This is a genomic window from Pseudomonas sp. M2, assembly GCF_015751845.1.
Taxonomy (GTDB): Bacteria; Pseudomonadota; Gammaproteobacteria; order Pseudomonadales; family Pseudomonadaceae; genus Aquipseudomonas; species Aquipseudomonas putida_E.
In genome coordinates, this window is the sequence record NZ_JADOUD010000001.1 from 2590001 (window position 1) to 2647671 (window position 57671).

Genomic DNA, 57671 nt, shown 5'->3' on the forward strand with positions numbered 1-57671 from the left:
CAAGGGTATGGCTGTTCGCCATTTAAAGTGGTACGCGAGCTGGGTTTAGAACGTCGTGAGACAGTTCGGTCCCTATCTGCCGTGGACGTTTGAGATTTGAGAGGGGCTGCTCCTAGTACGAGAGGACCGGAGTGGACGAACCTCTGGTGTTCCGGTTGTCACGCCAGTGGCATTGCCGGGTAGCTATGTTCGGAAGAGATAACCGCTGAAAGCATCTAAGCGGGAAACTTGCCTCAAGATGAGATCTCACTGGGATCTTGAATCCCCTAAAGGGCCGTCGAAGACTACGACGTTGATAGGTTGGGTGTGTAAGCGCTGTGAGGCGTTGAGCTAACCAATACTAATTGCCCGTGAGGCTTGACCATATAACACCCAAGCAATTTGCTTCTGCAAATTGTGGTGGTGAAGACGAAAGAACCGAAAGTTCGCAACATCACAACTATCGCATATCCGAATTCGCTGGGCTGTCCATCTGGACATTCTGGCTACAGAATTTCTTGACGACCATAGAGCATTGGAACCACCTGATCCCATCCCGAACTCAGTAGTGAAACGATGCATCGCCGATGGTAGTGTGGGGTTTCCCCATGTGAGAGTAGGTCATCGTCAAGATTCATTTCGCAAAACCCCTATCTGCGCAAGCAGGTAGGGGTTTTGTCTTTAAGTAGAAGCTATCGCTTCTCCTGGTGGGCTGAAAGCCAACCGGTGGTGGTAAAAAGGTGGTTGACAGCGTTTTTGAATGCTGTATTATTCACCTCCCGCGACGAGAGATCGAAGCGAGTTAAGTGTCTGAAGTTAAACGAGTTTCTCGCAAAAAACTTCAAAATAAACGCTTGACAGGCTCTGAGGAAAGCGTAGAATGCGCGCCTCGGTTGAGACGAAAAGCTCTTAACCAAACGCTCTTTAACAAATCGAATCAAGCAATTCGTGTGGGTGCTTGTGAGTACGGACTGATAGTCAGAAAGATTATCAGCATCACAAGTGGCCATGCGAGAAATCACATAGTCATTTGAGATTGCTGAGCCAAGTTTAGGGTTTCTTAAAAACCCAAGCAGTATTGAACTGAAGAGTTTGATCATGGCTCAGATTGAACGCTGGCGGCAGGCCTAACACATGCAAGTCGAGCGGATGACGGGAGCTTGCTCCTTGATTCAGCGGCGGACGGGTGAGTAATGCCTAGGAATCTGCCTGGTAGTGGGGGACAACGTTTCGAAAGGAACGCTAATACCGCATACGTCCTACGGGAGAAAGCAGGGGACCTTCGGGCCTTGCGCTATCAGATGAGCCTAGGTCGGATTAGCTAGTTGGTGGGGTAATGGCTCACCAAGGCGACGATCCGTAACTGGTCTGAGAGGATGATCAGTCACACTGGAACTGAGACACGGTCCAGACTCCTACGGGAGGCAGCAGTGGGGAATATTGGACAATGGGCGAAAGCCTGATCCAGCCATGCCGCGTGTGTGAAGAAGGTCTTCGGATTGTAAAGCACTTTAAGTTGGGAGGAAGGGCATTAACCTAATACGTTAGTGTTTTGACGTTACCGACAGAATAAGCACCGGCTAACTCTGTGCCAGCAGCCGCGGTAATACAGAGGGTGCAAGCGTTAATCGGAATTACTGGGCGTAAAGCGCGCGTAGGTGGTTTGTTAAGTTGGATGTGAAAGCCCCGGGCTCAACCTGGGAACTGCATCCAAAACTGGCAAGCTAGAGTACGGTAGAGGGTGGTGGAATTTCCTGTGTAGCGGTGAAATGCGTAGATATAGGAAGGAACACCAGTGGCGAAGGCGACCACCTGGACTGATACTGACACTGAGGTGCGAAAGCGTGGGGAGCAAACAGGATTAGATACCCTGGTAGTCCACGCCGTAAACGATGTCAACTAGCCGTTGGAATCCTTGAGATTTTAGTGGCGCAGCTAACGCATTAAGTTGACCGCCTGGGGAGTACGGCCGCAAGGTTAAAACTCAAATGAATTGACGGGGGCCCGCACAAGCGGTGGAGCATGTGGTTTAATTCGAAGCAACGCGAAGAACCTTACCAGGCCTTGACATGCAGAGAACTTTCCAGAGATGGATTGGTGCCTTCGGGAACTCTGACACAGGTGCTGCATGGCTGTCGTCAGCTCGTGTCGTGAGATGTTGGGTTAAGTCCCGTAACGAGCGCAACCCTTGTCCTTAGTTACCAGCACGTTATGGTGGGCACTCTAAGGAGACTGCCGGTGACAAACCGGAGGAAGGTGGGGATGACGTCAAGTCATCATGGCCCTTACGGCCTGGGCTACACACGTGCTACAATGGTCGGTACAGAGGGTTGCCAAGCCGCGAGGTGGAGCTAATCTCACAAAACCGATCGTAGTCCGGATCGCAGTCTGCAACTCGACTGCGTGAAGTCGGAATCGCTAGTAATCGCGAATCAGAATGTCGCGGTGAATACGTTCCCGGGCCTTGTACACACCGCCCGTCACACCATGGGAGTGGGTTGCACCAGAAGTAGCTAGTCTAACCTTCGGGAGGACGGTTACCACGGTGTGATTCATGACTGGGGTGAAGTCGTAACAAGGTAGCCGTAGGGGAACCTGCGGCTGGATCACCTCCTTAATCGACGACATCAGCCTGCTGATGAGCTCCCACACGAATTGCTTGATTCTTTGTATAAAGACGATGCTGTAACGCGACCCTGTTATAGGTCTGTAGCTCAGTTGGTTAGAGCGCACCCCTGATAAGGGTGAGGTCGGCAGTTCAAATCTGCCCAGACCTACCATTACATGGTTCAGCCGTAGAATACGGGGCCATAGCTCAGCTGGGAGAGCGCCTGCCTTGCACGCAGGAGGTCAGCGGTTCGATCCCGCTTGGCTCCACCACTTTTGCAGTAACTTGTCAGAACTTAGAAATGAACATTCGGCTTGAATGTTGATTTCTGGCTTTTGTCAGATCGTTCTTTAAAAATTCGGATATGTGATAGAAATAGACTGAACACCAGTTTCACTGCTGGTGGATCAGGCTAAGGTAAAATTTGTGAGTTCTGCTCGAAAGAGCAACATGCGAATTTTCGGCGAATGTCGTCTTCACAGTATAACCAGATTGCTTGGGGTTATATGGTCAAGTGAAGAAGCGCATACGGTGGATGCCTTGGCAGTCAGAGGCGATGAAAGACGTGGTAGCCTGCGATAAGCTTTGGGGAGTCGGCAAACAGACTGTGATCCAGAGATCTCTGAATGGGGGAACCCACTCAGCATAAGCTGAGTATCTTGTACTGAATACATAGGTGCAAGAGGCGAACCAGGGGAACTGAAACATCTAAGTACCCTGAGGAAAAGAAATCAACCGAGATTCCCTTAGTAGTGGCGAGCGAACGGGGACCAGCCCTTAAGTTGATTTGAGATTAGTGGAACGCTCTGGAAAGTGCGGCCATAGTGGGTGATAGCCCCGTACACGAAAATCTCTTATCAATGAAATCGAGTAGGACGGAGCACGAGAAACTTTGTCTGAACATGGGGGGACCATCCTCCAAGGCTAAATACTACTGACTGACCGATAGTGAACCAGTACCGTGAGGGAAAGGCGAAAAGAACCCCGGAGAGGGGAGTGAAATAGATCCTGAAACCGTATGCGTACAAGCAGTGGGAGCCTACTTTGTTAGGTGACTGCGTACCTTTTGTATAATGGGTCAGCGACTTATATTCAGTGGCGAGCTTAACCGAATAGGGGAGGCGTAGCGAAAGCGAGTCTTAATAGGGCGTTTAGTCGCTGGGTATAGACCCGAAACCGGGCGATCTATCCATGGGCAGGTTGAAGGTTAGGTAACACTGACTGGAGGACCGAACCGACTACCGTTGAAAAGTTAGCGGATGACCTGTGGATCGGAGTGAAAGGCTAATCAAGCTCGGAGATAGCTGGTTCTCCTCGAAAGCTATTTAGGTAGCGCCTCATGTATCACTGTAGGGGGTAGAGCACTGTTTCGGCTAGGGGGTCATCCCGACTTACCAAACCGATGCAAACTCCGAATACCTACAAGTGCCGAGCATGGGAGACACACGGCGGGTGCTAACGTCCGTCGTGAAAAGGGAAACAACCCAGACCGTCAGCTAAGGTCCCAAAGTCATGGTTAAGTGGGAAACGATGTGGGAAGGCTTAGACAGCTAGGAGGTTGGCTTAGAAGCAGCCACCCTTTAAAGAAAGCGTAATAGCTCACTAGTCGAGTCGGCCTGCGCGGAAGATGTAACGGGGCTCAAACCATGCACCGAAGCTACGGGTATCACCTTTGGTGATGCGGTAGAGGAGCGTTCTGTAAGCCTGTGAAGGTGAGTTGAGAAGCTTGCTGGAGGTATCAGAAGTGCGAATGCTGACATGAGTAACGACAATGCGAGTGAAAAACTCGCACGCCGAAAGACCAAGGTTTCCTGCGCAACGTTAATCGACGCAGGGTTAGTCGGTCCCTAAGGCGAGGCTGAAAAGCGTAGTCGATGGAAAACAGGTTAATATTCCTGTACTTCCAGTTATTGCGATGGAGGGACGGAGAAGGCTAGGCCAGCTTGGCGTTGGTTGTCCAAGTTTAAGGTGGTAGGCTGAGATCTTAGGCAAATCCGGGATCTTAAGGCCGAGAGCTGATGACGAGTTGCCTTTAGGCGACGAAGTGGTTGATGCCATGCTTCCAAGAAAAGCTCCTAAGCTTCAGATAACTGGGAACCGTACCCCAAACCGACACAGGTGGTTAGGTAGAGAATACCAAGGCGCTTGAGAGAACTCGGGTGAAGGAACTAGGCAAAATGGCACCGTAACTTCGGGAGAAGGTGCGCCGGTGAGGGTGAAGGACTTGCTCCGTAAGCTCATGCCGGTCGAAGATACCAGGCCGCTGCGACTGTTTATTAAAAACACAGCACTCTGCAAACACGAAAGTGGACGTATAGGGTGTGACGCCTGCCCGGTGCCGGAAGGTTAATTGATGGGGTTAGCGCAAGCGAAGCTCTTGATCGAAGCCCCGGTAAACGGCGGCCGTAACTATAACGGTCCTAAGGTAGCGAAATTCCTTGTCGGGTAAGTTCCGACCTGCACGAATGGCGTAACGATGGCGGCGCTGTCTCCACCCGAGACTCAGTGAAATTGAAATCGCTGTGAAGATGCAGTGTATCCGCGGCTAGACGGAAAGACCCCGTGAACCTTTACTATAGCTTTGCACTGGACTTTGAATTTGCTTGTGTAGGATAGGTGGGAGGCTTTGAAGTGGGGACGCCAGTTCTCATGGAGCCATCCTTGAAATACCACCCTGGCAACTTTGAGGTTCTAACTCAGGTCCGTTATCCGGATCGAGGACAGTGTATGGTGGGTAGTTTGACTGGGGCGGTCTCCTCCCAAAGAGTAACGGAGGAGTACGAAGGTGCGCTCAGACCGGTCGGAAATCGGTCGTAGAGTATAAAGGCAAAAGCGCGCTTGACTGCGAGACAAACACGTCGAGCAGGTACGAAAGTAGGTCTTAGTGATCCGGTGGTTCTGTATGGAAGGGCCATCGCTCAACGGATAAAAGGTACTCCGGGGATAACAGGCTGATACCGCCCAAGAGTTCATATCGACGGCGGTGTTTGGCACCTCGATGTCGGCTCATCACATCCTGGGGCTGAAGCCGGTCCCAAGGGTATGGCTGTTCGCCATTTAAAGTGGTACGCGAGCTGGGTTTAGAACGTCGTGAGACAGTTCGGTCCCTATCTGCCGTGGACGTTTGAGATTTGAGAGGGGCTGCTCCTAGTACGAGAGGACCGGAGTGGACGAACCTCTGGTGTTCCGGTTGTCACGCCAGTGGCATTGCCGGGTAGCTATGTTCGGAAGAGATAACCGCTGAAAGCATCTAAGCGGGAAACTTGCCTCAAGATGAGATCTCACTGGGATCTTGAATCCCCTAAAGGGCCGTCGAAGACTACGACGTTGATAGGTTGGGTGTGTAAGCGCTGTGAGGCGTTGAGCTAACCAATACTAATTGCCCGTGAGGCTTGACCATATAACACCCAAGCAATTTGCTTCTGCAGATTGTGGTGGTGAAGACGAAAGAACCGAAAGTTCGCAACATCACAAATATCGCATATCCGAATTCGCTGGGCTGTCCATCTGGACATTCTGGCTACAGAATTTCTTGACGACCAAAGAGCATTGGAACCACCTGATCCCATCCCGAACTCAGTAGTGAAACGATGCATCGCCGATGGTAGTGTGGGGTTTCCCCATGTGAGAGTAGGTCATCGTCAAGATTCATTTCGCAAAACCCCTATCTGCGTAAGCAGGTAGGGGTTTTGTCTTTAAGTAGGAACTACAGAGATTCGCGGGTACGTCCATAGGACGGGCCGGCACACAGAATTTCTTGACGACCATAGAGCATTGGAACCACCTGATCCCATCCCGAACTCAGCAGTGAAACGATGCATCGCCGATGGTAGTGTGGGGTTTCCCCATGTGAGAGTAGGTCATCGTCAAGATTCAAATCCAAAGCCCCTGTCTGCACTGCAGACAGGGGCTTTGTCTTTTCCGGGTTATGGCATTGGCTGGGCTGCTTGCTTGTCCAGGTAATTCCTGATAACCCGCGCACCATTGTTCAGATGCTGCTCCAGCACCCTCACTGCCTCGTCGACCAGCTTGTCACTGGCTGCATCCGCCAGTGCGTTGTGATCGTCCTGGGTCAGCTTGCCCAAGCCCATCGACGATAGATGAAAGCGCAGGAAGCGCTCTTCCTCGTTGAGCTCGTCCTCGATCAAGCGCAGTAGCTTCTGGTTCTGAGCCTTGCCGTACAGGGCCATGTGGAACAGCCGATTGAGGCGGCCGATTTCGGCGTGGCGCGTCTCGTTTTCCAATTGCCGGATGTAACCACGTGCCCGGGCGATATCTTCGGCATCGAGCAGGGGAATGGATTGGCGCAGGGCCTCGGATTCGAGCAAAACCCGCAACGCATAAGTGTCGACCGCATCTTCACCAATCAAGGGCGCCACAACTGCGCCCTTGTGCATCTCTACCTTGAGCAGCGATTGCGCTTCCAGCTGGCGCAGCGCCTCACGCACAGGCATGCGGCTGACGCCATACAAGGTCGCCAGCTCTTGTTGGCGCACGGCGGTACCGGGCGGCAGGCGGCCATCGAGTATGGCGCTGCGCAAGCGTTCTTCGATCACGCCACGGGCCAGGTTCGCCGGTAGCTGTTCGCTCGCCAGCACATTGCTCAGTTTGATTTTCTCGGCCACGCGGAGTCTGCCTCGACGACTAAAGTTGGATCCAATGACACTAGTAACAGGCAAGGGGGCTTGTCAAACCAGCTCCCCGCAATGGGGGCGGGCGAAACACGGCCTAGAGATATGGTGGATGAAGACGACTGGCAAAGGAAGCGGCACATACAAAGCATTAACTGGAAAGTCTTGGCTCCCCGACCACCGGCGGCATGATTGCAGGATGCCATTGTTTTTTATGCTGACAGACCTCACCATCGCTGCTTTCGACTGGTCTAAACAGGTCTTCGCAGTGGCGATACCTTGGGTAATCAAAACCGCCGCGCGATGTGTCGGCCTTGCCATTTTGCTGGGCAGCTTGCTGCTGGGCGGTTTGCATGCGGATTGGGATTTTTCCCAGATCAGTCGCAAGTCACAGACCCTGTATGGCCCACTGGGTGCCGGCAAGGGCCGCATCGATGCCTGGCAAGCCATGATGGCCACGCAAAACCAAGGCTCCGAGCTACAACGCTTGCAGGCAGCCAATCTGTTTTTCAACCAGCAATTGCGCTATGTCGAAGACATCGACTTGTGGCGTGAAGTCGACTATTGGGCCACGCCCATCCAGGCCTTGATCAAGGGCGCCGGCGATTGCGAGGACTACGCCATCGCCAAGTATTTCAGCCTGCGCCGCATGGGTATCCCAAGTGAAAAGCTGCGCATCACCTACGTCAAGGCCTTGCGCCAGAATCGCGCGCACATGGTGCTGACCTATTATTCAAGCCCACAAGCCCAGCCGCTGGTACTCGATAGCCTGATGGACGCGATCAAGCCGGCCAGCCAGCGTACTGACCTCTTGCCGGTCTACGCCTTCAATGGTGAAGGCCTCTGGTTGACCGGTGCTGCGGGTAACAAGAAAGTCGGTGACACCAAGCGTTTGTCACGCTGGCAGGACTTGTTAAAGAAAATGCAGGCCGAAGGGTTCCCGGCCGAACCGGTTTACTGAAGGAGCACAGATGTCACTGTTCAAACAATTGCTGTTGGCCATTTGCCTGTTCCTGGTGGTCGCGTTCAGCGGCAGCTTCATGGTCAGCCTGGAGAGTTCACGCAGCCAGTACGTCAACCAGCTGCGCTCACATGCCCAGGACGCTGCCACGGCGCTGGCGCTCTCGTTGACGCCGAACATCGATGACCCGGCCATGGTAGAGCTCATGGTCAGTTCGATCTTTGACAGTGGCTATTATTCGAGCATCAAGGTCGTCGACCTGGCCTCGAATGCGGTGCTGGTGGAGCGTCACGCGCAGCCAGATCCTGGTGGTGTTCCTGCCTGGTTCATCCACCTGATAGGCCTCGAAGCTGCCGGCGGTGATGCCCTCGTCAGCCGAGGTTGGCAACAAGCCGCGCGGGTCGAAGTCATTAGCCACCCGATGTTCGCCATCTCCAAACTCTGGCAGAGCGCCTTGGGCAGCCTGGGCTGGCTGCTGCTCTGCGGTGCAGCGAGCGCGGTACTCGGAGCCTTGCTGTTACGTCGTCAATTGCGGCCGCTGGACTACATGGTCGAGCAGTCCCACGCCATCGCCCGCCGCGAGTTCCTCAGCCTGCCTGAGCTGCCGCGCACGCCCGAGTTGCGTCGTGTGGTGCAAGCCATGAACCAGATGGTGGAGAAGCTCAAGGCCCTGTTCTACGAGCAGGCCGAGCGCAGCGAGCGGCTACGTACCGAATCGTATCAGGACAGCCTGACCGGGTTGTCCAACCGCCGTTACTTTGAAATGCAGCTCAATACCCGAGTCAGCAACCTTGAAGAAGCGAGGGCGGGTTACCTACTGTTGCTGCGTGTTCAGGACCTCACAGGGCTTAACGCCCGCTTGGGCGGCCAACGCACCGACCAGCTGTTGCAGGCGGTCGGTGTACAGCTGCAGCGTACCTGTGCCAAGTTCCCGGAGACCAAAGACCTGATTTCCCGCAGCCGTGGCGGTGAGTTCGCCGTGCTCGCCCCAGGTATGGTGCACGAAGAGGCGGTGCAGCTCGCCCAGGCCTTGGAGGCTACGCTGCAGAGCCTGCACGAGACCGGCGCCACCGATGTCGACCCGGTAGCCTGTATCGGCCTTGCACCGTTCAGCCCCGGCGACGCGCCGCAAGCGCTATTGAAACTTGCCGATGAGGCCCTGGCCCGCGCTGAAAATCAGCCGACACCCGGCTGGGTTTGCCTTGAGCAGGGTGCCGCGGCTGTTGCCGGCGATAGCCATCACGCCTGGCACACGCGGCTTGAGCAAGCCTTCATCAAAGGTCAGTTCGAACTGTTCTTCCAACCGGTTGTGGATTGCAAGGACAAGCAGCGCTTGCTGCACTACAAAGTCATTTCACGGCTGCACGATGATGAAGGCGAGGCAGTGCCGGCCGGCCGCTTTCTGCCGTGGCTCGAGCGCTTTGGCTGGATGCCGCGGCTGGATGTGCTGGTGCTCGAAAAAGTGCTGGCGCACTTGCGTAGCCATGATCAGGTGCTTGCGCTCAACCTGTCGGCTGCGACCCTGGCCGACCCCAACGCTCTGCAGCGGGTATACGATTTGCTTGGGCAATACACCGCACTGGGGCCACGCTTGGTCTTGGAAATCGGCGAAGAGCAATTGCCTGCGCAAGCCGCGCTCGAGCAGTTGACTCGACGCTTGCACGGGCTTGGTTTCGGGCTGGCGCTGCAGCGTTTTGGTGGCCGCTTCAGCATGATCGGTAACCTGGCGCATTTGGGCCTGGCGTACCTGAAGATCGACGGGAGCTACATCCGCAATATTGACCAAGAGCAACACAAGCGTTTGTTCATCGAAGCAATTCAGCGGGCAGCGCACAGTATTGATCTGCCGTTGATTGCCGAGCGGGTCGAGACCGAAGGAGAGCGACAGGTGCTACTGGAAATGGAGGTTCAAGGTATTCAGGGGCAGTTGGTGGGCGAGCCTGCCCCTTGGCGCTGACTTCGGCCTGACAGAGCAGGTGCAGCGCCCTTCCTCAGGGTGGTTGCACCTGTGACAGTCAGCGTTCGCGCAGGGCTTCAGCACGGGCCTTCATGATGGGTTTTAGCAGGTAGCTCATGATGGTCTTCTTGCCCGTCATGATATCCACCGTTGCTACCATTCCTGGGATGATCAGCAACGGTTTCTCGTCAGTGCCCAAGTGGCTTTTTTCCGTGCGCAGCTTGATCAGGTAGTACGTGGTCTTCTTGTCTTCATCGGTGATGGTGTCGGCACCGATCTGCTCCAGCGTGGCCTTCAAACCGCCGTATATGGTGTAGTCGTAGGCCGTGAACTTGACCGTCGCTTCCTGGCCCGGGTGCAGGAATGCGATGTCCTTGGGCAGGATCTTCGCCTCGACTACAAGGCTATCATCCAGCGGCACGATCTCTACGATATCACTGCCCGGCTGGATCACGCCGCCGACAGTGTTGACCAGCAACTGCTTGACGATGCCACGTACCGGCGAGCTGACCATTGTGCGGTTGACCCGGTCATCCAGCGCCCTGCCCGTGGCGGTGGCCTTGTTCAACTCGGTACGTGCCTCGTTGAGCTGAGTCAGCGCCTCGCTGCGGAACTTGCCGCGGGTTTCTTCAATCTTGCTCTGCACTTCCTTGATAGCCGCTTCGGCGCGGGGGATGGCCAGTGCGGTGGAGTCCATCTGCCCTCGGTTCTCTACTTCTGCGCGGCGCAAGCGTAGCACTTCCACCTGGGAAATAGCGCCTTGGGCCACCAGTGGCTCGGACATGGCGATTTCCTGACGCAGCAACTGCAGGCTGTTGGCGTACTGTGACCGCTTGGAGGTGAACTCGCGCAGTTCCTGCTGTTTTTGCACAAGTTGCTGTTCCAAGCCGCTGATCTCATCATGCAGTTGCTGGCGCCGGCTCTGATAGAGCGACTGCTCGCTGGCGGCCTGGCTCGGTGCGGCCTTGCGCAACTCTTCGTCGATCTGCAGCGGCTTGTCGTCCACTTCGGCGCTCAGGCGCTGCACTCGCAGCGCCATCGCCAGACGATCGGCTTCGGTTTCGCCAACGTTGGATGCGAAGCGTGTTTCGTCCAGCCGCAGCAATGGCTCACCGACTTCGACGATCTGCCCTTCCTTGGCATAGATCTGCGCGACGATGCCACCTTCCAGGTTCTGAATTTTCTGCACTTTGGAGGATGGAATGGCCTTGCCTTCACCGCGGGTAACTTCATCGATGGGGGCCACGCTGGCCCAGATGATCATGACCAGGAAGAACGCGATGATGCCCCAGATAGTCAGGCGCACGATGCGTGGCGCGTCTTCGATCAGCGCTTTGTTGACCTCCGGCAGCGGTTGCCCGGCAAGGGACTCCGAGCCCTTGAAGTAACGGCGCAGGCTGTCCTTGAAACGCCCCATATCCAGCTTATGCAACACTGATCTGCCCCTTTTTAAGCGCATCCATGACGGCGGCTTTCGGGCCATCCGCAACAATCTGTCCTCGATCGATGACGATCAATCGGTCCACCAGCGACAGCAAGGACGCCCGGTGGGTCACCAGCAAAACGGTCTTGCCCTCGATGACCGCAGCCAGGCGCTGTTTGAGGCGTTCTTCCCCCGTGTTGTCCATGGCACTGGTGGGTTCGTCCAACAGCAGGATCTGCGGGTTGAGCAGCAGCGCCCGAGCCAGGGCGACGTTCTGCCGCTGCCCTCCGGAAAGGTTCTGGCCGCGTTCGCCGACCTGCAGTTCGTAACCGTCGGGATGCAGGCGAGCGAATTCATGCACGCCGGCCAGCTCGGCGGCTTGCAGGATCAATTCGTCTTCAATGTAGCGGGCACCGCTGACAAGATTGTCGCGCAAAGTGCCTGCCAGCAACTGAATGTCTTGCGGGACATAGCCGATGTTATGGCGCAACTCACTGACGTCGATCTGGCGGATATCCACGCCATCGACCAGCAAGGAGCCATTGTCAGCCTCGTACAGGCCGACGATGAGCTTGGCCAGCGAGCTTTTGCCCGAGCCGCTGCGGCCGATGATGCCGACCTTCTCGCCCGGGCGGATATTCAGGTTGATGCCTTTGAGCGCCAGGTTCTGCTGATTGGGATAGGTGAAATCTACACCCCGGAATTCGACCGCGCCCTGCAGCACCTGACGGCTCAGAGGACGTTCTTCGAAATTGCGCTCCTGCGGTAGCTCCATCATCTGGTCGGTGGCCACCATGGTCACCTTGGCCTGCTGGTAGCGGGCCAGCAAACCGTTGAGCGAGCTCAACGGGCCTAGCGCTCGACCGCTGAGCATGTAGCAGGCGACCAGGCCGCCCATGCTCAGGTTGCCGTCGATGATCAGGTAAACGCCAACGCAGATCATCGCCACCCCCGCCAACTGCTGGATGAGCAAGGTGATGTTCATGGCCAGGCTCGACAGCACTTTGACGCGCAGCTCGAGGCGGCTGAGGGTGCCAAGGGTCTGCTCCCACATGTACTGGCGTTCGCTCTCGGCGTTGTTGACCTTGACTGCGTCCAGACCGGCCAGCGTTTCGATCAGGCTGGACTGGCGCTCCGATGCCAGCGCCATGGTGCGCTCCATGGTCGCCATCAACGGCTTCTGCAGCGCATAGCCGATGCCCAAAGCCAGCGGGAACGCAAGGACCGGGATCCATACCAGATGCCCGCCGATGATGGCGATGACAAGCAGGATCAGCAGGGTGAACGGCAGATCGATCAGGGTGGTCAGCGTTAGCGAAGCGAGGAAGTCGCGCAGGCCCTGGAATTCGTGAATGTTCTGGGCAAAGCTGCCGACCCGGGCAGGGCGATACTTCATCGACATGCCGACGATCCGCTCGAACAGCGTGGCTGAAATGATCAGGTCGGTCTTCTTGCCCGCAAGGTCCAGGCAGAGGCCGCGCAGGCCTTTGAGAATGAGGTCGAATATGTAGGCGAAGCCGATGCCTGCCGCCAGCACCCATAACGTCGACGTGGCCTGGTTGGGAACCACGCGGTCGTACACATTCATCACGAACAAAGGCGCAGCCAGTGCAATCAGGTTGATCACCAAGCTGGCAGCAATGGCGTCGATGTACAGCCATTTGCTGCGCATCAACGTGTCGCGGAACCAGGAGCGGGCGCGCGGGATGAGGTTGCCGTGGTTCACATCGAACTTGTGCTGCGGCTGGGCGAAGAACACTTTGCCGCTGTAGTCGCCCTGCAGCGCCTCGCGGCTCACCAGCACCTCACCGCCGTCGCTTTCACTGAGCAGCAGGCGGGCGGTGTCTTCGTTTTCCCAGCCCACCAGCACTGCACTGCGGCCCTCATTGAGCAGCAGCATGGCCGGCATGGCGATGCTCGGGATCTGCTCCAGCTTGCGCTGAAGTACGCGCCCTTGCAGCCCGGCACGGGCAGCCGCACGAGGCAGCAGATCAGGGGTCAGGCGCTGGGCCGGCAAGGGCAGGCCGGTAGTCAGCATGGCCCTGCTTGCGGGCTTCTGGTGCAGAACACACAGGGTCAGCAGACTATCCAGCAACGGGTCATCGTGCTGGCTGCGTGGATCGTGGCTGAGTTGCACTCGACTGACTTCGGATTCCACGCGGCGCTCTCTTCATCCTTGCGGGTAGATGGTGCGGGTGCGCCTCAGTTCATGCCTGGCAGGTTCACTCGCGGTTTCACATCATTCTGCACAACGGTGGCCATCGGTGCTACGACACCCTGGCTCTTGAGCAGTTGGCCAATGGTCGCCTTGATTCGGTATTGAGTAAACAATTGTATGTTCTTCACCTCAACCAGACGACGCTGAGCAGTGAAGGTTTCATTTTCACTGTCGAGCAAGTCGAGCAGTGTGCGTTCGCCTAGGCTGAACTGCTGCTGGTAAGCGCTGCGTACCCGGTTGCTGTGATCGACGTATTGCTGGGCGATAGGCAACTGGGCGTTGGCGTTCTCTTGCGCATTCCATGCCAGGCCCAGTTCTTCGTTGAGCTGGCGCAGGGCGTTATTGCGAATATCCAGCGCCTGGTTGGCCAAGTATGACTTGGACTCCAGGTCAGCCTTGTTGCTGCCGCCGGCGTACAGGTTGAAGTTCATGCGCAGCATGGCCTGCCACTCATTGTTGTGGCCGACAGTGCCGTCGATGTTGTTATCGGCCGTTCTTCCGAGTTCTGCATCGAACCGCGGATAGAAGCTCGACTTCGCTGCGTCGTACTGTTTCTCAGCCGCGGCGATGTCCGACTCTGCCGAGCGCAGTACTGGGCTGCTCTCTACCATCTGCGCGCGCGCCTCATCCAGAGTTGCCGGCAGCAGGTCGATGAAAGGCGCCGGGGCGCTCAGTTCATCCGGCATCTGGCCTACCACGCTTAGGAAGTTGGTGTTGGCATCGGCGAGGTTGGTCTGCTCGGTTATCAAATTATTGCGCGCTTGAGCCAGACGGGCTTCGGCCTGATCAAGGTCAGCCAGGCGGCCAACACCACGGCTGGTACGCAGTTTGATCTGGTCGAGGATACGTTCGTGGTTGCGCAGGTTTTCCTCGGCAAGGCGAACCATTTCGCGGCGCGACAGCACGTCCAGGTAAACCTGGGCCACGTCAAGCGCGGTGCGCTCCGAGGTGTCCATCAGCGAGTAGGCGCGGGCATTAACGGTGGCTTGTTGACGGCCTACTTCGTTAGAAGTGGCAAAACCGTCAAAAACCATTTGGCGAAGACGGATTGCTGACTCACCGCGATTGAGGGTTTCCCAGCGGTTGCCGGTGCTCGGGCTGTCAGTCCCCTCTCGTCCATAACCAGCGGTCACATCTACCCGCGGCAAATAGCCGCCCTTGGCCGCACGCAGCTGGTAATCGGCCGCCACTCGGGCGTTGACACCCGCCTGGATCTCCGGGTGCACCTCAAGGGCTTTCTGCATGACTTCGGGCAAGGTTTGTGCTTGCAGGAAAGTGGCGGCAAAGGCGAATGGAAGAGCGGTAAACAGTGACGCACGCATTTTTACTGATCCCCGAGGGCGCTGTTGTCCTGAATCACGGCCGAAGCGGTTCAGGTCTGGAAAATGACAACCTGATTTGACCGATGAGCAGCTTCCGACGGGGCACTGGTATTAGTACTAAAGGAAGGGATAGCAACCGTTCAAATATCAATGTGACATTACATTGCCGATTGTTTAGGATGGCGACCATAAGGTCAATAGTTTGGCATAAAGTTAATAGCTGGCAGTTATAGACGATAATTTGACGTCAAGCATGCCGGAAACAGTATCGACACACTTCCGTCTGCAGTGGCTCGTGAACGCTGCTCGGAGCATGGAAGTAGATCACATCGGGTAACCCGGAGAGTCCAATGAGCAGCGTTGTAGCCATCGTCAAAAGTATTGTTGGCCAAGTCATCGCAGTATCCCCAGAAGGCATCCGGCGTGTACTCATTGAAGGTGATCGCCTGTTGGCCGGTGAAGAAGTTCTCACCGGCCCGGGCGGCGCCGTCACCCTCGAACTGGCCGATGGTCGCTTGCTCGATTTGGGCCGTGATACCCAATGGAGCGCTGATGCACCCGACAGCAGTACCGACTTGGGTCAGGCTACCGCGCAGGCCGCGCCGTCGGTGGAAGAGCTGCAGCAAGCGATCGCCGCGGGCGTGGACCCTACCACCGAACTGGAAGCGCCGGCAGCAGGGCCTGCAGCGGCAGGTGGTGGCACGGTTGGCGGTGGCCACAGTTTTGTCCTGTTGGAAGAAACAGCAGGCTCGGTGGACCCGACCATCGGCTTCCCGACTGACCCTCTGAGCTTCGCCGCCGGACTCAATGGCGAGGAGGTCGGCGGGCTTGATACCGATGCCAACAACACTACAGCCGATACTCCGACACCGGTCGCCACCGGGCTGACCCTCAGCGCCACCCCTTCCATCTCCGAAGCGGGTGGCGTTATCGTCTATACCGCGACGGTCGGCCAGGCACCTACGTCCAACCTGACCGTAACACTGTCGAATGGGGCAGTAATCGTCATTCAGGCTGGCCAGACCAGCGGCACCGTCAATGTCACGATTCCGCCTAACGATACCCCATACGTCGATGGCAGCCAGATCTCCACCACCGTGACGGGGGCCAGTGGCGGTACTGGTATCACCGTGGCCTTGCCGCAGACGCCTGCGGTGACTCTGGTTACCGATACAGTAGACAACACCACTGCGACCCTTACCGCTTCGCCAAGCGTGACCGAAGGTGGCGTCATCACTTACACCGTAACCCTGAGCAACCCCGCCCAGAGCCCGGTGACCGTGACACTGTCGAACGGCCAGACTATTACCGTTGGCGCGGGCAATACCACGGGCAGTGTGGCCTTCCAGACGCCGGCCAATGATGTTTACAACAATGGCTCGACAGTCACCGCCACCATCACCGGCGCCACCGGGGGCAATTTTGAGCAGCTGTCGATCAACCCCCAGAGCGCTGTAACTACTATCAGCGACAGCATTGACACGTCGACGGTCACCTTGACTGCCACCCCAAGCGTGGTCGAGGGCGGTACTGTGGTGTACACCGCCTCGGTGTCGGCGCCTGTTACTGGTTCGCCGCTGGTCGTGACCCTGGCCAATGGTCAGAGCATCACCATCGGTGTCGGCGAGTCGTCCGGCTCGGTCAACTTTGTTGCGCCGAACAACGTCTACAACACCAATGCACCGCTGACCAACAGCATTACCAAGGTCGAGGGCGGTAACTACGAACAGCTCGACACCGCCGGCACTCCGACCACCACGGTCACCGACAGTCCCGCTACTCAGGCCACCACCAACCTGGTGCTGAGCGCAACTAGCGATGTGGCTGAAGGCGGTCAGATCGTTTACACCGCAACGCTTAGCAACCCAGCTGGCACGGCGATGACCGTGACCCTGAGCAACGGCGCGACCATCAACATCGCGGCCGGTCAGACCTCCGGCACGGTCTCTGTTGCAGCCCCGGCCGATGACGTCTACAAAGACGCCGGCCAGGTCAAAGCCACCATCACCGGTACCACCGGTGGTGACTTCGAGCAGTTGGCTGTTAATCCGGCTGAAGCCGTGACCAACGTCAGCGATACCCTCGACACGTCGACCGTGACCCTGACTGCGAATGCCTCGGTCGTTGAAGGTGGGGTGGTTACCTACACGGCCTCCGTCAGCGCTCCGGTCACCGGCAGCCCATTGGTGGTCACCTTGGCCAACGGCCAGAGCATCACAATCGGCGTCGGCGAGTCGTCCGGCTCGGTCGACTTCGTTGCGCCGAACAACGTCTACAACACCAATACCGCGCTGACCAACAGCATCACAAAGGTCGACGGCGGCAATTACGAACAGCTCGACACCGCGGGGGCTTCGACCACGACGGTTACCGACAGCCCGGACACTCAAGCGACCACCAACCTGGTACTTAGCGCGACTGGGGACGTGGCCGAAGGCGGCCAGATCGTCTACACCGCGACCTTGAGCAACCCAGCCGGCACGGCGATGACCGTGACCCTGAGCAACGGCGCGACCATCAATATCGCGGCAGGTCAGACCTCCGGCACGGTCTCTGTACCAGCCCCAGCGGATGACGTTTACAAAGACGCAGGCCAGGTCAAAGTCACCGTCACCGGCACCACCGGCGGTGACTTCGAGAGCCTCGCAGTGAATCCGGCTGAAGCCGTGACTAATGTCAGCGACACCCTCGACACGTCGACTGTCACGTTGACCGCTACCCCAAGCGCGGTCGAGGGCGGTACCGTGGTGTACACCGCGTCCGTGTCGGCGCCGGTTACCGGTAGCCCATTGATCGTCACCCTGGCCAACGGCCAGAGCATCACCATCGGCGTCGGCGAGTCCTCCGGTTCGGTCAACTTCGTTGCGCCCAATAACGTCTACAACACCAATACCCCGCTGACCAACAGCATCACCAAGGTTGAAGGCGGTAACTACGAACAGCTCGACACCGCCGGGACTCCGACCACTACGGTTACCGACAGCCCGGCTACCCAGGCGACCACCAATCTGGTGCTGAGCGCCACTGGCGATGTCGCCGAAGGCGGTCAGATCGTCTATACCGCCACGCTGAGCAATCCCGCCGGCACGGCGATGACCGTGACGCTGAGCAATGGCGCGACCATCAATATCGCTGCCGGCCAGACCACTGGCAAAGTGACCGTCGCTGCACCGGCGGATGACGTTTACAAAGACGCCAGCCAGGTCAAAGTCTCAGTCACTGGTACCACCGGTGGTGACTTCGAAAACCTCGCAGTCAATCCGGCGGAGGCCGTGACTAACGTCAGCGACACGCTCGATACCAGCACGGTGACCCTGACCGCCACTCCAAGCGTGGTCGAGGGCGGTACCGTGGTGTACACCGCTTCCGTGTCGGCCCCAGTCACCGGCAGCCCACTGGTGGTCACCCTGGCCAACGGTCAAAGCATCACCATCGGTGTTGGCGAGTCGTCCGGCTCGGTCGGCTTCGTTGCGCCAAACAACGTCTACAACACCAACACCCCGCTGACCAACAGCATTACCAAGGTCGACGGCGGTAATTACGAGAAGCTGGATACCGCCGGCACTCCAACCACCACGGTCACCGATAGCCCAGCTACTCAGGCCACGACCAACCTGGTGCTGAGCGCCACTGGCGATGTCGCCGAAGGCGGTCAGATCGTCTATACCGCCACGCTGAGCAATCCCGCCGGCACGGCGATGACCGTGACCCTGAGCAACGGCGCAACTATCAACATTGCGGCCGGCCAGACCACTGGCCAAGTGACCGTCGCCGCCCCGGCTGATGACGTTTACAAAGACGCCGGCCAGGTCAAAGCGACCGTCACCGGCACCACCGGTGGTGACTTCGAGAACCTCGCGATCAATCCGGCTGAGGCCGTGACCAATGTCAGCGACACCCTTGATACCAGCACGGTGACCCTGACCGCTAATGCTTCGGTAATTGAAGGTGGCGTGGTGACCTACACCGCCTCGGTTAGCGCACCTGTTACTGGTTCGCCGCTGGTCGTGACCCTAGCTAACGGCCAAACCATCACCATCGGCGTCGGCGAGTCGTCCGGCTCGGTCGACTTCACCGCGCCAAACAACGTCTACAACACCAACACCCCGCTGACCAACAGCATCACCAAGGTCGACGGCGGTAATTACGAGAAGCTGGATACCGCGGGTACTCCAACTACGACGGTTACCGACAGTCCCGCTACCCAGGCGACTACCAACCTGGTGCTGAGCGCCACGGGTGATGTCGCTGAGGGCGGTCAGATTGTCTACACCGCGACCTTGAGCAACCCAGCGGGTACGGCGATGACCGTGACGCTGAGCAATGGCGCGACCATCAATATCGCTGCCGGCCAGACCACTGGCCAAGTGACCGTCGCTGCACCGGCCGATGACGTCTACAAAGACGCCGGTCAGGTCAAAGCCACCATCACTGGTACCACCGGTGGTGACTTCGAAAATCTTGCGGTCAATCCGGCGGAGGCCGTGACTAACGTCAGCGACACGCTCGATACCAGCACGGTGACCCTGACCGCCACACCAAGCGTGGTCGAAGGCGGGGTGGTCACCTACACGGCGTCGGTTAGCGCTCCGGTCACCGGCAGCCCACTGGTGGTCACCCTGGCCAACGGTCAAAGCATCACCATCGGCGTCGGCGAATCGTCCGGCTCGGTCAACTTCACCGCGCCGAACAACGTCTACAGCACCAACGCCGCGCTGACCAACAGCATCACCAAGGTCGACGGCGGCAATTACGAACAGCTCGACACCGCCGGCACTCCGACCACGACTGTCACCGACAGCCCGGCTACCCAGGCGACCACCAACCTGGTGCTGAGCGCGACCGGCGATGTCGCTGAAGGCGGCCAGATCGTTTACACCGCGACCTTGAGCAATCCAGCCGGCACGGCGATGACCGTGACCCTGAGCAATGGCGCGGTCATCAATATCGCAGCAGGTCAGACCTCCGGTACGGTCGCTGTTGCAGCCCCGGCCGATGACGTCTACAAGGACGCTGGCCAGGTCAAAGCCACCATCACCGGCACAACCGGTGGTGACTTCGAGAACCTCGCAGTCAACCCGGCTGAGGCCGTGACCAACGTCAGCGATACCGTCGATATCTCGACTGTCACCCTGACTGCGAATGCTTCGGTAATCGAAGGTGGCGTGGTCACCTACACCGCTTCGCTGTCGGCTCCGGTCACCGGTTCGCCGCTGGTCGTGACCCTGGCCAACGGCCAGAGCATCACCATCGGCGTTGGCGAGTCGTCCGGTTCGGTCAACTTCACCGCGCCGAACAACGTCTACAACACCAACACCCCGCTGACCAACAGCATCACTAAGGTCGAGGGCGGTAACTACGAACAGCTCGATACTGCCGGTACTCCGGCCACCACGGTCACCGACAGCCCGGCTACCCAGGCGACCACCAACCTGGTGTTGAGCGCGACCGGCGATGTCGCTGAGGGCGGCCAGATCGTTTACACCGCGACGCTGAGCAACCCTGCGGGAACGGCGATGAACGTCACCCTGAGCAACGGCGCGACCATCAACATCGCGGCAGGCCAGACCACCGGCCAAGTGAACGTCGCTGCGCCGGCCGATGACGTCTACAAAGATGCGGGTCAGGTCAAAGCCACCATCACCGGTACCACCGGTGGTGACTTCGAGCAGTTGGCTGTTACTCCGACCGAAGCCGTGACCAACGTCAGCGATACCCTCGATACGTCGACCGTGACCCTGACTGCGAATGCTTCGGTGATCGAAGGTGGCGTGGTTACCTATACCGCCTCGGTCTCGGCTCCTGTTACTGGTTCGCCACTGGTCGTAACCCTGGCCAACGGCCAAAGCATCACCATCGGCGTCGGCGAGTCGTCCGGCTCGGTCGACTTCGTTGCGCCGAACAACGTGTACAACACCAATACCGCACTCACCAACAGCATCACTAAGGTCGAGGGCGGTAATTACGAACAGCTCGACACCGCTGGTACTCCGACCACCACGGTTACCGACAATCCCGCTACCCAGGCCACTACCAACCTGGTGCTGAGCGCAACTGACGATGTGGCTGAAGGCGGTCAGATCGTTTATACCGCGACCCTGAGCAATCCAGCCGGCACGGCGATGACCGTCACGCTGAGCAATGGCGCGGTCATCAATATCGCAGCAGGTCAGACGTCCGGTACGGTCTCTGTTCCAGCTCCGGCTGATGATGTCTACAAAGACGCCGACCAGGTCAAAGCCACTATCACCGGTACCACCGGTGGTGATTTCGAGCAGCTCGCGGTTAGTCTGGCTGAAGCCGTGACTAACGTCAGCGACACCCTCGACACGTCGACCGTGACTTTGACCGCCACTCCAAGCGTGGTCGAGGGCGGCACCATGGTGTACACCGCCTCGGTCAGTGCTCCGGTCACCGGCAGCCCGCTGGTCGTCACTCTGGCCAATGGCCAAAGCATCACCATCGGTGTCGGTGAGTCTTCCGGTTCGGTCAACTTCACCGCGCCGAACAACGTCTACAACACCAATACCGCGCTGACCAACAGCATCACTAAGGTTGAGGGCGGTAACTACGAACAGCTCGATACGGCGGGCACTCCGACTACTACAGTCACCGACAGCCCGGCTACCCAGGCGACCACCAACCTGGTGCTGAGCGCGACCGGCGATGTCGCTGAAGGCGGCCAGATCGTTTACACCGCGACCTTGAGCAACCCCGCCGGCACGGCGATGACCGTCACCCTGAGCAATGGCGCGGTCATCAATATCGCAGCGGGCCAGAGCTCCGGCACTGTCCCTGTTCCAGCTCCGGCCGATGATGTCTACAAAGACGCCGGTCAGGTCAAAGCCACTATCACTGGTACCATTGGTGGTGACTTCGAGCAGTTGGCGGTCAATCCGGCTGAAGCCGTGACCAACGTCAGCGATACCCTCGACGCGTCGACCGTGACCCTGACTGCAAATGCCTCAGTCGTGGAGGGCGGTGTGGTCACCTACACTGCTTCCGTTAGCGCCCCTGTCACCGGCAGCCCACTGGTCGTAACCCTGGCCAACGGTCAAAGCATCACCATCGGCGTCGGTGAGTCGTCCGGCTCGGTCGACTTCGTTGCGCCGAACAACGTCTACAACACCAATACCGCACTGACCAACAGCATCACTAAGGTCGACGGCGGCAATTACGAACAGCTCGACACCGCCGGCACTCCGACCACGACTGTCACAGACAGCCCGGCTACCCAGACGACCACCAACCTGGTGCTGAGCGCAACTGGCGATGTGGCTGAAGGCGGTCAGATCGTCTACACCGCGATCCTGAGCAACCCAGCTGGCACGGCGATGACCGTGACCCTGAGCAATGGCGCGGTCATCAATATCGCAGCAGGTCAGACCTCCGGTACGGTCGCTGTTGCAGCCCCGGCCGATGACGTCTACACGGACGCTGGCCAGGTCAAAGCCACCATCACCGGCACAACCGGTGGTGATTTCGAGAACCTTGCGGTGAATCCGGCTGAAGCCGTGACCAATGTCAGCGATACCCTCGATACCAGCACGGTGACCCTGACCGCCAATGCTTCAGTAATCGAAGGTGGCGTAGTCACCTACACCGCCTCGGTATCGGCCCCTGTCACCGGCAGCCCACTGGTCGTAACCCTGGCCAACGGCCAGAGCATCACCATCGGCGTCGGCGAATCGTCCGGCTCAGTCGACTTCGTTGCGCCGAATAACGTCTACAACACCAATACCGCACTGACCAACAGCATCACCAAGGTCGAAGGCGGTAATTACGAACAGCTCGACACCGCCGGCACTCCGACCACGACTGTCACAGACAGCCCGGCTACCCAGGCGACCACCAACCTGGTGCTGAGCGCGACCGGCGATGTCGCTGAAGGCGGCCAGATCGTTTACACCGCGACCTTGAGCAATCCAGCCGGCACGGCGATGACCGTGACCCTGAGCAATGGCGCGGTCATCAATATCGCAGCAGGTCAGACCTCCGGTACGGTCGCTGTTGCAGCCCCGGCCGATGACGTCTACAAGGACGCTGGCCAGGTCAAAGCCACCATCACCGACACCACCGGTGGTGACTTCGAGAACCTCGCAGTCAACCCGGCTGAAGTCGTGACCAACGTCAGCGACACCCTCGACACGTCGACCGTCACGTTGACCGCCACCCCAAGCGTGGTCGAGGGCGGTACCGTGGTGTACACCGCGTCGGTCAGTGCCCCAGTCACCGGCAGCCCGTTGGTCGTCACCCTGGCCAACGGTCAGAGCATCATCATCGGCGTCGGCGAATCGTCCGGCTCAGTCGACTTCGTTGCGCCGAATAACGTCTACAACACCAATACCGCACTGACCAACAGCATCACCAAGGTCGAAGGCGGTAATTACGAACAGCTCGACACCGCCGGCGCTCCGACCACCACGGTTACCGACAGCCCGGCTACTCAGGCGACCACCAACCTGGTGCTGAGCGCCACTGGCGATGTGGCTGAAGGCGGTCAGATCGTCTATACCGCCACGCTGAGCAATCCAGCCGGCACGGCGATGACCGTAACCCTGAGCAACGGCGCGACCATCAATATCGCGGCAGGCCAGACCACCGGCACGGTCTCTGTTCCGGCCCCGGCGGATGACGTCTACAAGGATGCCGGTCAGGTCAAAGCCACCATCACCGGCACCACCGGTGGTGACTTCGAACAGCTGGCTGTTAACCCGGCTGAAGCCGTGACCAACGTCAGCGACACCCTCGACACGTCGACCGTGACCCTGACTGCGAATGCTTCAGTAGTCGAAGGTGGCGTGGTGACCTACACCGCCTCGGTTAGCGCCCCGGTCACGGGTTCGCCGCTGGTCGTCACCTTGGCCAACGGTCAAAGCATCACCATCGGTGTTGGCGAATCGTCCGGCTCGGTCGACTTCACCGCGCCGAACAACGTCTACAACACCAATACCCCGGTGACCAACAGCATCACTAAGGTCGACGGCGGTAACTACGAGAAGCTGGATACCGCCGGCACTCCAACCACCACGGTCACCGATAGCCCAGCTACCCAGGCGACCACCAACCTGGTGCTGAGCGCGACTGGCGACGTCGCTGAGGGCGGCCAGATCGTCTACACCGCGACCTTGAGCAATCCCGCCGGCACGGCGATGACCGTGACCCTGAGCAACGGCGCAACTATCAATATCGCGGCAGGCCAGACCTCCGGCACGGTCTCTGTTCCGGCCCCGGCGGATGACGTCTACAAAGACGCCGGCCAGGTCAAAGCGACCGTCACTGGTACCACCGGTGGTGACTTCGAGAACCTCGCAGTCAACCCGGCTGAGGCCGTGACCAACGTCAGCGACACCCTCGACACGTCGACCGTGACCCTGACTGCGAATGCCTCGGTCGTTGAAGGTGGGGTGGTCACTTACACCGCCTCCGTTAGCGCTCCAGTCACCGGTTCGCCACTGGTCGTCACCCTGGCCAACGGCCAGAGCATCACCATCGGCGTCGGCGAATCGTCCGGCTCAGTCGACTTCGTTGCGCCGAATAACGTCTACAACACCAATACCGCACTGACCAACAGCATCACCAAGGTCGAGGGTGGTAACTACGAACAGCTCGACACCGCCGGCACTCCGACCACGACTGTCACCGACAGCCCGGCTACTCAAGCGACCACCAACCTGGTGCTGAGCGCGACTGGGGACGTGGCCGAAGGCGGTCAGATCGTTTACACCGCGACCTTGAGCAATCCAGCCGGCACGGCGATGACCGTGACCCTGAGCAATGGCGCGGCCATCAATATCGCAGCAGGTCAGACCTCCGGTACGGTCGCTGTTCCAGCTCCGGCTGATGATGTCTACAAAGACGCCGGCCAGGTCAAAGCCACCATCACTGGTACCACCGGTGGTGACTTCGAGCAGCTGGCGGTCAGCCCGACCGAAGCAGTGACTAACGTTAGCGACACGATCGACGCTAGCACGGTGACCCTGACCGCCAATGCTTCGGTAGTCGAAGGTGGCGTAGTCACCTACACCGCCTCGGTATCGGCCCCAGTCACCGGCAGCCCACTGGTCGTCACCCTGGCCAACGGCCAGAGCATCACCATCGGCGTTGGCGAGTCGTCCGGTTCGGTCAACTTCAGCGCGCCGAACAACGTCTACAACACCAATGCACCGCTGACCAACAGTATTACCAAGGTCGAAGGCGGTAATTACGAACAGCTCGACACCGCCGGCACTCCGTCCACCACGGTCACCGACAGCCCGGATACCCAGGCCACTACCAACCTGGTGCTGAGCGCGACCGGGGATGTGGCGGAAGGCGGTCAGATCGTTTACACCGCGACGCTGAGCAACCCAGCGGGGACGGCGATGACCGTCACGCTGAGCAACGGCGCTACCATCAACATCGCGGCAGGCCAGACCACTGGCCAGGTGATCGTCGCTGCCCCGGCTGATGACGTCTACAAAGACGCCGGCCAGGTCAAAGCCACCATCACCGGTACCACCGGTGGTGACTTCGAGCAGTTGGCTGTTAATCCGGCTGAAGCCGTGACCAACGTCAGCGACACCCTCGACACGTCGACCGTCACGTTGACCGCCACACCAAGCGTGGTCGAGGGCGGTACTGTGGTGTACACCGCCTCGGTATCGGCCCCAGTTACCGGCAGCCCACTGGTCGTGACCCTGGCCAACGGTCAGAGCATCACCATCGGCGTCGGTGAGTCGTCCGGCTCGGTCGACTTCGTTGCGCCAAACAACGTCTACAACACCAATACTGCACTGACCAACAGCATCACCAAGGTCGAGGGCGGTAACTACGAACAGCTCGATACTGCCGGCACTCCGGCCACCACGGTCACCGACAGTCCGGCTACCCAGGCGACCACCAACCTGGTGTTGAGCGCGACCGGCGATGTCGCTGAGGGCGGCCAGATCGTTTACACCGCGACGCTGAGCAACCCTGCGGGCACGGCGATGACCGTCACGCTGAGCAATGGCGCGGTCATCAATATCGCAGCAGGCCAAAGCTCCGGCACGGTCTCTGTTCCAGCCCCGGCCGATGACGTCTACAAGGACGCTGGCCAGGTCAAAGCCACCATCACCGGCACCACCGGTGGCGACTTCGAGCAGTTGGCGGTCAATCCGGCTGAAGCCGTGACCAACGTCAGCGATACCCTCGATACGTCGACCGTCACGTTGACCGCCACTCCAGGCGTGGTCGAGGGCGGCACCGTGGTGTACACCGCCTCGGTATCGGCCCCAGTTACCGGCAGCCCACTGGTCGTGACCCTGGCCAACGGTCAGAGCATCACCATCGGCGTCGGTGAGTCGTCCGGCTCGGTCGACTTCGTTGCGCCGAACAACGTCTACAACACCAATGCACCGCTGACCAACAGTATTACCAAGGTCGAAGGCGGTAATTACGAACAGCTCGACACCGCCGGCACTCCGTCCACCACGGTCACCGACAGCCCGGATACCCAGGCCACTACCAACCTGGTGCTGAGCGCGACCGGGGATGTGGCGGAAGGCGGTCAGATCGTTTACACCGCGACGCTGAGCAACCCAGCGGGGACGGCGATGACCGTCACGCTGAGCAACGGCGCTACCATCAACATCGCGGCAGGCCAGACCACTGGCCAGGTGATCGTCGCTGCCCCGGCTGATGACGTCTACAAAGACGCCGGCCAGGTCAAAGCCACCATCACCGGTACCACCGGTGGTGACTTCGAGCAGTTGGCTGTTAATCCGGCTGAAGCCGTGACCAACGTCAGCGACACCCTCGACACGTCGACCGTCACGTTGACCGCCACACCAAGCGTGGTCGAGGGCGGTACTGTGGTGTACACCGCCTCGGTATCGGCCCCAGTTACCGGCAGCCCACTGGTCGTGACCCTGGCCAACGGTCAGAGCATCACCATCGGCGTCGGTGAGTCGTCCGGCTCGGTCGACTTCGTTGCGCCAAACAACGTCTACAACACCAATACTGCACTGACCAACAGCATCACCAAGGTCGAGGGCGGTAACTACGAACAGCTCGATACTGCCGGCACTCCGGCCACCACGGTCACCGACAGTCCGGCTACCCAGGCGACCACCAACCTGGTGTTGAGCGCGACCGGCGATGTCGCTGAGGGCGGCCAGATCGTTTACACCGCGACGCTGAGCAACCCTGCGGGCACGGCGATGACCGTCACGCTGAGCAATGGCGCGGTCATCAATATCGCAGCAGGCCAAAGCTCCGGCACGGTCTCTGTTCCAGCCCCGGCCGATGACGTCTACAAGGACGCTGGCCAGGTCAAAGCCACCATCACCGGCACCACCGGTGGCGACTTCGAGCAGGTGGCGGTCAATCCGGCTGAAGCCGTGACCAACGTCAGCGATACCCTCGATACGTCGACCGTCACGTTGACCGCCACTCCAGGCGTGGTCGAGGGCGGCACCGTGGTGTACACCGCCTCGGTATCGGCCCCAGTTACCGGCAGCCCACTGGTCGTGACCCTGGCCAACGGTCAGAGCATCACCATCGGCGTCGGTGAGTCGTCCGGCTCGGTCGACTTCGTTGCGCCAAACAACGTCTACAACACCAATACTGCACTGACCAACAGCATCACCAAGGTCGAAGGCGGTAATTACGAACAGCTCGACACTGCCGGCACTCCGACCACCACGGTTACCGACAGCCCGGCTACTCAGGCCACTACCAACCTGGTGCTGAGCGCAACTGGCGATGTGGCTGAAGGCGGTCAGATCGTTTACACCGCAACGCTTAGCAACCCAGCTGGCACGGCGATGACCGTGACCCTGAGCAACGGCGCGACCATCAACATCGCAGCAGGTCAGACCTCCGGTACGGTCGCTGTCCCAGCCCCGGCCGATGACGTCTACAAGGACGCTGGTCAGGTCAAAGCCACCATCACTGGCACAACCGGTGGTGATTTCGAGAACCTCGCGGTGAATCCGGCTGAAGCCGTGACCAATGTCAGCGATACCCTCGATACCAGCACGGTGACCCTGACCGCCAATGCTTCGGTAGTCGAAGGTGGCGTGGTTACGTACACCGCCTCCGTGTCGGCTCCTGTTACTGGTTCGCCGCTGGTCGTCACCCTGGCCAACGGCCAAAGCATCACCATCGGCGTCGGCGAGTCGTCCGGTTCAGTCGACTTCGTTGCGCCAAACAACGTCTACAACACCAATACTGCACTGACCAACAGTATTACCAAGGTCGAGGGCGGTAACTACGAACAACTCGATACCGCCGGCACTCCAACCACGACGGTCACCGATAGTCCTGCTACTCAGGCCACTACCAACCTGGTGCTGAGCGCAACTGGCGATGTCGCTGAAGGCGGTCAGATCGTTTATACCGCGACCCTGAGCAATCCAGCCGGCACGGCGATGACCGTGACCTTGAGCAACGGCGCGACCATCAACATCGCGGCAGGCCAGACCACTGGCCAAGTGACCGTTGCTGCCCCGGCTGATGACGTCTACAAAGACGCCGGCCAGGTCAAAGCCACCATCACCGGCACAACCGGTGGTGACTTCGAGAACCTCGCAGTCAACCCGGCTGAGGCCGTGACTAACGTCAGCGACACCCTCGACACGTCGACCGTGACACTGACTGCAAATGCCTCGGTGATCGAAGGTGGCGTGGTTACCTATACCGCCTCGGTCTCGGCTCCTGTTACTGGTTCGCCACTGGTCGTCACCCTGGCCAACGGCCAGAGCATCACCATCGGAGTGGGCGAATCGTCCGGCTCGGTTGACTTCGTTGCGCCGAACAACGTCTACAACACCAATACTGCACTGACCAACAGCATCACCAAGGTCGAAGGCGGTAATTACGAACAGCTCGACACTGCCGGCACTCCTACCACCACGGTTACCGACAGTCCCGCTACTCAGGCGACCACCAACCTGGTGCTGAGCGCGACTGGGGACGTGGCCGAAGGCGGTCAGATCGTTTACACCGCGACCTTGAGCAATCCAGCCGGCACGGCGATGACCGTGACCCTGAGCAATGGCGCGGCCATCAATATCGCAGCAGGTCAGACCTCCGGTACGGTCGCTGTTCCAGCCCCGGCCGATGACGTCTACAAGGACGCTGGCCAGGTCAAAGCCACCATCACCGGCACAACCGGTGGTGATTTCGAGAACCTCGCGGTGAATCCGGCTGAAGCCGTGACCAATGTCAGCGATACCCTCGATACCAGCACGGTGACCCTGACCGCCAATGCTTCAGTAATCGAAGGTGGCGTAGTCACCTACACCGCCTCGGTATCGGCCCCTGTCACCGGCAGCCCACTGGTCGTAACCCTGGCCAACGGCCAGAGCATCACCATCGGAGTGGGCGAGTCGTCCGGTTCGGTCGACTTCGTTGCGCCGAATAACGTCTACAACACCAATACCGCACTGACCAACAGCATCACCAAGGTCGAAGGCGGTAATTACGAACAGCTCGACACCGCCGGCACTCCGACCACCACGGTTACCGACAGCCCGTCTACCCAGGCCACTACCAGCCTGGTGCTGAGCGCGACCGGCGATGTGGCGGAAGGTGGCCAGATCGTTTACACCGCGACCTTGAGCAACCCCGCCGGCACGGCGATGACCGTGACCTTGAGCAATGGCGCGGTCATCAACATTGCGGCCGGTCAGACGTCCGGTACGGTCTCTGTTCCAGCCTCGGCTGATGATGTCTACAAAGATGCCGGCCAGGTCAAAGCCACCATCACTGGTACCACCGGTGGTGACTTCGAGCAGCTGGCGGTCAGCCCGACCGAAGCAGTGACTAACGTTAGCGACACGATCGACGCTAGCACGGTGACCCTGACCGCAAATGCTTCGGTAGTCGAAGGTGGCGTAGTCACCTACACCGCCTCGGTATCGGCCCCAGTCACCGGCAGCCCACTGGTCGTCACCCTGGCCAACGGCCAAAGCATCACCATCGGTGTAGGCGAGTCGTCCGGCTCGGTCGACTTCGTTGCGCCAAACAACGTCTACAACACCAATACCGCACTGACCAACAGCATCACCAAGGTCGACGGCGGTAATTACGAACAGCTCGACACCGCCGGCACTCCGACCACCACGGTTACCGACAGCCCGTCTACCCAGGCCACTACCAGCCTGGTGCTGAGCGCGACCGGCGATGTGGCGGAAGGTGGCCAGATCGTTTACACCGCGACTTTGAGCAACCCAGCTGGCACGGCGATGACCGTGACCCTGAGCAACGGCGCGACCATCAACATCGCGGCCGGTCAGACGTCCGGTACGGTCTCTGTTGCAGCCCCGGCTGATGATGTCTACAAAGACGCCGGCCAGGTCAAAGCCACCATCACTGGTACCACCGGTGGTGACTTCGAGCAGCTGGCGGTCAGCCCGACCGAAGCAGTGACTAACGTTAGCGACACGATCGACGCTAGCACGGTGACCCTGACCGCCAATGCTTCGGTAGTCGAAGGTGGCGTAGTCACCTACACCGCCTCGGTATCGGCCCCAGTCACCGGCAGCCCACTGGTCGTCACCCTGGCCAACGGCCAAAGCATCACCATCGGTGTAGGCGAGTTGTCCGGCTCGGTCGACTTCGTTGCGCCAAACAACGTCTACAACACCAATACCGCACTGACCAACAGCATCACCAAGGTCGACGGCGGCAATTACGAACAGCTCGACACCGCCGGTACTCCGACCACGACTGTCACCGACAGCCCGGCTACTCAAGCGACCACCAACCTGGTGCTGAGCGCGACTGGGGACGTGGCCGAAGGCGGTCAGATCGTTTACACCGCGACCTTGAGCAATCCAGCCGGCACGGCGATGACCGTGACCCTGAGCAATGGCGCGGCCATCAATATCGCAGCAGGTCAGACCTCCGGTACGGTCGCTGTTGCAGCCCCGGCCGATGACGTCTACAAGGACGCTGGCCAGGTCAAAGCCACCATCACCGGCACAACCGGTGGTGACTTCGAGCAGCTGGCGGTCAGCCCGACCGAAGCAGTGACTAACGTTAGCGACACGATCGACGCTAGCACGGTGACCCTGACCGCCAATGCTTCGGTAGTCGAAGGTGGCGTAGTCACCTACACCGCCTCGGTATCGGCCCCTGTCACCGGCAACCCACTGGTCGTGACCCTGGCCAACGGCCAAAGCATCACCATCGGCGTCGGCGAGTCGTCCGGTTCAGTCGACTTCGTTGCGCCAAACAACGTCTACAACACCAATACCGCGTTGACCAACAGCATCACCAAGGTCGAAGGCGGTAACTACGAACAGCTCGACACCGCCGGCACTCCGACCACCACGGTTACCGACAGCCCGGCTACTCAGGCGACCACCAACCTGGTGCTGAGCGCCACTGGCGATGTGGCTGAAGGCGGTCAGATCGTCTATACCGCCACGCTGAGCAATCCAGCCGGCACGGCGATGACCGTAACCCTGAGCAACGGCGCGACCATCAATATCGCGGCAGGCCAGACCACCGGCACGGTCTCTGTTCCGGCCCCGGCGGATGACGTCTACAAGGATGCCGGTCAGGTCAAAGCCACCATCACCGGCACCACCGGTGGTGACTTCGAACAGCTGGCTGTTAACCCGGCTGAAGCCGTGACCAACGTCAGCGACACCCTCGACACGTCGACCGTGACCCTGACTGCGAATGCTTCAGTAGTCGAAGGTGGCGTGGTGACCTACACCGCCTCGGTTAGCGCCCCGGTCACGGGTTCGCCGCTGGTCGTCACCTTGGCCAACGGTCAAAGCATCACCATCGGTGTTGGCGAATCGTCCGGCTCGGTCGACTTCACCGCGCCGAACAACGTCTACAACACCAATACCCCGGTGACCAACAGCATCACTAAGGTCGACGGCGGTAACTACGAGAAGCTGGATACCGCCGGCACTCCAACCACCACGGTCACCGATAGCCCAGCTACCCAGGCGACCACCAACCTGGTGCTGAGCGCGACTGGCGACGTCGCTGAGGGCGGCCAGATCGTCTACACCGCGACCTTGAGCAATCCCGCCGGCACGGCGATGACCGTGACCCTGAGCAACGGCGCAACTATCAATATCGCGGCAGGCCAGACCTCCGGCACGGTCTCTGTTCCGGCCCCGGCGGATGACGTCTACAAAGACGCCGGCCAGGTCAAAGCGACCGTCACTGGTACCACCGGTGGTGACTTCGAGAACCTCGCAGTCAACCCGGCTGAGGCCGTGACCAACGTCAGCGACACCCTCGACACGTCGACCGTGACCCTGACTGCGAATGCCTCGGTCGTTGAAGGTGGGGTGGTCACTTACACCGCCTCCGTTAGCGCTCCAGTCACCGGTTCGCCACTGGTCGTCACCCTGGCCAACGGCCAGAGCATCACCATCGGCGTCGGCGAGTCGTCCGGCTCGGTCAACTTCACCGCGCCGAACAACGTGTACAACACCAACACCGCGCTGACCAACACCATCACCAAGGTCGACGGCGGCAATTACGAGAAGTTGGTCACCGCTGGTACCCCGTCAACGACGGTAACGGATGTGGCGGGTACCAAGGACACGACGAGCCTTGTCCTGAGCGCGACGCCAACGGTCGCCGAAGGCGGCAAGATCACCTATACCGCAACCTTGTCCAACAAGGCCGGTTCTGACATGACCATCAAATTGAGCAATGGCGAGACCATCTCCATTGCCAAAGGTCAGACCGAAGGCAGCATCACCCTCAACGCGCCCGGCGATGATCCCTACATCGATGCCGGCTCGGTACAGGTCAAGATCGACGGAAGCACCGGCGGCGACTTCGAATTGCTGGCAGTCGACGGCGCTTACGCGGTGACCAAGGTCACCGACACCATCGACAATACCAGCCTGACCCTCAGCGCCACGCCCACGGTCGCCGAAGGTGGCCAGATCACCTACACCGCCACGTTGAGCAACCCGGCAGGCACCGCGATGACGGTCACCCTGAGCAATGGCCAGACCATCAACATTGCAGCAGGCAAAACGTCAGGTTCGGTAATTGTCGCTGCGCCCGGTGAGGATGTGTACATCGATGCAGGTGACGTGTCGGCGAACATTACCGGCACTTCCGGTGGCAACTTCGAGAACCTCGTCGTCAGTAACACGGCAGCGGTAACGGCCGTGACCGACACCCTCCAGACCACCACCCTGAGCATCAGTGGTACAACCGCTGTTGCCGAAGGCGGCAACGCAACTTACACGCTGAACCTCAGCAACAATGCGCAAACCGATGTGACGGTGAAGCTTTCGTATACCGGCCCTGCCGCCGATGGTACCGACTACACCGGTGTGGCCATCGTAACGATCAAAGCCGGTAGCAACTCAGCCACCTTCACCATCCCGACAATCAAGGACAACGTCACCGAAGGTACCGAGCAGTTCACCGTCAAGATCGACTCGGCCACCGGCGGCAACTTCGAAAACCTGGCGGTCAGCGGTAGCGCTGGTAGCGTCACCACCCAGATCTTCGAGCCGGCGCCTGCTCTGGACCTAGACGCCAACGATTCGAGCGGCAAGACCGGCGCCGACTACCAGACCACGTTCACCGAGAACCAGCCAGGCAGCGGTGTTTCGATCGGCGATATCGACGTGTCGATCACCGACTTCGACAGCTCGATGCTGACTGGCGCGACGGTGACCCTGACCAATCGCCAGCCAGGCGATGCCCTGAACCTGGGCAACAGCGTCAATGGCATCTCGATCAATGCCAACAGCACCGACGGCAAGGTGGTCCTGACCCTGAGCGGAACCGCTTCGCTGGCTGACTACATCCAGGCGATCAAGAACATCACCTTCATCAACACCGGTGAAGACCCGAGCACCGCCCCTCGGATCATCACTGTCACGGTGACCGACGGTGTGAGCACCTCGAACACGGCGACCACCACGGTCAATGTCGTGGCGGTCAACGACGTGCCCACCACCACTGGCGGAGCGGTCACCGGAACCGAGGACACCGACCTGGTGCTGGGTTGGAGCGACTTCAACATCAGCGATGTCGATTCCTCACTCGCCAGCCTGGGGGTGACCATCACCCAGCTGCCAGGGGCCGGTACCTTGAAGCTGTACAACGGCACCAGCTGGGTCGATGTGAAGGCAGGCCAGACCATCAGCCAGGCCGACATCGCCGCCGGCAAGCTCAAGTTCGTTCCTGTGGCTAACCAGTCGGGTGTCGACGGCTACGGTGGTACTGGTGTGGGCAACAAGCAGGTGGACTACGCGCAGATCAAGTACGCGCCTACCGATGGCAAGGGCACGGGCAGCGAAGCCACGCTGAAGGTCGATATCACACCGATGGCCGACAAGCCGGACCTGAGCATTGGCAACAACAACGTCAACTCGCTGGGCCTGACCAAGGAAACCTGGACCAGCCTCACTGGCCTGGGCACCAACGGCAATGGCATCACGGGCGACGCGCTGAAGAACGTCTTCGCCAACTCCGGCAACGCCGGCAAGAGCGAGCAGGTGACCACTGTCGACACCACGGCCACCGTCACCCCGGGGTCGGGCTCGAAGACCTCAGGCCTGATCTATCTGGAGGCCGGCAAGACCTACACCTTCAGCGGCACCGCCGACGACAGCCTGCAGATCGTCATCGGCGGCAAGAACGTCGCCGGTGGTACCTGGGGCTCGGCCAGCGGCAGCATTTCCGGCAGCTACACCCCAACCACCAGCGGCTATTACACCCTGGAGGTCTACAACGCCAACCAGGCTGGGCCAGGTAGCCTCGACGTCAACATCAAGGTGGGCAACGGTGCGGTCACTGACCTTAGCAGCGCCAACATCCCGATGTACCCCAACCTCGCCGCGCTGGCCAACGCCGGGGTTACGGTATCCGACCTGCATGGCAGTAACGGCGTGGGTTACTACGACGGCTACAAGCTCAACGAAGGCGGCGAGAACGGCGCGCCGGTCAAGCTGGTAAGCATCAGTACCGCCCTGACGGACACAGACGGCTCCGAGAGCCTGAGCGTCAAGCTCAGCGGCATCCCGGCAGGCTCGGTGGTTGCCGACAATGCCGGCCATACGTTCACCGTTGGCACCAATGCGGTTGATGTCACGGGTTGGAATCTGGGCACTTTGACCATCAAGCCACCGGCCTACTACTCCGGCCAATTCGACGTGAAAGTCACCTCGACGTCCACCGAGAGCGTTGGCGGCAGCACCGCGACCAGCGAAGGCAGCATCAAGGTCACGGTCTACCCGCAGTCGTACACCACCAGCAACCTGTCATCCGATAGCGATAACGTCGCCAGCACCGATGGCAATGACATCGTGGTCGCGGATGTCAGCGGCCTGCACGTGGTACCGGGCCAGGACTACAACATCGCCTTCATCGTCGACACCTCGGGCAGCATGGGCTCTTCGGGCGTCGATGCTGCGAAGAAATCGTTGGAGTCGGTATTCAAGACCTTGGCTGCAAGCGTCAAGGGCTCACAGTCCGGGACGGTGAACATTCTGTTGGTCGACTTTGCAAGCCAGGTCAAGAGCAGCGTATCGGTGACCCTCAACGATGCGGGCCTCAAGACCCTGCTGAGTGCGCTGGGTACGTTGAACTCCAATGGCGGCACCAACTATGAGGATGCCTTCAAAACAACCGCCAACTGGTTTGCGAACCTCAAGGCTGCAGGTAGCACCGGTAGTAACCAGACATTCTTCATCACTGACGGTGAGCCGACCTATTACCAGACGAGTGAACAGACCAACCCGAACCTGGGCAACACCAACGTCAAGCTCGACACGTTCCTGTCGTCGATCAACTACAAGATGGGCGATACCGTTACCAACTATCAGTTGGATACCAGCAATCGTCTCTCGATCGACAGCAGCGGCAAGTTGACCATGCAGGTTCGCGAGTTGGACTGGAGTTGGAACACGGGCTACTACTACAAATGGTCCACGCAGAGCACAGCCACTATCCATGCCGAGGGTAACGGTGGATACGAGCTGTCGACCCGAGACGGCACGGGCAACTCGACAGACCGGGCAACCACCAACAACTCGACTGACAGCTTCAAGATCCTTTCTGGCTTGTCCGATGTGGAGGCAATAGGCCTGAACAGTGGCGTGAACAAGGACGACCTGAAGCCCTATGACTCCGATGGCAAGCCACAGGCCAACATCGACCCAAGCAAACTGGCAGACGCCATCCTCGGCCACACCGAAGTTACCCAGCCGGGCAACGACACGGTCAACGGTGGTGACGGCAACGACATTATCTTTGGCGACTTGCTGACCTTCTCTACGGTCGCCGGCACTGGTGTAGAGGCAGTCCAGGGTTATGTGGCCAACAAACTCGGTGTCGATGCGGGTGATGTCGATGCGCGGGCAATGCACAAGTACATCAACGAGCATTACACCGAGTTCGATGTTGCGGGCAGCAATGATGGCGCCGACACCCTGATGGGGGGCGCAGGCAATGACATCCTCTTCGGCCAAGGGGGTAATGACACCCTCGATGGCGGCAAAGGTAATGACATGCTGCTGGGCGGCACTGGCAACGACACCCTGATCGGCGGCCAAGGCAACGACATGCTGATCGGTGGCAGCGGTGCCGACACCTTCGTGTGGAAGTCCGGTGACATTGGCAGTGACGTGATCAAGGACTTCAAAGTCAGCGAGGGTGACCGTCTCGATCTGCGCGACCTGCTGCAGGGTGAGAAGGCCAGCACTATCGACAACTTCCTGAAGATCACCACCGTCGATGGTTCCTCGACCTTGCAGGTCAGCACCGAAGGCAAGCTCAACGCAGCGGGTGGCCTGGCCAATGCCGATGTGTCTATCAAACTGGAAGGGGTCAACTGGTCCAATACCACGGTCAACTCGTTGATCAGCGGTGCAGACCCCACCATCAAGATCGATAACTCCTGATCCCGTCTGCGCGGTGGCCACCCGGGCCACCGCGCAGAGCGGTCTTTTCTGGCATCTTCGTGCAGCGCATACTTCTGCGCCGGGCTGTCATGCCCGATGAACTTTGCCTATGCTGCTGACTACCAACAAGGAACCATCGTGACGAGGGACGACGCCATGTTCTACGTGCAACGCGACGCCGAGGGCCAGTTGCTGCGGGTAGAAGCTGCACCCTATGCCGAACATACGGAGATCCTCCCGGCAGATCATGCCGAGATACAGGAGTGGTTTGCTGACGATGTCGTCGAAAACAGCCTGAAGCAGCTGAAGCAGAGCGACTTGGACATGATCCGGGTGCTTGAAGACTTGATCGAGGTGCTGACTGCCAAAGGCGTGTTCAGCATCACCGACCTGCCGCCTGGCGCCCAGGCCAAGCTGCTCAGTCGCTCGACTGCGCGCAAGGCGCTCGGCAGCTTGAACAATCTGATCGAGGACGAGGAGGAGGGCGGGTTGATTTAATCCGCTGTACTTGCCTGCTTACCCGGCAGACAGCTGCCACCCTCATATCGTTATTCATTAACGGTATTTAAAATATTTTTCTTATTACCTTATAGTCACTCCACTGCGTACCCGTCGACCAATCGATGCGCCGCACGACTTGAACCCACACGGCTAAACCCCGTGCGTTTCTGATCGTTGCGCGTCATCGAAGTCGCGCACTGCGTGGGAGTGAAAAATGTCCGCCGCCTCGAACGCCTTGTCGTCCAACCACAGCGCTCAGCCGCAAACCTTTGAAATCCGCCCGTTCGCGGGTGCCGTTGGCGCCGAGATCATCGGCCTGGACCTGGCAAAACCGGTCAACGCCGAGGACTTCAGCCTTATTCATCGCGCCCACCTCGAGCACCATGTACTGGTGCTGCGCGACCAGCGCATCAGCCCTGAACAGCAGATCGCCTTCAGCCGCCGCTTCGGCCAACTGCAAATCCATGTGCTAAAGCAGTTTCTGCTCACAGGCCACCCCGAGATCCTGATCGTCTCCAACATCATCGAGAACGGCCACAACATCGGCCTGGGCGATGCCGGCAAGTTCTGGCATTCGGACCTGTCATACAAGGAACTCCCAAGCCTGGGTTCCATGCTGCACGCCCAGGAGTTGCCCAGTGAAGGTGGCGACACCCTGTTCGCCGACATGCACAAGGCCTGGGACGCGGTACCCCAAGCGCTGCGCAAGCAGGTCGAGGGCCGCAGTGCCGCGCACTCCTACACCGCCCGTTACGCCGAGACCAAGTTCGAAGGCAACTGGCGCCCGACCCTCAGCGCCGAGCAGCTTGCACAGGTGCAGGAAGTGATCCATCCGGTGGTACGAACCCACCCGGAAAACGGCCGCAAGGCACTGTTCGTCAGCGAAGGGTTCACTACCCGCATCGTCGGCCTGCCGGATGATGAAAGCCGCGACGTGCTGCAGCAGCTTTATGCCCTGAGCGTGCTCGAACAGAACATCTACCGCCACCAATGGCAGGCACACGATCTGGTGTTCTGGGACAACCGCTCGCTGACCCACCTCGCCACAGGCTGCCCGGCGCACCTGCGACGCAAACTTTTCCGCACCACCATCCAGGGCGATGCCCCGTTCTGACGACTGAGGAAACCATCATGCGCAAATCCATCAGCCGCCTGGCGGCAAGTATCAGCCTGGGCGCAAGCCTGGTCGTGGGCAGCCTTGCGGCCCCCACGGTGGCCCATGCCGAAGGCAAGATCCGCATTGCCGAGCAGTTCGGCATTGTCTATCTGCTGCTCAATGTGGTGCGTGATCAGCAACTGATTGAAAAGCACGGCAAGGAGCAGGGGATCGACATCGCCGTCGACTGGGCCCAGCTATCCGGGGGTGCTGCGATCAACGACGCGCTGTTGTCCGGCTCGGTGGACATCGCCGGTGCCGGCGTTGGGCCGTTGCTGACGGTATGGGACCGCACCAAAGGCCGGCAGAACGTCAAGGCGGTGGCCTCGCTGGGCAACTTTCCGTACTACCTGGTCAGCAGCAACCCGAACGTGAAGACCATCGCCGACATTTCCGGCAAGGACCGCATTGCCGTGCCGGCCGTGGGCGTCTCGGTGCAATCGCGCTTCCTGCAGTACGCCGCTGCCCAGCAGTGGGGCGAGAAGGAATACAACCGCCTCGACAAGTACACCCTTGCCGTACCGCACCCAGATGCCACCGCTGCGTTGCTGGCTGGCGGCACCGAGCTCAACGGGCACTTCTCCAACCCGCCGTTCCAGGACCAGGCACTGGCCAACAAAGACGTGCACGTGGTGCTCAACAGCTATGACCTGCTCGGCCCCAACTCGCCGACCGTGCTGTTTGCCACCGAGAAATTCCGCAACGACAACCCCAAGACCTACAAGGCGTTCGTCGATGCCCTGGCCGAGGCTGCGGACTTTGCCCAGAAGGACAAGGCGGCGGCTGCCGATACCTATATCCGCGTCACCAAGGCCAAGATTGACCGCGATGTGCTGATCAAGCTGATCGACAACCCCCAGTACGAGTTCACCGTAACGCCGAAGAACACCTACAAGCTGGCCGAATTCCTCTACCGGGTAGGCGCCATCAAGCACAAGCCTGAGTCGTGGAAGGATTACTTCTTCCAGGATGAACGCCCACTGCAGGGGAGCTGACCGACCATGACCGCCCCATTGCCAGGCCACACGGCCAGCAACCTTAGCCGTGTGGCTACACCGCCGTTGCTCAAGGTGGATAACCTGAGCCTCGAATACCGTACCGCGCAGCGCGTGGTGCGGGCCACCCATCAGGTCAGCTTCGAAGTCGACCGTGCCGACCGTTTTGTCTTGCTGGGCCCCTCGGGGTGTGGCAAGTCCACGCTGCTCAAGGCCGTAGCCGGGTTCATCAGCCCACAGCAAGGGCAGATCCTGCTGCAGGGCCAGCCGGTCACCGGCCCTGGCCCCGATCGCATCGTGGTGTTCCAGGAGTTCGACCAGCTGCCGCCGTGGAAGACGGTGAAGCAGAACGTCATGTTCCCGCTGCTCGTTTCTGGCCAGCTCAAGCGCGCCGAGGCCGAAGACCGAGCGTTGCATTACCTGGACAAGGTTGGCCTGGCGGCTTTTGCCGACGCTTATCCGCATACCCTGTCGGGCGGCATGAAAGCGCGCGTGGCAATTGCTCGTGCACTGGCCACGCAACCGAAGATCCTGTTGATGGATGAGCCGTTCGCCGCACTCGATGCGCTTACCCGGCGCAAGATGCAGGAAGAGTTGCTGTTGCTGTGGGAGGAGGTGCGCTTCACCTTGCTGTTCGTCACCCATTCCATCGAGGAGGCGCTGGTAGTGGGTAACCGCATCCTGTTGCTGTCACCCCATCCGGGGCGGGTACGGGCCGAGGTGCACAGCCATCAGTACGACCTCGGCAGCCTCGGCGCCAGTGACTTCCAGGCCAGCGCCCGGCGCATCCATCGGCTGTTGTTCGACGAGGCCGATGCCCCTGAGCAGGCCGAATACCTGGGCTTCAACGACATCCGCATTGCCTACTGACAGGAGCTTGAGCCATGACCACTACACCTGTACGTCAGGAATACGAGGTGCAGCTGGAGCCGCTGCTCAGTGTGCCTCTGGAACGCAACCTGTCGCTGGCCCAGCGCCTGTGGCAGCAAGGCTGGTTACGCAAGGCGGTGATCCTTGTGGTGATCGCAGCATTGTGGGAGGCCATTGCCCGCTACCAGGGCAATGACCTGCTGCTACCGAGTTTTTTGCAGACTGCCGCGGCGCTGTGGGACGGCCTGCGCAGCGGCGAGCTGCCGGCCAAGGTCGGCGTGTCGTTGGTGATCCTGCTCAAGGGGTACGTGCTGGGCATCGTGCTGGCTTTCGGCCTGACCAGCCTTGCGGTTTCCACCCAGCTGGGCCGCGACTTGTTGGGTACGTTGACCTCAATGTTCAACCCGCTGCCCGCGATTGCCCTGCTGCCGCTGGCTCTGCTGTGGTTCGGGCTGGGCGACAACAGCCTGATCTTCGTGCTGGTGCACTCGGTGCTTTGGGCGCTGGCGCTGAATACCTACGCGGGTTTTCTTGGCGTTTCTGAAACCTTGCGCATGGCTGGGCGCAACTATGGCCTCAAAGGGCTGCGGCTGGTGCTGCACATCCTGGTGCCCGCGGCACTGCCGTCGATCCTGTCGGGGCTGAAGATCGGCTGGGCATTTGCCTGGCGCACGCTGATCGCCGCCGAGCTGGTGTTCGGCGCGAGCAGCGGCAAGGGCGGGCTGGGTTGGTACATCTTCCAGAACCGCAACGAGCTGTATACCGACAAGGTTTTTGCCGGGTTGGCGGTGGTGATCCTGATCGGGCTGCTGGTCGAGGGGTTGGTGTTCAATACCCTGGAACGGGTGACCGTGTGGCGCTGGGGGATGCAGCGCTGATCTGTAGCGGCCTAATTTTGGTACTGCGCAGCCGCATTGCTCAGGGTCTTGGCAATCTCACTGCGCAGTTCATCCGGCTGCTCCACCTTCACCCCGTCCCCCTGGCTCAACACCCACCAGCGTAACGCCCAGCCATCTTCCATCGTGGCCTGCAGCCGATGCCCGTGCTCCAGGGCAGTCAGCTGCATGTCTGCACACAACGGCTGATCACGTAACTGTCGTGCCACCCTGTCGTTGACCCAGGCTTGCAGCGCCAGCCCACCACCTTGCGCCGGCTGGAGCGCCTCACCGCGCAAGTAGCCCTGCAGGTCGAAATTCCCACGCAGCTCACCCAAGGCATTCGCCGACCAGTGCCAGCCGAACGGAATGCTCTTGTCGTTGCGCTCCAGCGGGAAGATCAACGACAGCTCATTGAGGTCGCGTTCCACCGTGCGTTTGCTGACGGTGAAACCCACATCGCGCAGGCGCCACACCAGTTCTGCGCTGGTAATGCCCGGGGAACGGCTGGGTAGCTGGCGCAGCAGCGCCCACTGACGGCTGAGGGTGGCGCGGGTGGTGGCGAACGGCAAAAGGTAACGTCCTTGTCTAGGCTTGCCGCATCAGGATGGCGGCATTAGTGGGTCATGGCAATTAGCCACGATCCGTTCAGATCAAGGAACCGCCAATTGGTTGCCTGGCGCCGAATCGTTCGCGACAGGTTTTGACGTGACGTCGCGCAGAATCACGCCTCATCACAGCCGCAGTAAGGCCTGTGGGTCGTTCAATGAGGATGAACATGTCAGCTGTCAGCAATATCCACTCGCTGCTCGCCCGTCTTCTGCCTGAGCAGGTCATTCCCGCGCCGACCCCCGCTGGCAGGCGGCAGCGGCTGTTCGCCGGGGTGGGGTTGCCCAGCCAGCGGGCGCTGCTGGTCAACCGCCTGGACGAAGCGGCGGACCTGCAAGCGGTGTATGCCGACCTGCGCCATCAAGCGCTGGCCGGCCATGTGGCGGCGCTCAATGACCTGGGCTGGGTCTGGCTCAATGGCAAGTACTGGCGTGCCGACACCGTGCTGGCCGGGCACCTGCTGCGCATGGCGGCCATGCAGGGCAATGCCGCAGCCTGGTTCAACCTGGGGCAGCAGCACTACTTCGGCAAGGGTGTGGAGGTTTCCTACGTCCAGGCCGCAGAGTGCTATCGCCATGCCTTTGACCGGGGCATGCTCGATGCAGCCGCCGCACTCGGCGATTTGTACGAGGAAGAAGTCTGCGATGCGCAACTGGGCTGGCAGGTCGATCTGGCTCAGGCTTACCAGTGGTTTCTTCGTGGGGCCGAACGGGGCGAGGTGCGTTGCCGCTTCGAGGTGGGCTACCGTTTGTTGCATGGCCTGAGTGTGGACGCTGATATCAAGGCCGGGCTGTACTGGCTGGAGCTGGCGGCAGCGACCGGGGTCATGCAGGCGGCCGAGGAGCTGGCAGTGCATTTCAGCCGTTGCGATGCGGCGCGCTATCTGGATTGGCGGGATCGGGCAGTGCAGATGGGCAGCACGTTGGCGCTGGCGATGAAGTTGGAGGACCAGGTTCAGCCTCAATGAACAACAATTCATGTATTCCCCCCGTCGCCCCCGGTTGACGACAGGGGGAGGGCCAGGCGTATATTGATAGTTAGCAAACTATGAATATCCTTGGTTCTTTACATGACGCTTGACTCACTGCGCCTGCAAGTCAGCACCGGCATGGTCGTTGCCGCCCGCCATTGGCGGCGCATTTGCCATACAGCCCTGACCAGCTACGGCATTTCCGAAGCCTGCGCCGCACCCTTGCTGATGATCGTGCGCCTGGGCGATGGCGTGCACCAGGTAGCCGTGGCTCAGGCCGCTGGCCTGGAAAGCCCGTCGCTTGTGCGCCTGCTTGACCAGCTGTGCAAGGCTGGCCTGGTATGCCGCAGCGAGGATCCGCTGGACCGCCGTGCCAAGGCCCTGAGCCTGACAGCCGAGGGCCGTGCCTTGGCCGAAGCCATCGAAGCCGAACTGGTGCGCGTACGCCACGAAGTGCTGCAGGGTATCGATGAGGCCGACCTGCATGCCGCCTTGCGCGTGCTCCGCGCCTTCGAGGCAACAGGCCTTGGAAGCACTGGCGGGGTGGCATGAACGGTTTCTTCAGTTCGGTACCGCCGGCCCGCGACTGGTTCTATGGTGTGCGTACCTTTGCCGCGTCGATGATCGCGCTGTACATCGCACTGCTCATGCAGCTGCCGCGCCCCTACTGGGCGATGGCAACCGTCTACATCGTTTCCAGCCCATTCGTTGGGCCTACCAGCTCCAAGGCCCTGTATCGGGCCCTTGGCACGCTGCTCGGCGCTGGCGGGGCAATCTTCCTGGTGCCGCCGCTGGTGCAGTCGCCGTTGTTGCTGACCGTCGCGATCGCCCTGTGGACTGGCACATTGCTGTACCTCTCGCTGAACCTGCGCACCGCGAACAACTACGTGCTGATGCTGGCCGGCTATACGCTGCCAATGATCGCCCTGGCGGTGGTCGACAACCCGCTGGCAGTGTTCGACGTTGCTTCTTCACGTGCCCAGGAAATCTGCCTGGGGATTGTCTGCGCAGCCGTGGTCGGCGCGATTTTCTGGCCACGACGCCTGGCGCCCGTGGTGGTTGGCGCGACCGGGAGCTGGTTCAGCGAAGCGACCCGCTACAGCGATACCTACCTCGCCCGTGATGTTGCTGCGGACAAAGTGGGTGGCATGCGTGGTGCCATGGTTGCCACCTTCAACTCGCTGGAGTTGATGATTGGCCAGCTCGGCCACGAGGGTGCAGGCCCGCATACCTTGAAGAACGCCCGCGAGCTGCGCGGGCGCATGATCCATCTGCTGCCGGTGATCGACGCCCTTGACGACGCCCTGGTGGCGCTCGAAGGCCGCGCCCCGGCGCAGTTCGCCCAGCTGCAACCAGTGCTCGCCGCCGCCCGCGAATGGCTCGAGGGCACAGCACAAAGCGCCTCGGTAGCACGCTGGACTGCCCTGCACGAACAGATCGACCGCCTGCAGCCCGGCGCCGCCGTCCTCGACCAGCGCGCCGAACTGTTGCTGTCCAATGCGCTTTACCGGCTGACCGAATGGGCCGACCTGTGGCAGGACTGCTGTACCTTGCAGCACGCCTTGCGCACGGATGACGCCAAGCCCTGGCGCGCGGTCTACCGCCACTGGCGCCTGGGCCGCCTGACACCGTTCTTCGACCGTGGCTTGATGCTTTATTCGGTGGTTTCCACCGTGCTGGCAATCATCGTCGCCTGCGGCCTGTGGATCGGCCTGGGCTGGAACGACGGCGCCAGCGCGGTGATCCTCGCCGCCGTGTCGTGCAGCTTCTTCGCCGCCATGGACGACCCGGCACCGCAGATCTACCGGTTCTTCTTCTGGACGTTGATGTCGGTCATCTTCTCCAGCCTGTACCTGTTCCTGGTGCTGCCCAACCTGCACGATTTCCCGATGCTGGTGCTGGCCTTCGCGGTGCCGTTCATCTGCGTCGGCACCCTGACCGTGCAGCCACGCTTCTACCTGGGCACCTTGCTGACCATCGTCAACACCTCGACCTTCATCAGTATCCAGGGCGCCTACGACGCCGATTTCTTCACCTTCCTCAACTCCAACCTGGCAGGCCCTGCAGGGCTTCTGTTCGCATTCATCTGGACCCTGGTGATGCGCCCGTTCGGTGTGGAACTGGCCGCCAAACGCATGACTCGCTTCGCCTGGCGGGACATCGTCGAGATGACTGCCCCGGCGACCCTGGCCGAACGTCGCCAGCTCGGCGTGCAGATGCTCGACCGCCTGATGCAGCACCTGCCGCGCCTGTCGCAGACCGGCCAGGACAGTGGCGCAGCCCTGCGCGACCTGCGCGTGGGCCTGAACCTGCTCGACCTGCTGGCCTACCTGCCGCGTGCAGGCACCCAGGCCCGCGAGCGCCTGCAAATGGTGATCGAGGAAGTGGGCGGCCACTACGCTGCGTGCCTGCGTGCCGGTCAGCGCCTGCATGCCCCTGCACCGCTGCTGCGCAACATGGAGCGGGCACGCCTGGCGCTGAACCTGGATGAACTGTACGAACGTGGCGATGCCCGCACGCACCTGCTGCATGCCCTGAGCGGCCTGCGCCTGGCATTGCTGCCGGGTGTCGAGGTGATGCTCGAGCCTGCCGAACAACCGCAACTGCCCCCCGGGCTCGACGGAGCGCCCCTGTGATCGGTGAACTGGATATCAGCGGGGTGTTCCTGCCCACGCTGCTGGTGATGATGGTCTGCACCTACCTGCTGTTTCTCGGGGTGCACGCGGTGCTGGTGCGCCTGCACTTCTACCGCCTGGTCTGGCACCGGGCATTGTTCAACGTTGCTTTGTATGCCGTGCTGCTTGGCGCGGTGGACCATTTTTGCCGAAGCCTGATGCTGCCATGAAAAAACCTTTGCTGACCCTGGGCCGTGTGGTCCTGACCTTGCTGGTAGTGACCTTCGCCGCCGTGCTCGTGTGGCAGATGGTGGTGTACTACATGTTCGCCCCCTGGACCCGCGACGGCCACATCCGCGCCGACGTGATCCAGATCGCCCCGGATGTTTCCGGGCTGATCCAGAAAGTCGAAGTGCGTGACAACCAGACCGTCAAGCGCGGCGACGTGCTGTTCACCATCGACCAGGACCGCTTCACCCTGGCGCTGCGCCAGGCCAAGGCGACCCTTGGCGAACGCCAGGAAACCCTGGCCCAGGCCTCTCGCGAAGCGCAGCGCAACCGCAAGCTGGGCAACCTGGTGGCGGCCGAGCAACTGGAAGAAAGCCAGTCCCGCGAGGCCCGTGCCCGTTCGGCGGTGAGCGAGGCCCAAGTGGCGGTCGACACCGCCCAGCTCAACCTGGACCGTTCGGTGGTGCGCAGCCCGGTGGACGGTTACCTCAACGACCGCGCGCCGCGAAACCACGAATTCGTCACGGCCGGCCGCCCCGTGCTTTCGGTCGTCGACAGTGCTTCGTATCACGTCGATGGCTATTTCGAAGAGACCAAATTGGGCGGCATCCACATTGGCGATGCCGTGGACATCCGCGTAATGGGCGACAACACTCGCCTGCGTGGCCACGTGCAGAGCTTTGCCGCCGGTATCGAGGACCGCGATCGCAGCAGCGGCAGCAACCTGCTGCCCAACGTCAACCCGGCGTTCAGCTGGGTGCGCCTGGCCCAGCGGATCCCGGTGCGCATCGCCTTCGATGAAGTGCCGCAAGACTTCCGCATGATCGCCGGGCGTACCGCCACGGTGTCGATCATCGAGGGCCCGCGCCCATGAAACAGCTGATCCTGGCTGGCTTGTGCCTGTCTCTTGGGGCCTGCATGATGGTAGGCCCGGACTATGAAGTGCCCAAGGACGCGGCAGTGCAGCGCAGCGACCTCAGTGGGCCGCTGCGCCAGGATGCTGCCAGCGTCGTGTCGGCGCCGGTACCCGAGGACTGGTGGCAGCTGTATCAGGATCAACGCCTCAATGAGCTGGTGCGCCAGGCGTTGAGTGCCAACACCGAACTGCGCGTGGCTGCGGCCAACATTGCCAAGGCCCGTGCGCAGGTCGAGGTAGCCCAGTCCCAGGGTGGATTCAACGGTGGCATCAAAGCCGGAGCCCAGCGGTTGCAGGAGTCTGGCGAGGCATTTTTGCTGACCGAGAAGGTGCCAGTGGCCAACATCGGTGATGCGATCATCAGCGCTTCCTACCAGTTTGACCTCTGGGGTACCTTCAAGCGTGGCACCGAAGCGGCCAAAGCCAATGCCGACGCTGTGCAGGCCGCTGCCGATACCGCCCGCATCACGTTGGTGGCCGATGTGGTCAAGGCCTACACCCAGGTGTGTTCGGCCAACGAGGAATACCACATCGCCCGCGAGTCGCTCGGCTTGCAGCAGCAGAGCGTGCAGCTCAACCAGCGCCTGCGTGATGCTGGCCGGGGTGACGAAACCCAGGTCACTCGCTCGCAGACCCAGTTCAAATCGCTGCGCGCAGAGTTGCCGCGCTTCAAGGCCGAGCGTGAAACCGGCCTGTATACCTTGGCCGCGCTGCTGGCCAAGCCTGTGGAGCAACTGCCTGCCGGCACTGCCGAGTGTGCCGAGCTGCCACACCTGAACCAGCTGTTGCCGGTCGGTGATGGCGCCGCGCTGCTCAAGCGCCGCCCCGACGTGCGCCAGGCCGAACGCCAGCTGGCGGCATCTACAGCGAATATCGGCGTGGCCACGGGCGCCCTGTATCCCGACATCAGCATCGGCGCCCAGGTTGGTACCATCGGTATTCTCGAGAACCTGGGTGAGCCTGCGACCAACCGCTGGGGCTTCGGCCCGCAGATCAGCTGGAACATCCCCACCAACGGCACCCGTGCCCGCATTCGCATGGCTGAGGCTTCGACCCAGGCGGCGCTGGCGCATTTCGACGGCGTGGTGCTCAACGCCATTCGCGAAACCCAGACCCGCCTGGCCCAGTACAGCGCCTTGCTCGACCGGCGTGATGCGCTGGCCGAGGCGGAGAAGTCGGCAAAAGAAGCGGCGGACCAGACGCACCGCTATTACCAGGCGGGGCGTGAGTCATTCCTGGCGGACTTGCAGGCGACACGGACCTACACGGACATGCGCGCGCAGCTGGCGGCGGCCAATAGCCAGGTGGCGATGGGGCAGATCGGTGTGTTCCTGGCGTTGGGCGGTGGGTGGAAGGGCGCTGCGGTGAAGCAGTGAGGGCGGAACAGGGTCGTGGCGATACCTGTCACTTTTGCCAGTAGCGAGCTGCCACGAACTGCATCAGCATGGTCTGGGCCCGATACGAGGTCAAACCACCATGAGCCAGAACACGCAGGGTCGAGAACTGTCCTGTACCCAGTTTTTTTACGCGCAAGACCGGCTTGTGACACAGGTGGAGGGCCAGTCAACGCGAACGGTGTTGCGGGCGAGGGGCTTACTGTTAGCGCAGTTGCGTTGTGACGACAACGCACTGCAAACCGTAGTGCTTACGATGGACGCCAAAGACTCTGTGCTCATGGCTTCGGTAAGCGGCGAAGCACAAAGTTTTGCCTACCCACCTTACGGCTCCAAGCAGGAAAGCGCCGATCTCCCAGGGTTGCCCGGTTTCAATGGAGAAACACGGGACGCTGTGACAGGGCACTATTTTCTAGGTTTGGGCTATCGTCTGTACAACCCTGTGCTGATGCGCTTTCAAAGTACTGACAGCTTGAGCCCATTTGGCGAGGGTGGGTTGAATGGCTATGCGTATGTCTCCGGTGATCCTGTCAATTTCAGTGACCCGACCGGGCATATGCCTACTAAGGGAGTATTGCCGGCACACATGAAAAGGCCTCACTCATTGATTGTGTCTCCCAATTCGCAGAAGACCCGCGCTTCGAGGAAGCCTGCGATGAACCGATCTATTTCGACTGCCTCCAGCTCGTCATTATTATCCTCCCCCTCCCCCTTGTCAGGAGGGAGCCCTCCATTGGGTGAACGGTACAGCTCACCAAGCTCTGTATTTTCAAACGCATTCTCAGAAGAAAACCAAGGCTGGAAACTAAACAAGGCGGACGTGAGAGAAAATTTGAAAGTACTGACTAAAGTTGAGCAGCAGAAATTCGATGAATTTCAAAATTCGATTCACAATAAGGGGCTGCCGCCTTGGGAAGCTGTATTGCCTTTAGGTGATGTAGACTACAAACTTTATAGGAAAGATTTAGGGATTTATCAGTTCCGCCTCAATGGCGGTACCCGTGTTCACTTTGAGGTGGAGGGTAAAACCGTGATTATTCGCCAGGTGGGAGGGCATGCGTAGCGTACGCGGCATATTGCCAACCCTGCAGTCGTAAGAAATTTCCGAATATAAAACCAAATGCTTCAGTCGAATTATCCTACGGCGTCTGTCGGAAGGTGTCGTTTTGGCTGGAAAGTGTTCCCGGAATACTGTGCTCAGGTCACCTTGCAAGGCGATCGGGCGTGAGACACTCGGTTTAAACGTGAGTAGCCGACAGCCTTCATTGCGGAAATCCTCACTTCGGCATCATCAGGCAAATGTTTCTCACGCTACAAGGAAAATTATGATTTTTAGGGTTTGCTCGACTATATCGGTGCCGACTATCCGCCGACCGTGCGTGACGGCCAGTTGGGCGCGCGCCTGGCCGTGGCCTACGAAGTCCGTCAGGCGCCGGTGATTACCCCGGACCCCGCCCGTGGTGCTTCGTTGTATGCACACAACTGCTCGATCTGCCACGGTGACACGGGGCAGGCGATGTGGCCATGGCAGTCAAACCCAGATCGCGTCCCAATGCGGATAATCCCCCACCCGCTCAACCAGACCTGCGCGCATAGGGTTCAAGACGATGTACCGCGCCACAGCCTGCACGTCCTCTTCTCGGCGCAACGCCCGGTCATGAAACCCCTTCTGCCAAAGCCTCCCATATCGCCCGAGATGGCGGTTGATGGCACAGGTGCTGTGCGACTTCACCCGGCGCATCAACGTTTTCAGGCTCACCGGCCCCAGCTCGATCAACCAGTGGAAATGATCAGGCATTACCACCCAGGCTAAAGACCGCGCCGCACCTTCTGCCTCGGCCTGGCGTAGCTGGCTGACCAACAAGCGGGCCGAGTGAAACCCACCCAGTACAGGGGCCCTGTGCAATGTGGTGCTGGTGAGAAGGTACAACCGATGCCTTTCTGAGAACCGGCCAAGCCTTAGCTGATTTGAATGGGGACGATCCATGTTCCCTGCCTCCTATGGTTTGCCTGTGAGGCTAGTAGCGACGGTTTTATCAGGTTGGACGCAATTGGTACCTGCTGTTTCCGCGGGGTAGCCAATCGCCGGCAAGCCCACAGGGAACGCGCAGTTCTTGAGGTCTGCACTGTACTTGTGGGAGCCGGCTTGCCGGCGATCGAGGGCGAAGCCCTCGCAGCAGTCGCAAGCCGTAAGACATTTCTGAACCTGAAACCAAATGCTTCTGTTCGTTCACTCTGGCGACTTATCCTACGACGCCTATCGGAAGGTGCCGTCTTGGCTGGCAAGCGCTCCGGGAATAATGTCCTCGGGTCGCCTCGCAAGGCGATCGGGCGTGAGACACCCGGTTCACATTCGGTAGCGCCGCTCCATGGCGGTCGTGCGCGGGCAGGCTTCGGTCTGGCCGGGGTTACCGTATGTCCCGGGTCTCACCCCGTGCACGACTGCCACCCAAATCCGTGAGACGAGGAGGAAGGCAGGTCAGCCCAACATACGGAGATCCGCCATGAAAAAGCTCGTCCCAGATCCACCTCCATCCGCCCTGCTTCTGCTCGACCCTCCCGCCATCTCGCTCCCGGAACCGCCCAACACCCAAGAGTGCAACGCACTCATCTGCGCTTTGACCCTGACCATCAAACAGACCTCCAGCGTGCTGCTCGACAGCCCGCAAGGCCCTGTGCGTGACGCCATGGGCATGAACATCCGCCTGCTGTGCCGGATGATCAATGCGCTGAACGAGCACGCCGGTGCGCAAGGAGCATCACAATGAGCGAGGGCCTCAACCAAGCATCAACGGCAGGCGTAGAAACCTTCGACCTGTTCAGCCTCAGGCCTGATGTTCCGTTCGATCATGCGTTCTCGCAGCTTTCCGTACTGCTCGGCTGCATCCGCCACCTCACCACAGAAGCAGAAATGGAAAACGACCGCATCGCTGGCAGCGCGGCGCGGATTCTCAGCGAGATGGCCAAGGCATTGATCGATGATCTGGAGCGGGGGATGAACGAGGCTCACTGAGGCTGCGCAGGCTCCATTTGTTGCGATTGCTGCTTCTGCAACTGCACAGGGCCGTTGAAATAGATGTGCCATTGCGTGTTTCTTTCGCCGGGACGAGTAACATGGCCGTTTCGGGGCTGCTACGCAGCCCATCGCCGGCAAGCCAGCTCCCACAGGTACAGCGCAGAGCTCAAGAGCTGCGCGATACCTGTGGGAGCTGGCTTGCCGGCGATGGGCCGCAAAGCGGCCCCAAATCGCTCAACTGAACGGCATCGGGCAAAGCCCCTCCTGCTTCAAGAGGAAAACGCAATGCGCATATGGATCGACGCCGACGCCTGCCCCAAGGCAGCCAAGGACCTGATCGTCAAATTCGCCCTCAAGCGCAAGCTCGAGGTGGTCATGGTGGCCGGGCAGGCCGTGGCCAAACCGGCCTTCGCCGTTGTGCGGCTGATCGTGGTACCCAGCGGCATGGATGCCGCCGATGATTACCTGGTCGAGCACGCCGTGCCAGGTGAGCTGGTCATCTGCAGCGACGTGCCGCTGGCCGACCGCCTGATCAAGAAGGGGGTAGCGGCGCTGGACCCACGCGGCCGTGAATTCGACGAGCGCAACATGGGCGACCGGCTGGCAGTGCGCAACCTGTTTACCGAGTTGCGCGAGCAGGGCCAGGCCGGCGGAGGGCAGGGGCCTTATGGCGAACGCGAAAAGCAGGCGTTCGCCAATGCGCTGGACCGTATTCTGGCCCGCTTGGCCAAGGGCTGATCAGTCAGCCTCGTGGGTCATTTCCAGCACGCGATCCACCAGCTTGTAAATGCCGCCAGCCGCCTCGCTGATCGACTTGGCCACCATGTACGCCGGCGTGGTCACCAGCTTGCGCTGGGTGTCCTCGACAATGTCATGCACATCGCACTCTTCATGGGTGCCACCCATCTTGGTCACCGCAGCAGCAGTATCGGCATCGTTCCCGATGGTGCAAACCACGCCAGGGCCGTAGATCTTGGCCGCCAGTGCCGGTGAAATGCACATCAGGCCAACCGGCTTGCAAGCTTCGGCAAAGGCCTCGGCCAAGGCCAGTACCTGCGGGTTGACCGTGCAATCGCTACCTTCGACGGCAAAGTCGGACAGGTTCTTCGCCGCCCCGAAACCACCCGGCACGATCAGCGCGTCGAAGTCCTCGGCCCTGGCCTCGCTGATGTCCTTGACCTCGCCGCGGGCGATGCGCGCCGATTCCACCAGTACATTGCGCGACTCAGGCATCTGCTCACCGGTGAGGTGGTTGATCACATGCATCTGCGCGATGTTCGGCGCGAAGCACTGCACCTGTGCGCCGCGCTGGTCGAGGCGCAGCAGGGTGATCACGCTTTCATGGATTTCGGCGCCATCGTAGACGCCACAGCCGGAAAGAATCACCGCTACTTTTTTCGTCATGCTCATTACTCCAGTGTCGAGGCGCTAAATGTCCTCTAGTTTGGCAGATGTGGCCATAGGGGTTGCCTTGGGTGCATCCTAATCTGTGTGGATACCCTTCGAGGCAGCTGTCCATGGACTTGATTCTGCTGGCCGTACCGTTCTTTTTCGTGCTGATCGCGGTTGAATTGGTCGCCGACCGTGTGCGCGGCCAGCGCAATTTCACCGTGGCCGATTCGATCAACAGCCTGAGCACCGGCGTGCTGTCCACCAGTACCGGGCTGCTGACCAAGGGGGCAGGGCTGGTGACCTATGCACTGGCGTGGGAGCATCTGGCGCTGCTGCACCTGCCGGGCCACGCCGTCTGGGTCTGGTTGCTGGCGTTCGTGCTGTACGACTTCTGCTATTACTGGCTGCACCGCTTGGGGCATGAGCGCAATGTGCTGTGGGCAGCCCACTCGGTGCATCACCAGAGCGAGGAGTACAACCTCACCACCGCGTTGCGCCAGACCAGTAGCGGCTTCCTCTTTTCGTGGATCTTCTACCTGCCGCTGGCGCTGGTCGGCGTGCCGCCATGGGTGTTCATTACCGTGGCGTCGCTCAACCTGCTGTACCAGTTCTGGGTGCACACCCGGCACATTCCCAAGTTGGGCTGGCTCGAATGGATACTGATCACACCGTCCAACCATCGCGTCCACCATGCGCAAAATACTGTTTACTTGGATCGCAACTACGGCGGTGTGTTCATTCTTTGGGACCGTCTGTTTGGCACCTTCAAGGAAGAAGACCCGGCCGAGCCGGTGGTGTTTGGCGTGACCACGCCGTTGGCCAGCTGGAACCCGTTGTGGGCCAACCTGCAGTTCTATGCCCAGCTCTGGGACGATGCCCGGCGCACCGATAGCCTGTGGGACAAACTGCGTATCTGGTTCATGCCCACTGGCTGGCGGCCGGCGGATGTGGCCGCGCGTTATCCACAGGCCAAGCAGAACCTGGCGCTGTTCCGTAAGTTCGAGGTTGCCCTGGGGCGGGCGCAGCAGGGTTATGTGGTGCTGCAGTTCGCCGTTTACGTGGCATTGGGCAGCTACTTGATGGGCGTTGCAGAGCAGGTGCCGACGGCGGCCCTGGTGCTTGGCTGGGCGGTGATGGCGCTGGGGTTGTTCGCCCTGGGCGCGGCCCTGGAAAACCGGCCGTGGGCAGGGCGCCTGGAGCTGGCGCGCCTGTTGTTGAATGTGCCTGCGCTGTATCTGGCTGGCGCTCTGGGCTTAGGGGTTGTTACGCCCTTGGTCTGGGCCCTGCTCGCGCTTTACAGCCTGCTCAGCCTCGGCGGCCTGGGCCTGTGCCGCGGCCTTGCGCTCGGCGCGCAAGGTGCGAAAACGCCGCCGCAGCCACAGCAGGGCGCCGAGCAGCAGCAGGCCACCGAGCACCCATAGCTCGTACTTCTTCACGTTGCCCAGCATGCCTTCAAGAATGGCGCCGAAGTGGTACGCGGCTGCGCCCAGGGCCAATGCCCAGACGGCTGCGCCGATGCCGTTGAGCAGCAGATAACGGCGGGGTGGGTAGCCGGACAGGCCGATAGCCACGGGCATGACCGTGCGCAGGCCATAGACGAAGCGGAAGCTCAGTACCCAGATGTCGGGGTGGCGGCGGATATGTTCCAGCGCCCGGTCGCCCATGGCCTGCCAGCGCGGCTTGCGCGCGAGGATCTTGCGCCCGTGGCGGCGGCCCATGAAGTACCACAGCTGGTCGCCGGCATAGCTGCCGAAGAATGCCACGATCACCACCAGGCTGATGTCCATGTACCCGCGGAACGCAAGGAATCCTGCAAGCACCAGGATGGTCTCGCCTTCGAAGAAGGTGCCTAGAAAAAGGGCAAAATAGCCGAAATCCTGCAGGAATTGTTGAAGCATTTTCTGAGGTGCTGGCGAAATGAACGCGCAGCCTACCCCTTCACGCGCGTTCGTGAAAGTGTCCAGATGTGTCTCGACGTGAACAATTCGTACAAGGACAATGGCTTCAGCCACAAGTCGCGGGCTTGCCTATAGATGTAACACAGACGTCATAATGGCCGCTTATCGTCCCGCTCAATTGATGATAGGGCGTTAACGTCCTCCAGGAACGCCAGATGAATAATGAAGTGCTAACCCCTGTCGCGATCAAGGACGCCCAGGCGGTCCCCGAAGAGATGGTGCAGACCCCGCCGGATCTGCCAGAGGCCCCGGAGCCTGCAGTAGAGGCCGCACCCCCCGCGCCCGTGCATGCTGCCCCCGCGCCGGCCATCGCCATCCCGAGCCTGGACGACAGCAGCCTGTACATTCATCGCGAGCTGTCGCAGCTGCAGTTCAACATCCGCGTGCTGGAGCAGGCGCTGGATGAGTCCTACCCGCTGCTCGAGCGCCTGAAGTTCCTGCTGATCTTCTCCAGCAACCTCGATGAGTTCTTCGAGATCCGCGTGGCGGGCTTGAAGAAGCAGATCAACTTTGCTCGTGAACAGGCCGGTGCCGACGGCCTGCAGCCGCATCAGGCGCTGGCGCGCATCAGCGAGCTGGTGCACACCGAAGTTGATCGCCAGTACGCGATCCTCAATGATGTGTTGCTGCCGGAACTGGAAAAGCACGCGATCCGCTTCATCCGCCGCCGGTACTGGACGCCCAAGCTAAAGACCTGGGTGCGCCGCTACTTCCGTGACGAGATTGCACCGATCATCACCCCGATCGGTCTGGACCCGACGCACCCGTTCCCGTTGCTGGTGAACAAGAGCCTTAACTTCATCGTAGAACTCGAAGGCGTCGATGCCTTCGGTCGTGATTCGGGCCTGGCGATCATCCCGGCTCCGCGCCTGCTGCCGCGGGTCATCCGTGTGCCGGAAGAGGTCGGTGGCCCTGGGGACAACTACGTGTTCCTGTCCTCGATGATCCACGCCCATGCCGACGACCTGTTCCAGGGCATGAAGGTCAAGGGTTGCTACCAGTTCCGCCTGACCCGTAACGCCGACCTGGCGCTGGATTCGGAAGAAGTCGACGACCTGGCGCGCGCCCTGCGCGGTGAGCTGTTCTCGCGCCGATACGGCGATGCCGTGCGCCTGGAAGTGGCCGACACCTGCCCCAAGCACCTGTCCGACTACCTGCTCAAGCAGTTCAGCCTGAGCGAGAGCGAGTTGTACCAGGTCAACGGCCCGGTCAACCTGACCCGCCTGTTCAGCATCACCGGCCTGGACAGCCACCCGGAGCTGCAGTACACGCCGTTCACCCCGGCGATCCCCAAGCTGCTGGTCAACGCCGACAACATCTTCAGTGTCATCAGCAAGCAGGACATCCTGCTGATGCACCCGTTCGAGTCATTCACCCCCGTGGTCGACCTGCTGCGCCAGGCCGCCAAGGACCCGCACGTGCTCGCCGTTCGTCAGACGCTGTACCGCTCCGGCGCCAACTCGGAAATTGTCGACGCACTGGTGGATGCAGCACGAAACGGCAAGGAGGTCACCGCGGTGATCGAGTTGCGCGCGCGCTTTGACGAAGAGTCCAACCTGCAGATGGCCAGCCGCCTGCAGGCCGCCGGCGCCGTGGTGATCTATGGCGTGGTGGGCTTCAAGACCCATGCCAAGATGATGCTGATCCTGCGCCGCGAGCAGGGCGAGATCGTCCGCTACGCCCACCTGGGCACCGGTAACTACCACGCCGGTAATGCTCGCCTGTACACCGACTACAGCCTGCTGACCTCCGACGATGCCCTCACCGAGGACGTCGGCAAGCTGTTCAGCCAGTTGATCGGCATGGGCAAGACTTTGCGCATGAAAAAACTGCTGCACGCGCCGTTCACCCTGAAAAAGGGCATGCTCGACATGATTGCCCGGGAAACCCAGTTCGCCCTGGAAGGCAAGCCCGCGCACATCATCGCCAAGTTCAACTCGCTGACCGATGCCAAGGTCATCAAGGCCCTGTACAAGGCCAGCCAGTCGGGCGTGAAGATCGACCTGGTGGTGCGTGGCATGTGCTGCTTGCGCCCAGGCATCCCGGGGGTTTCGCACAATATCCAGGTGCGCTCGATCATCGGCCGCTTCCTGGAGCATACCCGGGTGTTCTACTTCCTCAACGGCGGCGAAGAGCAGATCTACCTGTCCAGCGCCGACTGGATGGAGCGCAACCTCGACAAGCGTGTCGAGACCTGCTTCCCGGTGGAGGGCAAGAAGCTGTTGCTGCGGGTGAAGAAGGAGCTGGAAGGCTACCTGACCGACAACACCCATGCCTGGACGCTGCAGCCCGACGGGCGCTATGTGCGCAGCAGCCCGACCGGCAACCAGAACCCGCGCAGTGCCCAGGCGACCCTGCTGGAGCGCCTGAGCAACCCGGTACTTAACGTACGCTGAGGACGAAGTTGACCCGGGCCAGCCACTCCGCCTCGTTGGCGAAGTCGGCCTGGGTCAGCTGGTTCTGCTCCAGCCAGCCGGCCGGGAAGGCCACGTCGAGGCTATTGTCTGCGGCCTGCAGTTGCACCTTGGGCATCTGTTGGGTGCCACGGATGTGGTGGAACAGAATGGCGAAGCGCAGCAGTACGCACAGGCGCAGCAGTTTCACGCCTTCATCGCCCAGTTCGGCGAACTTGTCCTTGGGGATGTTGCGGCGGTGGCCACGTACCAGCAGCGCCATCATCTGCTGGTCTTCACGCGAGAAGCCCGACAGGTCGGAGTGCTCGATCAGGTAGGCACCATGCTTGTGGTAGTGGTAATGGGCAATGTCCAGGCCAATTTCGTGAATTTTGGCTGCCCAGCCCAGTAGATCGCGCCAGTTACCCTCTTCAAGGCCCCATGCCTTGGCCACTTGGTCAAAGGCGTGCAGCGCCTTGCGCTCGACGCGCGCAGCCTGGCCCTGATCGACGTGGTAGCGCTCCATCAACGAGTTCAGGGTGCGTTCGCGCACGTCTTCGTGGTGGTGGCGGCCAAGCAGGTCGAACAGCACACCTTCACGCAGCGCGCCATCGCAATGGTCCATGCGTTGCAGTTCCAGCGCGTCGAAAATCGCCTCGAGAATCGCCATGCCGGCCGGGAAGATGGCGCGGCGGTCGGGTTTGACCCCGTCGAAGTCGATCTTGTCGGTCTCGCCCAGCTTGAACAGCTTACGTTTGACCCAGGCCAGACCGTCGGCGTTGACCTCGCCATTGCCCAGGCCAGCGGCC

28 protein-coding genes, 2 tRNA genes, 6 rRNA genes and 1 pseudogene (2 of these 37 running past the window's edge) are annotated in these 57671 nt (G+C 60.4%); 28 read left to right on the top strand and 9 right to left on the bottom strand.

Translation table 11 applies throughout. The annotated features are described in order from the left end of the window. From IWW33_RS12055 to rrf (IWW33_RS12090), 8 genes are all read left to right on the top strand, one after another. Positions 1-365 (top strand): 23S ribosomal RNA (locus IWW33_RS12055); it begins 2527 nt to the left of the window's first position. Positions 366-496: 131 nt separating this feature from the next. Further along, a 5S ribosomal RNA gene (gene rrf / locus IWW33_RS12060) occupies positions 497-612 on the top strand. A gap of 447 nt (positions 613-1059) precedes the next feature. Then, positions 1060-2596, top strand: a 16S ribosomal RNA gene (locus IWW33_RS12065). Positions 2597-2682: 86 nt separating this feature from the next. Beyond that, positions 2683-2759: transfer RNA gene (locus IWW33_RS12070), tRNA-Ile, on the top strand. Positions 2760-2783: 24 nt separating this feature from the next. Then, positions 2784-2859 (top strand) — tRNA-Ala (locus tag IWW33_RS12075). Between the two features lie 236 nt (positions 2860-3095). Then, positions 3096-5987 (top strand): 23S ribosomal RNA (locus IWW33_RS12080). Positions 5988-6118: 131 nt separating this feature from the next. Next, positions 6119-6234: ribosomal RNA gene (gene rrf / locus IWW33_RS12085) — 5S ribosomal RNA — on the top strand. 109 nt (positions 6235-6343) lie between these two features. Continuing rightward, positions 6344-6459 (top strand): 5S ribosomal RNA (gene rrf / locus IWW33_RS12090). Together the 16S, 23S and 5S rRNA genes with 2 tRNA genes alongside form the textbook arrangement of a ribosomal RNA operon. Before the next feature lie 54 nt (positions 6460-6513). On the opposite strand, the gene IWW33_RS12095 is transcribed toward rrf (IWW33_RS12090), so the two are convergent. Further along, positions 6514-7212 carry a GntR family transcriptional regulator gene (locus IWW33_RS12095; RefSeq protein ID WP_046788330.1) on the bottom strand — a complete coding sequence of 233 codons (699 nt, stop codon included), beginning with the start codon at positions 7210-7212 and terminating at the stop codon, positions 6514-6516. A 205-nt stretch (positions 7213-7417) separates the two neighbouring features. Between IWW33_RS12095 and lapG the strand changes: the two genes are divergently transcribed. Both lapG and lapD read left to right on the top strand, forming a co-directional pair. Continuing rightward, the gene (gene lapG / locus IWW33_RS12100; RefSeq protein WP_174142630.1) at positions 7418-8179 is read left to right on the top strand and encodes a cysteine protease LapG; all 762 of its coding nucleotides are present in this window, start codon (positions 7418-7420) and stop codon (positions 8177-8179) included. 10 nt (positions 8180-8189) lie between these two features. Continuing rightward, a complete protein-coding gene (gene lapD, locus IWW33_RS12105; protein WP_174142627.1) occupies positions 8190-10136 on the top strand; it encodes a cyclic di-GMP receptor LapD in 1947 nt (648 codons plus the stop codon). 58 nt (positions 10137-10194) lie between these two features. On the opposite strand, the gene IWW33_RS12110 is transcribed toward lapD, so the two are convergent. From IWW33_RS12110 to IWW33_RS12120, 3 genes are read right to left on the bottom strand one after another with little or no spacing between them, the layout of a single operon-like run. Beyond that, positions 10195-11553: an HlyD family type I secretion periplasmic adaptor subunit gene (locus IWW33_RS12110; RefSeq protein ID WP_174142631.1), complete on the bottom strand. Its 1359-nt coding sequence runs from the start codon at positions 11551-11553 to the stop codon at positions 10195-10197. Between the two features lie 7 nt (positions 11554-11560). Next, positions 11561-13717 (bottom strand): type I secretion system permease/ATPase, encoded by a 2157-nt coding sequence (locus IWW33_RS12115; protein WP_115273161.1) that lies wholly within the window; start codon positions 13715-13717, stop codon positions 11561-11563. A 44-nt stretch (positions 13718-13761) separates the two neighbouring features. Beyond that, complete coding sequence (locus IWW33_RS12120) at positions 13762-15099, bottom strand: TolC family outer membrane protein (protein WP_174142628.1); 1338 nt, start codon at positions 15097-15099, stop codon at positions 13762-13764. A gap of 350 nt (positions 15100-15449) precedes the next feature. On the opposite strand from IWW33_RS12120, the gene IWW33_RS12125 reads away from it, so the two are divergent. The 6 genes from IWW33_RS12125 (at position 15450) to IWW33_RS12150 (ending at position 41374) form a co-directional block, all read left to right on the top strand. Continuing rightward, the gene (locus IWW33_RS12125) at positions 15450-36974 is read left to right on the top strand and encodes an immunoglobulin-like domain-containing protein (protein WP_231386156.1); all 21525 of its coding nucleotides are present in this window, start codon (positions 15450-15452) and stop codon (positions 36972-36974) included. Positions 36975-37130: 156 nt separating this feature from the next. Continuing rightward, positions 37131-37472: a hypothetical protein gene (locus IWW33_RS12130; protein WP_039603601.1), complete on the top strand. Its 342-nt coding sequence runs from the start codon at positions 37131-37133 to the stop codon at positions 37470-37472. 217 nt (positions 37473-37689) lie between these two features. Further along, positions 37690-38589, top strand: coding sequence for a TauD/TfdA family dioxygenase (locus IWW33_RS12135; RefSeq protein WP_174141998.1), 900 nt, complete (start codon positions 37690-37692; stop codon positions 38587-38589). 17 nt (positions 38590-38606) lie between these two features. Beyond that, on the top strand, positions 38607-39626 hold the full coding sequence (locus IWW33_RS12140) for an ABC transporter substrate-binding protein (protein WP_174141997.1): 1020 nt from the start codon (positions 38607-38609) through the stop codon (positions 39624-39626). 6 nt (positions 39627-39632) lie between these two features. Further along, the gene (locus tag IWW33_RS12145; RefSeq protein WP_115273156.1) at positions 39633-40496 is read left to right on the top strand and encodes an ABC transporter ATP-binding protein; all 864 of its coding nucleotides are present in this window, start codon (positions 39633-39635) and stop codon (positions 40494-40496) included. 14 nt (positions 40497-40510) lie between these two features. Next, the gene (locus tag IWW33_RS12150; protein WP_174141996.1) at positions 40511-41374 is read left to right on the top strand and encodes an ABC transporter permease; all 864 of its coding nucleotides are present in this window, start codon (positions 40511-40513) and stop codon (positions 41372-41374) included. Positions 41375-41385: 11 nt separating this feature from the next. On the opposite strand, the gene IWW33_RS12155 is transcribed toward IWW33_RS12150, so the two are convergent. Further along, the gene (locus IWW33_RS12155) at positions 41386-41943 is read right to left on the bottom strand and encodes a WYL domain-containing protein (RefSeq protein ID WP_174141995.1); all 558 of its coding nucleotides are present in this window, start codon (positions 41941-41943) and stop codon (positions 41386-41388) included. Positions 41944-42149: 206 nt separating this feature from the next. Here IWW33_RS12155 and IWW33_RS12160 point away from each other — a divergent pair, with 206 nt between their 5' ends. From IWW33_RS12160 to IWW33_RS12190, 7 genes are all read left to right on the top strand, one after another. Continuing rightward, positions 42150-42947, top strand: a complete 798-nt coding sequence (locus tag IWW33_RS12160) for a tetratricopeptide repeat protein (RefSeq protein WP_046788345.1) — start codon at positions 42150-42152, stop codon at positions 42945-42947. 102 nt (positions 42948-43049) lie between these two features. Then, positions 43050-43502, top strand: coding sequence for a MarR family transcriptional regulator (locus IWW33_RS12165; protein ID WP_174141994.1), 453 nt, complete (start codon positions 43050-43052; stop codon positions 43500-43502). Beyond that, positions 43499-45586, top strand: coding sequence for an FUSC family protein (locus IWW33_RS12170; RefSeq protein WP_174141993.1), 2088 nt, complete (start codon positions 43499-43501; stop codon positions 45584-45586). Before IWW33_RS12165 ends, IWW33_RS12170 begins: the two co-directional genes overlap by 4 nt. Then, positions 45583-45795 carry a DUF1656 domain-containing protein gene (locus IWW33_RS12175; RefSeq protein WP_008096887.1) on the top strand — a complete coding sequence of 71 codons (213 nt, stop codon included), beginning with the start codon at positions 45583-45585 and terminating at the stop codon, positions 45793-45795. Before IWW33_RS12170 ends, IWW33_RS12175 begins: the two co-directional genes overlap by 4 nt. Beyond that, positions 45792-46667 carry an HlyD family secretion protein gene (locus IWW33_RS12180; RefSeq protein WP_012316803.1) on the top strand — a complete coding sequence of 292 codons (876 nt, stop codon included), beginning with the start codon at positions 45792-45794 and terminating at the stop codon, positions 46665-46667. Before IWW33_RS12175 ends, IWW33_RS12180 begins: the two co-directional genes overlap by 4 nt. Further along, positions 46664-48085: an efflux transporter outer membrane subunit gene (locus tag IWW33_RS12185; protein ID WP_115273153.1), complete on the top strand. Its 1422-nt coding sequence runs from the start codon at positions 46664-46666 to the stop codon at positions 48083-48085. The genes IWW33_RS12180 and IWW33_RS12185 overlap by 4 nt, the downstream gene beginning before the upstream one ends. A gap of 100 nt (positions 48086-48185) precedes the next feature. Continuing rightward, complete coding sequence (locus IWW33_RS12190; protein WP_196914284.1) at positions 48186-49166, top strand: RHS repeat-associated core domain-containing protein; 981 nt, start codon at positions 48186-48188, stop codon at positions 49164-49166. A gap of 468 nt (positions 49167-49634) precedes the next feature. Here IWW33_RS12190 and IWW33_RS12195 read toward each other — a convergent pair whose 3' ends face one another. Further along, the gene (locus IWW33_RS12195; protein WP_119687958.1) at positions 49635-50090 is read right to left on the bottom strand and encodes a transposase; all 456 of its coding nucleotides are present in this window, start codon (positions 50088-50090) and stop codon (positions 49635-49637) included. Positions 50091-50607: 517 nt separating this feature from the next. On the opposite strand from IWW33_RS12195, the gene IWW33_RS12200 reads away from it, so the two are divergent. The 3 genes from IWW33_RS12200 to IWW33_RS12210 all read left to right on the top strand — a co-directional run bounded on the left by IWW33_RS12200 (position 50608) and on the right by IWW33_RS12210 (position 51857). Beyond that, on the top strand, positions 50608-50871 hold the full coding sequence (locus IWW33_RS12200; protein ID WP_012316800.1) for a hypothetical protein: 264 nt from the start codon (positions 50608-50610) through the stop codon (positions 50869-50871). Further along, a complete protein-coding gene (locus tag IWW33_RS12205; protein ID WP_115273150.1) occupies positions 50868-51116 on the top strand; it encodes a DUF3077 domain-containing protein in 249 nt (82 codons plus the stop codon). Before IWW33_RS12200 ends, IWW33_RS12205 begins: the two co-directional genes overlap by 4 nt. 288 nt (positions 51117-51404) lie before the next feature. Continuing rightward, on the top strand, positions 51405-51857 hold the full coding sequence (locus IWW33_RS12210) for a YaiI/YqxD family protein (RefSeq protein ID WP_012316798.1): 453 nt from the start codon (positions 51405-51407) through the stop codon (positions 51855-51857). Here IWW33_RS12210 and elbB read toward each other — a convergent pair whose 3' ends face one another. Beyond that, the gene (elbB, locus tag IWW33_RS12215; protein WP_115273149.1) at positions 51858-52523 is read right to left on the bottom strand and encodes an isoprenoid biosynthesis glyoxalase ElbB; all 666 of its coding nucleotides are present in this window, start codon (positions 52521-52523) and stop codon (positions 51858-51860) included. Between the two features lie 113 nt (positions 52524-52636). Between elbB and IWW33_RS26645 the strand changes: the two are divergent. After that, a pseudogene (locus IWW33_RS26645) lies at positions 52637-53263 on the top strand (sterol desaturase family protein); the annotation flags it as partial. 501 nt (positions 53264-53764) lie between these two features. On the opposite strand, the gene IWW33_RS12225 reads toward IWW33_RS26645, so the two are convergent. Next, a complete protein-coding gene (locus IWW33_RS12225) occupies positions 53765-54409 on the bottom strand; it encodes a DedA family protein (RefSeq protein ID WP_080952215.1) in 645 nt (214 codons plus the stop codon). Positions 54410-54624: 215 nt separating this feature from the next. Here IWW33_RS12225 and ppk1 point away from each other — a divergent pair, with 215 nt between their 5' ends. After that, a complete protein-coding gene (gene ppk1 / locus IWW33_RS12230) occupies positions 54625-56865 on the top strand; it encodes a polyphosphate kinase 1 (RefSeq protein ID WP_012316794.1) in 2241 nt (746 codons plus the stop codon). Here the strand turns inward: ppk1 and ppx are convergent. Beyond that, positions 56852-57671: the 3' portion of an exopolyphosphatase gene (gene ppx / locus IWW33_RS12235; RefSeq protein ID WP_046788189.1), read on the bottom strand. The gene runs 683 nt beyond the window's last position; 820 of the gene's 1503 nt are visible here — the last part of the coding sequence; its start codon lies off the right edge, out of view; the stop codon is at positions 56852-56854. The two genes, ppk1 and ppx, sit on opposite strands and share 14 nt — an antisense overlap.

Excerpts from the sequence above, each read along its gene's own strand:
- lapG (WP_174142630.1), top strand. The coding sequence starts at position 7,418 with ATGCCATTGTTTTTTATGCTGACAGACCTCACCATCGCTGCTTTCGAC.
- lapD (WP_174142627.1), top strand. The coding sequence starts at position 8,190 with ATGTCACTGTTCAAACAATTGCTGTTGGCCATTTGCCTGTTCCTGGTG.
- IWW33_RS12110 (WP_174142631.1), bottom strand. The coding sequence starts at position 11,553 with ATGGGGCGTTTCAAGGACAGCCTGCGCCGTTACTTCAAGGGCTCGGAG.
- IWW33_RS12120 (WP_174142628.1), bottom strand. The coding sequence starts at position 15,099 with ATGCGTGCGTCACTGTTTACCGCTCTTCCATTCGCCTTTGCCGCCACT.
- IWW33_RS12125 (WP_231386156.1), top strand. The coding sequence starts at position 15,450 with ATGAGCAGCGTTGTAGCCATCGTCAAAAGTATTGTTGGCCAAGTCATC.
- IWW33_RS12130 (WP_039603601.1), top strand. The coding sequence starts at position 37,131 with ATGTTCTACGTGCAACGCGACGCCGAGGGCCAGTTGCTGCGGGTAGAA.
- IWW33_RS12135 (WP_174141998.1), top strand. The coding sequence starts at position 37,690 with ATGTCCGCCGCCTCGAACGCCTTGTCGTCCAACCACAGCGCTCAGCCG.
- IWW33_RS12140 (WP_174141997.1), top strand. The coding sequence starts at position 38,607 with ATGCGCAAATCCATCAGCCGCCTGGCGGCAAGTATCAGCCTGGGCGCA.
- IWW33_RS12145 (WP_115273156.1), top strand. The coding sequence starts at position 39,633 with ATGACCGCCCCATTGCCAGGCCACACGGCCAGCAACCTTAGCCGTGTG.
- IWW33_RS12150 (WP_174141996.1), top strand. The coding sequence starts at position 40,511 with ATGACCACTACACCTGTACGTCAGGAATACGAGGTGCAGCTGGAGCCG.
- IWW33_RS12160 (WP_046788345.1), top strand. The coding sequence starts at position 42,150 with ATGTCAGCTGTCAGCAATATCCACTCGCTGCTCGCCCGTCTTCTGCCT.
- IWW33_RS12165 (WP_174141994.1), top strand. The coding sequence starts at position 43,050 with ATGACGCTTGACTCACTGCGCCTGCAAGTCAGCACCGGCATGGTCGTT.
- IWW33_RS12170 (WP_174141993.1), top strand. The coding sequence starts at position 43,499 with ATGAACGGTTTCTTCAGTTCGGTACCGCCGGCCCGCGACTGGTTCTAT.
- IWW33_RS12180 (WP_012316803.1), top strand. The coding sequence starts at position 45,792 with ATGAAAAAACCTTTGCTGACCCTGGGCCGTGTGGTCCTGACCTTGCTG.
- IWW33_RS12185 (WP_115273153.1), top strand. The coding sequence starts at position 46,664 with ATGAAACAGCTGATCCTGGCTGGCTTGTGCCTGTCTCTTGGGGCCTGC.
- IWW33_RS12190 (WP_196914284.1), top strand. The coding sequence starts at position 48,186 with ATGAGCCAGAACACGCAGGGTCGAGAACTGTCCTGTACCCAGTTTTTT.
- IWW33_RS12195 (WP_119687958.1), bottom strand. The coding sequence starts at position 50,090 with ATGGATCGTCCCCATTCAAATCAGCTAAGGCTTGGCCGGTTCTCAGAA.
- IWW33_RS12200 (WP_012316800.1), top strand. The coding sequence starts at position 50,608 with ATGAAAAAGCTCGTCCCAGATCCACCTCCATCCGCCCTGCTTCTGCTC.
- IWW33_RS12205 (WP_115273150.1), top strand. The coding sequence starts at position 50,868 with ATGAGCGAGGGCCTCAACCAAGCATCAACGGCAGGCGTAGAAACCTTC.
- IWW33_RS12210 (WP_012316798.1), top strand. The coding sequence starts at position 51,405 with ATGCGCATATGGATCGACGCCGACGCCTGCCCCAAGGCAGCCAAGGAC.
- elbB (WP_115273149.1), bottom strand. The coding sequence starts at position 52,523 with ATGACGAAAAAAGTAGCGGTGATTCTTTCCGGCTGTGGCGTCTACGAT.
- IWW33_RS12225 (WP_080952215.1), bottom strand. The coding sequence starts at position 54,409 with ATGCTTCAACAATTCCTGCAGGATTTCGGCTATTTTGCCCTTTTTCTA.
- ppk1 (WP_012316794.1), top strand. The coding sequence starts at position 54,625 with ATGAATAATGAAGTGCTAACCCCTGTCGCGATCAAGGACGCCCAGGCG.